Source organism: Staphylococcus sp. HMSC62B09, assembly GCF_001839115.1.
Classification (GTDB): domain Bacteria; phylum Bacillota; class Bacilli; order Staphylococcales; family Staphylococcaceae; genus Staphylococcus; species Staphylococcus haemolyticus.
In genome coordinates this window covers 64584-122254 of sequence record NZ_KV840121.1, presented here as the reverse complement: position 1 = coordinate 122254, position 57671 = coordinate 64584, and the positions used below count along the sequence as shown (strand labels likewise).

At 32.9% G+C, this 57671-nt stretch carries 52 protein-coding genes, 1 tRNA gene and 2 pseudogenes; 13 read left to right on the top strand and 42 right to left on the bottom strand.

The window, feature by feature from the left end:
* Nucleotides 1–41: 41 nt before the first annotated feature.
* The 8 genes from secG to HMPREF3265_RS03950 all read right to left on the bottom strand — a co-directional run bounded on the left by secG (nucleotide 42) and on the right by HMPREF3265_RS03950 (nucleotide 8374).
* Complete coding sequence (secG, locus tag HMPREF3265_RS03985) at nucleotides 42–275, bottom strand: preprotein translocase subunit SecG (RefSeq protein WP_011276371.1); 234 nt, start codon at nucleotides 273–275, stop codon at nucleotides 42–44.
* Between the two features lie 67 nt (nucleotides 276–342).
* A complete protein-coding gene (locus HMPREF3265_RS03980; RefSeq protein ID WP_016930998.1) occupies nucleotides 343–813 on the bottom strand; it encodes a hypothetical protein in 471 nt (156 codons plus the stop codon).
* Nucleotides 814–1079: 266 nt separating this feature from the next.
* Nucleotides 1080–2384 carry a surface-displayed alpha-enolase gene (gene eno / locus HMPREF3265_RS03975; protein WP_011276373.1) on the bottom strand — a complete coding sequence of 435 codons (1305 nt, stop codon included), beginning with the start codon at nucleotides 2382–2384 and terminating at the stop codon, nucleotides 1080–1082.
* A 154-nt stretch (nucleotides 2385–2538) separates the two neighbouring features.
* On the bottom strand, nucleotides 2539–4056 hold the full coding sequence (gene gpmI, locus HMPREF3265_RS03970; RefSeq protein WP_016930997.1) for a 2,3-bisphosphoglycerate-independent phosphoglycerate mutase: 1518 nt from the start codon (nucleotides 4054–4056) through the stop codon (nucleotides 2539–2541).
* A gap of 2 nt (nucleotides 4057–4058) precedes the next feature.
* The gene (gene tpiA / locus HMPREF3265_RS03965; RefSeq protein WP_011276375.1) at nucleotides 4059–4820 is read right to left on the bottom strand and encodes a triose-phosphate isomerase; all 762 of its coding nucleotides are present in this window, start codon (nucleotides 4818–4820) and stop codon (nucleotides 4059–4061) included.
* Nucleotides 4821–4947: 127 nt separating this feature from the next.
* The gene (pgk, locus tag HMPREF3265_RS03960; protein ID WP_016930996.1) at nucleotides 4948–6138 is read right to left on the bottom strand and encodes a phosphoglycerate kinase; all 1191 of its coding nucleotides are present in this window, start codon (nucleotides 6136–6138) and stop codon (nucleotides 4948–4950) included.
* Between the two features lie 163 nt (nucleotides 6139–6301).
* Entirely contained in the window at nucleotides 6302–7309 is a 1008-nt protein-coding gene (gene gap, locus HMPREF3265_RS03955) for a type I glyceraldehyde-3-phosphate dehydrogenase (RefSeq protein WP_011276377.1), read from the bottom strand.
* Nucleotides 7310–7360: 51 nt separating this feature from the next.
* A complete protein-coding gene (locus HMPREF3265_RS03950) occupies nucleotides 7361–8374 on the bottom strand; it encodes a sugar-binding transcriptional regulator (protein ID WP_016930995.1) in 1014 nt (337 codons plus the stop codon).
* 337 nt (nucleotides 8375–8711) lie between these two features.
* Here HMPREF3265_RS03950 and HMPREF3265_RS03945 point away from each other — a divergent pair, with 337 nt between their 5' ends.
* Complete coding sequence (locus HMPREF3265_RS03945) at nucleotides 8712–8921, top strand: hypothetical protein (protein WP_016930994.1); 210 nt, start codon at nucleotides 8712–8714, stop codon at nucleotides 8919–8921.
* 66 nt (nucleotides 8922–8987) lie between these two features.
* Here HMPREF3265_RS03945 and HMPREF3265_RS03940 read toward each other — a convergent pair whose 3' ends face one another.
* Entirely contained in the window at nucleotides 8988–9737 is a 750-nt protein-coding gene (locus HMPREF3265_RS03940; protein ID WP_016930993.1) for a DUF4887 domain-containing protein, read from the bottom strand.
* A 207-nt stretch (nucleotides 9738–9944) separates the two neighbouring features.
* Here HMPREF3265_RS03940 and HMPREF3265_RS03935 point away from each other — a divergent pair, with 207 nt between their 5' ends.
* The 3 genes from HMPREF3265_RS03935 to HMPREF3265_RS12175 all read left to right on the top strand — a co-directional run bounded on the left by HMPREF3265_RS03935 (nucleotide 9945) and on the right by HMPREF3265_RS12175 (nucleotide 11537).
* Nucleotides 9945–10124: a hypothetical protein gene (locus tag HMPREF3265_RS03935; RefSeq protein ID WP_037548872.1), complete on the top strand. Its 180-nt coding sequence runs from the start codon at nucleotides 9945–9947 to the stop codon at nucleotides 10122–10124.
* A 305-nt stretch (nucleotides 10125–10429) separates the two neighbouring features.
* A complete protein-coding gene (locus tag HMPREF3265_RS03930; RefSeq protein ID WP_037548869.1) occupies nucleotides 10430–11329 on the top strand; it encodes a TIGR01777 family oxidoreductase in 900 nt (299 codons plus the stop codon).
* Nucleotides 11330–11351: 22 nt separating this feature from the next.
* Nucleotides 11352–11537 (top strand): hypothetical protein, encoded by a 186-nt coding sequence (locus tag HMPREF3265_RS12175; protein WP_174165707.1) that lies wholly within the window; start codon nucleotides 11352–11354, stop codon nucleotides 11535–11537.
* A 68-nt stretch (nucleotides 11538–11605) separates the two neighbouring features.
* Here the strand turns inward: HMPREF3265_RS12175 and clpP are convergent, their stop codons facing one another.
* Nucleotides 11606–12193, bottom strand: coding sequence for an ATP-dependent Clp endopeptidase proteolytic subunit ClpP (clpP, locus tag HMPREF3265_RS03925; protein ID WP_011276385.1), 588 nt, complete (start codon nucleotides 12191–12193; stop codon nucleotides 11606–11608).
* Between the two features lie 193 nt (nucleotides 12194–12386).
* Between clpP and HMPREF3265_RS03920 the strand changes: the two genes are divergently transcribed.
* A tRNA-Arg gene (locus tag HMPREF3265_RS03920) sits at nucleotides 12387–12458 on the top strand.
* A gap of 170 nt (nucleotides 12459–12628) precedes the next feature.
* Here the strand turns inward: HMPREF3265_RS03920 and whiA are convergent.
* The 20 genes and pseudogenes from whiA to fakB1 form a co-directional block, all read right to left on the bottom strand.
* Nucleotides 12629–13573, bottom strand: a complete 945-nt coding sequence (gene whiA / locus HMPREF3265_RS03915; RefSeq protein ID WP_037548865.1) for a DNA-binding protein WhiA — start codon at nucleotides 13571–13573, stop codon at nucleotides 12629–12631.
* Nucleotides 13574–13704: 131 nt separating this feature from the next.
* A complete protein-coding gene (gene yvcK, locus HMPREF3265_RS03910; protein ID WP_037548862.1) occupies nucleotides 13705–14691 on the bottom strand; it encodes a gluconeogenesis factor YvcK family protein in 987 nt (328 codons plus the stop codon).
* A complete protein-coding gene (gene rapZ / locus HMPREF3265_RS03905; protein ID WP_053023054.1) occupies nucleotides 14688–15602 on the bottom strand; it encodes an RNase adapter RapZ in 915 nt (304 codons plus the stop codon). Before rapZ ends, yvcK begins: the two co-directional genes overlap by 4 nt.
* Nucleotides 15603–15800: 198 nt before the next feature.
* Nucleotides 15801–16742 carry a thioredoxin-disulfide reductase gene (gene trxB / locus HMPREF3265_RS03900; RefSeq protein ID WP_011276389.1) on the bottom strand — a complete coding sequence of 314 codons (942 nt, stop codon included), beginning with the start codon at nucleotides 16740–16742 and terminating at the stop codon, nucleotides 15801–15803.
* A 63-nt stretch (nucleotides 16743–16805) separates the two neighbouring features.
* Nucleotides 16806–18245: a tetratricopeptide repeat protein gene (locus HMPREF3265_RS03895; protein ID WP_053026589.1), complete on the bottom strand. Its 1440-nt coding sequence runs from the start codon at nucleotides 18243–18245 to the stop codon at nucleotides 16806–16808.
* A 16-nt stretch (nucleotides 18246–18261) separates the two neighbouring features.
* The gene (locus tag HMPREF3265_RS03890) at nucleotides 18262–18741 is read right to left on the bottom strand and encodes an acyltransferase (RefSeq protein ID WP_011276391.1); all 480 of its coding nucleotides are present in this window, start codon (nucleotides 18739–18741) and stop codon (nucleotides 18262–18264) included.
* Nucleotides 18738–19586, bottom strand: a complete 849-nt coding sequence (gene lgt / locus HMPREF3265_RS03885; protein WP_037548849.1) for a prolipoprotein diacylglyceryl transferase — start codon at nucleotides 19584–19586, stop codon at nucleotides 18738–18740. Before lgt ends, HMPREF3265_RS03890 begins: the two co-directional genes overlap by 4 nt.
* Before the next feature lie 3 nt (nucleotides 19587–19589).
* A complete protein-coding gene (hprK, locus tag HMPREF3265_RS03880) occupies nucleotides 19590–20525 on the bottom strand; it encodes an HPr(Ser) kinase/phosphatase (RefSeq protein WP_011276393.1) in 936 nt (311 codons plus the stop codon).
* Between the two features lie 336 nt (nucleotides 20526–20861).
* Nucleotides 20862–23696 (bottom strand): excinuclease ABC subunit UvrA, encoded by a 2835-nt coding sequence (gene uvrA / locus HMPREF3265_RS03875; protein WP_037548838.1) that lies wholly within the window; start codon nucleotides 23694–23696, stop codon nucleotides 20862–20864.
* Between the two features lie 7 nt (nucleotides 23697–23703).
* Entirely contained in the window at nucleotides 23704–25689 is a 1986-nt protein-coding gene (gene uvrB, locus HMPREF3265_RS03870; RefSeq protein WP_037548825.1) for an excinuclease ABC subunit UvrB, read from the bottom strand.
* A gap of 451 nt (nucleotides 25690–26140) precedes the next feature.
* Nucleotides 26141–26368 carry a CsbA family protein gene (locus HMPREF3265_RS03865; protein WP_011276396.1) on the bottom strand — a complete coding sequence of 76 codons (228 nt, stop codon included), beginning with the start codon at nucleotides 26366–26368 and terminating at the stop codon, nucleotides 26141–26143.
* Between the two features lie 5 nt (nucleotides 26369–26373).
* Nucleotides 26374–27015, bottom strand: coding sequence for a YfbR-like 5'-deoxynucleotidase (locus HMPREF3265_RS03860; RefSeq protein ID WP_037548811.1), 642 nt, complete (start codon nucleotides 27013–27015; stop codon nucleotides 26374–26376).
* 207 nt (nucleotides 27016–27222) lie between these two features.
* Nucleotides 27223–28038 (bottom strand): annotated as a pseudogene (locus tag HMPREF3265_RS03855) (oxidoreductase).
* 398 nt (nucleotides 28039–28436) lie between these two features.
* Nucleotides 28437–29294 carry a COG3942 and LysM peptidoglycan-binding domain-containing protein gene (locus tag HMPREF3265_RS03850; RefSeq protein WP_176743853.1) on the bottom strand — a complete coding sequence of 286 codons (858 nt, stop codon included), beginning with the start codon at nucleotides 29292–29294 and terminating at the stop codon, nucleotides 28437–28439.
* Nucleotides 29295–29553: 259 nt separating this feature from the next.
* A protein-coding gene (gene prfB, locus HMPREF3265_RS03845) for a peptide chain release factor 2 (RefSeq protein ID WP_110709505.1) occupies nucleotides 29554–30670 on the bottom strand; the annotation gives its coding sequence in 2 pieces (ribosomal slippage) (nucleotides 29554–30597 and nucleotides 30599–30670; 1116 coding nt in all).
* Between the two features lie 103 nt (nucleotides 30671–30773).
* Nucleotides 30774–33311 carry a preprotein translocase subunit SecA gene (secA, locus tag HMPREF3265_RS03840; RefSeq protein WP_070861054.1) on the bottom strand — a complete coding sequence of 846 codons (2538 nt, stop codon included), beginning with the start codon at nucleotides 33309–33311 and terminating at the stop codon, nucleotides 30774–30776.
* Between the two features lie 430 nt (nucleotides 33312–33741).
* Nucleotides 33742–34320, bottom strand: coding sequence for a ribosome hibernation-promoting factor, HPF/YfiA family (gene hpf / locus HMPREF3265_RS03835; protein ID WP_037548740.1), 579 nt, complete (start codon nucleotides 34318–34320; stop codon nucleotides 33742–33744).
* A 61-nt stretch (nucleotides 34321–34381) separates the two neighbouring features.
* Nucleotides 34382–35056, bottom strand: a complete 675-nt coding sequence (locus HMPREF3265_RS03830) for a ComF family protein (protein WP_037548715.1) — start codon at nucleotides 35054–35056, stop codon at nucleotides 34382–34384.
* Nucleotides 35049–36305: a DEAD/DEAH box helicase family protein gene (locus HMPREF3265_RS03825; protein ID WP_176743852.1), complete on the bottom strand. Its 1257-nt coding sequence runs from the start codon at nucleotides 36303–36305 to the stop codon at nucleotides 35049–35051. The genes HMPREF3265_RS03830 and HMPREF3265_RS03825 overlap by 8 nt, the downstream gene beginning before the upstream one ends.
* A gap of 146 nt (nucleotides 36306–36451) precedes the next feature.
* On the bottom strand, nucleotides 36452–37318 hold the full coding sequence (gene fakB1 / locus HMPREF3265_RS03820) for a fatty acid kinase binding subunit FakB1 (RefSeq protein ID WP_037548680.1): 867 nt from the start codon (nucleotides 37316–37318) through the stop codon (nucleotides 36452–36454).
* A 143-nt stretch (nucleotides 37319–37461) separates the two neighbouring features.
* On the opposite strand from fakB1, the gene HMPREF3265_RS03815 reads away from it, so the two are divergent.
* Nucleotides 37462–38103, top strand: a complete 642-nt coding sequence (locus tag HMPREF3265_RS03815; RefSeq protein WP_070861053.1) for a YigZ family protein — start codon at nucleotides 37462–37464, stop codon at nucleotides 38101–38103.
* Between the two features lie 60 nt (nucleotides 38104–38163).
* Here the strand turns inward: HMPREF3265_RS03815 and HMPREF3265_RS03810 are convergent, their stop codons facing one another.
* The gene (locus tag HMPREF3265_RS03810) at nucleotides 38164–39249 is read right to left on the bottom strand and encodes a glycosyltransferase family 4 protein (RefSeq protein ID WP_037548644.1); all 1086 of its coding nucleotides are present in this window, start codon (nucleotides 39247–39249) and stop codon (nucleotides 38164–38166) included.
* A 363-nt stretch (nucleotides 39250–39612) separates the two neighbouring features.
* On the opposite strand from HMPREF3265_RS03810, the gene HMPREF3265_RS03805 reads away from it, so the two are divergent.
* From HMPREF3265_RS03805 to pepT, 4 genes are all read left to right on the top strand, one after another.
* Complete coding sequence (locus HMPREF3265_RS03805; protein WP_037548627.1) at nucleotides 39613–40677, top strand: GGDEF domain-containing protein GdpS; 1065 nt, start codon at nucleotides 39613–39615, stop codon at nucleotides 40675–40677.
* A gap of 229 nt (nucleotides 40678–40906) precedes the next feature.
* Entirely contained in the window at nucleotides 40907–41668 is a 762-nt protein-coding gene (locus HMPREF3265_RS03800) for a threonine/serine exporter family protein (RefSeq protein ID WP_037548609.1), read from the top strand.
* Between the two features lie 16 nt (nucleotides 41669–41684).
* A complete protein-coding gene (locus HMPREF3265_RS03795; protein ID WP_037548592.1) occupies nucleotides 41685–42179 on the top strand; it encodes a threonine/serine exporter family protein in 495 nt (164 codons plus the stop codon).
* A gap of 14 nt (nucleotides 42180–42193) precedes the next feature.
* Nucleotides 42194–43423: a peptidase T gene (gene pepT, locus HMPREF3265_RS03790; protein ID WP_053035994.1), complete on the top strand. Its 1230-nt coding sequence runs from the start codon at nucleotides 42194–42196 to the stop codon at nucleotides 43421–43423.
* 75 nt (nucleotides 43424–43498) lie between these two features.
* Here pepT and HMPREF3265_RS03785 read toward each other — a convergent pair whose 3' ends face one another.
* From HMPREF3265_RS03785 to HMPREF3265_RS03775, 3 genes are all read right to left on the bottom strand, one after another.
* A complete protein-coding gene (locus tag HMPREF3265_RS03785) occupies nucleotides 43499–44620 on the bottom strand; it encodes a glycerate kinase (RefSeq protein WP_037548565.1) in 1122 nt (373 codons plus the stop codon).
* Between the two features lie 310 nt (nucleotides 44621–44930).
* Nucleotides 44931–45251: a bacillithiol system redox-active protein YtxJ gene (ytxJ, locus tag HMPREF3265_RS03780; RefSeq protein ID WP_011276412.1), complete on the bottom strand. Its 321-nt coding sequence runs from the start codon at nucleotides 45249–45251 to the stop codon at nucleotides 44931–44933.
* 132 nt (nucleotides 45252–45383) lie between these two features.
* On the bottom strand, nucleotides 45384–46259 hold the full coding sequence (locus tag HMPREF3265_RS03775; RefSeq protein WP_037548548.1) for an EMYY motif lipoprotein: 876 nt from the start codon (nucleotides 46257–46259) through the stop codon (nucleotides 45384–45386).
* A gap of 109 nt (nucleotides 46260–46368) precedes the next feature.
* Between HMPREF3265_RS03775 and HMPREF3265_RS03770 the strand changes: the two genes are divergently transcribed.
* The 3 genes from HMPREF3265_RS03770 to HMPREF3265_RS03760 all read left to right on the top strand — a co-directional run bounded on the left by HMPREF3265_RS03770 (nucleotide 46369) and on the right by HMPREF3265_RS03760 (nucleotide 48244).
* Complete coding sequence (locus HMPREF3265_RS03770; RefSeq protein WP_037549157.1) at nucleotides 46369–46884, top strand: GrpB family protein; 516 nt, start codon at nucleotides 46369–46371, stop codon at nucleotides 46882–46884.
* An 89-nt stretch (nucleotides 46885–46973) separates the two neighbouring features.
* On the top strand, nucleotides 46974–47897 hold the full coding sequence (gene murB / locus HMPREF3265_RS03765) for a UDP-N-acetylmuramate dehydrogenase (RefSeq protein WP_037548545.1): 924 nt from the start codon (nucleotides 46974–46976) through the stop codon (nucleotides 47895–47897).
* 32 nt (nucleotides 47898–47929) lie between these two features.
* Nucleotides 47930–48244 (top strand): CHY zinc finger protein, encoded by a 315-nt coding sequence (locus tag HMPREF3265_RS03760; RefSeq protein ID WP_037549153.1) that lies wholly within the window; start codon nucleotides 47930–47932, stop codon nucleotides 48242–48244.
* 62 nt (nucleotides 48245–48306) lie between these two features.
* On the opposite strand, the pseudogene HMPREF3265_RS03755 reads toward HMPREF3265_RS03760, so the two are convergent.
* From HMPREF3265_RS03755 to nrdI, 8 genes and pseudogenes are all read right to left on the bottom strand, one after another.
* Nucleotides 48307–49311: pseudogene (locus HMPREF3265_RS03755) on the bottom strand (siderophore ABC transporter substrate-binding protein); the annotation flags it as partial.
* 42 nt (nucleotides 49312–49353) lie between these two features.
* Nucleotides 49354–50391: a ferrated catecholamine ABC transporter substrate-binding lipoprotein SstD gene (locus HMPREF3265_RS03750; RefSeq protein WP_037548541.1), complete on the bottom strand. Its 1038-nt coding sequence runs from the start codon at nucleotides 50389–50391 to the stop codon at nucleotides 49354–49356.
* 115 nt (nucleotides 50392–50506) lie between these two features.
* Entirely contained in the window at nucleotides 50507–51289 is a 783-nt protein-coding gene (locus HMPREF3265_RS03745) for an iron ABC transporter ATP-binding protein (protein ID WP_037548537.1), read from the bottom strand.
* Nucleotides 51286–52245, bottom strand: a complete 960-nt coding sequence (locus HMPREF3265_RS03740) for an iron chelate uptake ABC transporter family permease subunit (RefSeq protein WP_037548534.1) — start codon at nucleotides 52243–52245, stop codon at nucleotides 51286–51288. Before HMPREF3265_RS03740 ends, HMPREF3265_RS03745 begins: the two co-directional genes overlap by 4 nt.
* A complete protein-coding gene (locus HMPREF3265_RS03735) occupies nucleotides 52235–53203 on the bottom strand; it encodes an ABC transporter permease (RefSeq protein ID WP_037548531.1) in 969 nt (322 codons plus the stop codon). The genes HMPREF3265_RS03740 and HMPREF3265_RS03735 overlap by 11 nt, the downstream gene beginning before the upstream one ends.
* A gap of 249 nt (nucleotides 53204–53452) precedes the next feature.
* Entirely contained in the window at nucleotides 53453–54421 is a 969-nt protein-coding gene (nrdF, locus tag HMPREF3265_RS03730) for a class 1b ribonucleoside-diphosphate reductase subunit beta (protein ID WP_037548528.1), read from the bottom strand.
* A 127-nt stretch (nucleotides 54422–54548) separates the two neighbouring features.
* Nucleotides 54549–56654, bottom strand: coding sequence for a class 1b ribonucleoside-diphosphate reductase subunit alpha (nrdE, locus tag HMPREF3265_RS03725; protein ID WP_070861052.1), 2106 nt, complete (start codon nucleotides 56652–56654; stop codon nucleotides 54549–54551).
* The gene (gene nrdI, locus HMPREF3265_RS03720) at nucleotides 56617–57015 is read right to left on the bottom strand and encodes a class Ib ribonucleoside-diphosphate reductase assembly flavoprotein NrdI (protein WP_037548524.1); all 399 of its coding nucleotides are present in this window, start codon (nucleotides 57013–57015) and stop codon (nucleotides 56617–56619) included. Before nrdI ends, nrdE begins: the two co-directional genes overlap by 38 nt.
* Nucleotides 57016–57671 lie beyond the last annotated feature (656 nt).

The window sequence follows — 57671 nt, the reverse complement described above, 5'->3', positions numbered from 1 at the left end:
TCATTATAAATAAAAAAGCCCGACATTAACATCGTCGGACCTTATAAACCAAAGTAACTGATACCAATCATTATTAAAAAGAAAATGACTGCTAAAATAATTGTTAATCTATGCAAGAATAAATCGACGCCACGTTGTTTTTGTTTACCAAATAACTGTTCTGCGCCACCACTAATAGCACCTGAAAGTCCATTACTTTTACCTTCTTGGAGTAATACAACAGTGATTAATGCAATACAATCAATAATTAAGAGTACTATAAAAAGTGTATGCATGAAAATTGTCCTCCATTCATTATATACGTTCCGAATTATATCATATACTAGTCTTTATAATCAATGACTATCGATTAAAAGTACTCTTACGAATGATTGAAATAACTAGCATGTATAATGCTAATACTGTAGAGCCCACAATTACGATTATAATAGGAATAATAAACAACACTGATTTAGCTGTTATTATCGCATTTATAACCATAGTTACGTTTACTAATGTAAATAATACATTTGAAACATAGACTGCAAACATAAACCACCACAGATATTTATGTCGATTCCATAATGCAATGACACCTGCTAAATATGCCAAAATATACATAATGCCAGTATATCTAAAGCTATTTAATATATTAGCTACTGCACTATCACTTGCTTTCTGTCCTGCCTGTGATAATAGTGTCTTAGCAGTTAACGTATCTAGTGCAATAAAGTTATGGATGATCAATAAAATACATAAAATTAAAGAACTGTAGCCTATTAATTTACCTGCATTGCGTTCTCTTTGACTAGGTTGATTAAGTTGATTCTCCATCTTTATTTCTCCTTCTTTTATATACATAACTATTATATCAGTTTGTATACCTAAATTAAATCTGTTCCATGTTCGTTAAAAATCATTAGTAGGTTAGATATATGTGATAAAAGTTGCATTAATGATTTTGTCATTATGATTTTACAATTTAGTTAATCACTTACATTGTTTAATAATTTAAAAAACCTGCCACAGTCTCAACTCTGTGACAGGTAATACATAAGCGTGAACTCTATTATTGTTTTAAATAGGTTAAATTATTAGACTTATTTGTCTAAATTGTAGAATGATTTGATACCATCGAATTTAGCAGTTTCAAATAATTCATCTTCAATACGTAATAATTGATTGTATTTAGCAATACGGTCAGTTCTTGATAATGAACCAGTTTTAATTTGACCAGCATTAGTAGCTACTGCTATATCAGAGATTGTAGTATCTTCTGTTTCACCTGAACGGTGAGAAACTACTGCAGTATAGCCAGCTTTTTGAGCCATTTCGATTGCTTCGAAAGTTTCTGTTAAAGTACCAATTTGGTTAACTTTGATTAAGATTGAGTTACCAATACCTTGTTCAATACCTCTAGAAAGGATTTCAGTGTTAGTTACGAATAAATCGTCACCTACTAATTGAACTTTATCTCCAATACGATCAGTTAATTGTTTCCAACCGTCCCAATCATTTTCATCCATACCATCTTCGATAGTGATGATTGGGTATTTACCAATTAATTCTTCTAAGTAGTCAACTTGTTCAGCTGCGCTACGTTTCGCACCATGTTCACCTTCGAATTTAGTGTAATCATATACACCATTTTCGTAGAATTCAGATGAGGCACAGTCGAATCCTAAGAATACATCTTCGCCAGGTTTGTAACCTGCTTTTTCGATAGCTTTAATGATTGTTTCTACAGCATCTTCAGTACCTTCAAATTTAGGAGCGAAACCACCTTCGTCACCTACTGCTGTTTCTAAACCACGTTCACTTAAGATTGATTTTAAGTTATGGAAGATTTCAGCACCCCAACGTAATGCTTCTTTGAATGATTCTGCACCTGTTGGTAAAATCATGAATTCTTGGAATGCGATTGGTGCGTCTGAGTGAGAACCACCATTAACGATGTTCATCATAGGAACTGGTAATTGTTTACCGTTGAATCCACCTAAATATTTGTATAAAGGTTGACCTAATAAGTCTGCTGCTGCACGTGCAACTGCGATAGATACACCTAAAATAGCGTTTGCACCTAATTTACCTTTGTTAGGTGTACCGTCTAATTGAATCATCATTTTATCAATAGATACTTGATCTAATACTGAAAATTCACCTTCAACGATTTCTGGTGCAATAATTTCGTTAACATTTTCAACAGCTTTAGTAACACCTTTACCGCTATAACGTGATTTATCTCCATCACGTAATTCAACTGCTTCGTGTTCACCTGTAGAAGCACCTGATGGTACTAATGCACGACCGAAAGCACCGCTTTCAGTTAATACTTCAACTTCAACTGTTGGGTTACCACGTGAGTCTAAGACTTCGCGAGCATAAACATCTGTAATAATTGGCATGTGAAAAATCTCCTTTAATTTAGATTCTAAAGCTATTATAGCTTGATTTAATCTTTAAATAAAATATTTATATCAGATAAGGACTGAATCCCTAAAGTTTCAAATATCGTATTAGGGATTTCAATATTCTTACCATTTATAACTGGACTAATTTTTAGTGTTTAATAAGTGATTCACCAGTCATGTCTGATGGTTGATCTACATTTAATAAATCTAATAGTGTTGGTGCTAAATCTCCTAGACGACCAGTTTCACGTAATGTAACGCCTTCTTTAGTTACAATAACAGGAACCGGATTAGTCGTATGAGTAGTCATTGGTTGATCATCATCTGTTAATACTTCGTCAGAGTTACCATGGTCAGCTGTAATAATTGCATAACCATTCATGTCTAAGATTTTATCAACAACTTCACCTAAGCATTCATCCACTGCTTCAATTGCTTTGATAGTTGGTTCTAACATACCACTATGTCCAACCATATCAGGATTAGCAAAGTTTAAGATAATTAAATCTAAATCACCTTTATCTAACTCTTCTAATAACGCATCTTTAACTTCATACGCACTCATTTCTGGTTTTAAATCGTAAGTCGCTACTTTTGGTGAATCGATTAAACGACGACGCTCACCTTCAAATTCTTCATTACGTCCACCACTCATGAAGTACGTTACATGTGGATATTTTTCAGTTTCAGCAATACGTAATTGTTTTAAGTTATTATTTTGAGCAACTTCACCAATTGTATTTGTTAAATCCACTTTCTCGAAGACAACTTCAGCATCTACATTGTCATTATATTTAGTAAATGTTGCGTAGAATAAATCTTTAACTTGTTCTACTTTAAAGCCATCAAATGCTTTATTAGTAAATACTTCTGACAACTGAGCTGCTCTATCAGGGCGGAAATTGAAGAAGATAACTGCATCTCCATCATTGATGCCATTATTTTGACCTTCAACAATAAATGGCTCAACAAATTCATCTGTTAAATCATTAGCGTAGTTAGCTTCAACGCCTTCTTTTGCTGAAGCATAAGCAGGCCCTTCAAAGTTACGGATAGCATTATATGCTTTTTGTTCACGGTCCCAACGTTTATCACGGTCCATAGCGTAATAACGGCCAGAAATAGATGCGAACTCACCTACACCTAATGATTTAAATTTAGCTTCTGTGTCCTCAATGTATTTTAGTGCTGATTTTTGGTCTACGTCACGACCGTCTAAGAATGCATGTACATAAACTTTATCTAAACCTTTTTGTTTAGCAAGTTCTAACAATGCAAATAAATGTTGGTAATGACTGTGTACACCACCATCAGATAGTAATCCAAAGACATGTAATACAGAATCATGCTCATTAACATGTTGCACGGCGTTATTTAACACATCATTTTCAAAGAAATCGCCATCTGCGATTGATTTATTGATACGTGTCAAACTTTGGTAAACAATACGTCCTGCACCAATGTTCATATGACCAACTTCTGAGTTACCCATTTGGCCTTCTGGAAGACCTACGTCTAAACCACTTGCTTCAATTTGTGTAGTTGGGTATTTACTGTAATAGCGGTCAAAATTTGGTTTATGCGCTTGTTTTACAGCATTACCATGTTCACTTTCACGATTAGCGAAACCATCTAAAATGATTAAAGCTGTCGGTTGTTTAGCCATAATTATTTTGCACCTTCTAACAATTGTACGAAATCTTCAACTTTTAATGACGCGCCACCTACTAATGCACCATCAATGTCAGATTGAGCCATGTATTCTTTAACGTTGTTAGGTTTAACACTACCACCGTATTGAATACGTGTTGCATCAGCAACATCTTGACTAGCCACTTTCGCTACTGTTTTACGCACGTGAGCACACATTTCATTAGCATCATCAGAAGTAGCTGATTTACCAGTACCGATTGCCCAAATTGGTTCGTATGCAATAACAACTTCTTTAAGTTGCTCTTCTGATAAACCTTCTAATGCTTTTTCAACTTGATTGCTAACGATTTCATTAGCTTTGCCATTTTCGCGTTCTTCATCTGTTTCACCAACACAAATAATTGGTGTCATGCCATGATTAAATACCGCATGTGCTTTTTTATTCACATCTTCATCTGTTTCATGGAATAATTCACGACGTTCTGAGTGTCCAATAACTACGTATTTAACACCTAAGTCAGCTAATGCCACTGGAGAGGTTTCTCCTGTGAATGCACCATTATCTTCAAAATAAGTGTTTTGAGCACCAATTTTCAATCCTTTTGCTTTGCCATCATTCACTAATGAAATTAATGCATCTAATTGAATTGTTGGTGCACAAATTACTGATTCAACTTCTTTTTCATCAGGTAATGTTGGTAAATTATTAACGAAGTCTTTAGCTTCTTTAACTGTTTTGTTCATTTTCCAGTTACCAGCTATGATTGGTTTTCTCATTGATTACACTCCTATATATTTAAAATTGTAATTTTAGCGTTAAATAACTTTTTAAGACGTAAAGTCTTATTCTTTGTACATTTTCCCTTGAAAATACTTAGAAAAACGTACACCTTTTATAAAATGATTATTTATCATTAATTGCTTTAATTCCTGGTAATTCAATACCTTCTAGGTATTCTAATGATGCACCGCCACCAGTAGAAATATGTGTGAAGTCATCTTCAAAACCTAAAGAAATTGCAGCAGCTGCTGAGTCACCACCACCGATAATTGTAGTAGCGTCTTTTAAATTAGCAATGGCTTTACATACACCGATTGTACCTTGAGCAAAGTTACTAAATTCAAATACGCCCATAGGTCCATTCCATACTACTGTATGTGCACCTTCTAATTCTTTAGAGAATAATTCTACAGTTTTAGGGCCAACGTCCATTGCTTCTTGATCAGAAGGGATGTTATCAATTGATACTTCAGTAATTTCAGCGTCATTTGAAAATTCTTTCGCAACTTTCGCATCTACTGGTAACACAATTTGATCGCCGTTACTTTCAAGTAATTCTTTAGCAAAGTCGATTTTGTCTTCTTCTAGTAAAGATAAGCCAATTTCTTTGCCTTGTGCTTTTAAGAAGGTATACGCCATTCCACCACCAATAAGAATTTTATCAGCGATATTTACTAAGTTTTTAATAACACCAATTTTGTCAGATACTTTTGCTCCACCTAAAATTGCAACTACTGGTTTATGTGGGTCGTTAACAACACCACCGATAAATTTAATTTCTTTTTCCATTAAATAACCAGCCGCTGTTTCTAAATGCGTTGAAATACCAACATTAGAAGCATGTTCGCGGTGAGCTGTACCGAAAGCATCATTTACAAATACATCGCCTAGTGATGCCCAATATTTACCTAGTTCAGGGTCATTTTTAGATTCTTTTTTACCATCTAAATCTTCGAAACGTGTATTTTCAACTAATAGTACATCGCCTTCACTTAAGTTTTTGATAGCTGATTCTAATTTTTCACCACGTGTTTCAGGTACGAAAGTAACTTCTTTACCTAATTTTTCAGATAAAGCATCAGCAACAGGTTTTAATGTAAGACCTTCTTTATCACTTTCTTGTTTAACTTTTCCTAAGTGAGAAAATAGTACTAATTTACCACCTTGTTCGATGACATATTTAATTGTTGGTAAAGCCTGAACAATACGGTTATCATTTGTGATCTTACCGTCTTTTAAAGGTACATTGAAATCAGCACGTTCTAAAACAACTTTCCCTTTTAAATCTAAATCAGAAACAATTTTCTTTGCCATTATAATTTCCTCCTCTAAATAGGAATTACTAATATAAAAATAAGCGGAGAAGCGTTAGTGCTCCCCGCTTACTCATAAGCTAACTTATTTCAATAATTTGTACAAGTGTACTGTGAATAGTACATCCATACTGAGCACAAGTTTATTTAACTATGCTTCTAAATTATTTAGATAATTCTGCTAAATATTCTAAAGTACGAACTAATTGAGCCGTGTAAGACATTTCGTTGTCATACCAAGCTGCAACCTTAACTAATTGACGGTCACCAACAGACATTACACGAGTTTGAGTAGCATCGAATAATGAACCGTAAGTCATGCCAACTACGTCAGAAGAAACGATTTCGTCTTCAGTGTAACCAAATGATTCGTTTGAAGCGTTTTTCATTGCTTTGTTAACGTCTTCAACAGTAACATCTTTTTCTAATACAACTGTTACTTCAGTTAATGAACCTGTAGCAACTGGTACACGTTGAGCACCACCGTCTAATTTACCATCGATTTCAGGAATAACTTTACCGATTGCTTTTGCAGCACCTGTTGAGTTAGGTACGATGTTTTGAGCTGCTGCACGCGCACGACGTTTGTCACCTTTTTTATGTGGACCGTCTTGAGTCATTTGGTCACCAGTGTATGCGTGAATAGTTGTCATTAAACCTTCAACTAAACCAAATTCATCACTTAATACTTTAGCAACTGGTGCTAATGAGTTAGTAGTACATGATGCACCTGAAACAACTGTTTCTGAACCATCTAAGTCATTGTGGTTAGTGTTGAATACGATTGTTTTTACATCACCTTTAGCTGGTGCAGAGATTAATACTTTTTTAGCACCTGCATTGATGTGTGCTTCTGCTTTTTCTTTATCTGTATAGAAACCAGTACATTCTAATACTACGTCGATATCTAAATCGCCCCAAGGTAATTTGCTTGCATCTGGTTCTTCGTATGATTTAACTTCTTTACCATTTACGCGGAAACCACCATCAATAACTTCAACTTCTCCTGTGAAACGACCTTGCATAGTGTCATATTTTAATAAATGAGCTAACATTTCGTCGTCTGTTAAGTCGTTTACTGCAACTACTTCAATACCTTCTACGTCTTGAATTCTTCTAAATGCTAAACGACCAATTCTACCAAAACCATTAATTGCTACTTTTACTGCCATTATAATGGCCTCCTTTAAAATGATATTTAAAAAGCTTTAAACTTTTTATTACTAATTTAATATTACCTTTGCTGCTGCTTCATCAGTAATTAAAACTGTATTTTTAGGTGCAATACTTAAGTAAGCTTTAATTGCTTCACCTTTAGATTGTCCACCTGCAACAGCGAATATAAAATCTTTGGTTTCTAAATCTTCAAGTTGTAGTCCTATTGTCTTTACTTTGTAGACTACATTTCCTTGAGCGTCAAAATAGTAACCGAAAGCTTCTGCGACGGCTTGATGATGTTGAAGGTTTTCAATCACCTGTTCTGACGATTGTCTACGATACGCCATCTTCAGCGCATCACCAATACCGTGAATTGTTATATTTGCTTGTCTAATTTTATCTAATGTATGAACCACAGAGGGTTCCATCAGAAGTGTATTATACGTTGATTCACTTACATTATCTGGTACATAAAGTGTTGTATAATAACCACCTGTTTGTTGCGCCATGCTCGCTGAAATCGTGTTAGCTTGATAAATAACATTCTCACCAAGACCACCACGAGCTGGTACGAAAAATACATTAAATGGTAGAAGATGCATGGCTCGGCTTACATTTGCCATTGTTGAACCACCTGTTACTGAAACAATAGCGTCTTCATATAAGATGCTTTCTAATAATTGGCCAGCTTGTCTTCCCATTTCGGATTTAACATTCTCTTGAGCATCTGCATCACCAGGTATAACGTGAACTTCTTTAATACCAAAAGTTGACTTAATTTGATTAGCTAATTGATTATCATCAGTATAAATATTGAAATATTCGTTAAGCTGATTCAAAACTGACTTGCCTTCTTCAGTGATTTCCATTCCAGTCGATTTGACTTGAATTAAATCTTGCTTTTTCAACATATCAGTTTCAGATCTTAAGACACGTTCGGTAATATCCATGTGCTCACTTAAACTTCTTCTACCTACTGGTTGATTATTTGAGATAGTAGTTAAGATAGAAAAGCGTCGATACATTTTATCAATTAAATCAGGTATCAGCTTCTGTTGAATTTTAATCAAGTCCTTCACTACTACCTTCCTCCTTTATGTATAAAAGGTAACCAATAGCATAAACCCAGTTTGACTTATTGTGTCCCGCGCGGGACAAAATCTAACCTCTTTACACTTGCAATAGTACTATTGTGTTGTTGAAAATGCAAGAGAAAAACTCTAATATTTAAAATTATCTGTAAAATCCCCTAATTTAAGTAGTATTTCCCTTTTTGTAAAGTGCCACAAAATTTAATTAAACCCTTATTTTATAGTATTACCCTTTAAGTTTAGAAATTATTCTTTTGCAAAATACTTTCTTGTTTAAACTATTTTAATTTACAATATAAGAAATTCATTTAAGGAGGATGAAGAAATGGCTCGAGAAAATGATAATAATGTAGAAGTCATTGACCCTAAAGATCGTAGATATAAAGATGATAACTATTTTAATGGTAATGAACGTAACAACTATTCAATAAGATATCATTATGGTTGTGGTTGTCCATTTGGTTGCCTTTCTTCAATAATCATTTCTATTTTGCTTTCAATTATTTTTACCTTTTTACTCAATTGGATGTTTTAAAAAAGTAAAAAGTGAGACTTGAAACATGACTGTTTCAAAATCTCACTTTGATAACTACTAACTATATTATTCATTACTATTTGATGATTCTTGGCTTGACTGACTTTGACTAGACGTAGCACTTCGTTGTGAAGTTTGTCTTGTGGTTGATTGCTGCGTAGACGACTGAGTTGTTGATCGTTGTTGGGTCTGTTGTGATTGTTGTGTTTGCGGTGATTGTTGCGTTCTAGTTTGATTGCTTGTCTGGTTACTATTAGACTTATCCGTATTTGACTCACTAGAATTACTATCACTGCTATTATTACTGTTACTTTCTTGAGTTGCTTGTTCTTTAGTGCGAGTTTCTTTTGTTGTAGCTTCTTCTTTAGTTGTTTTCTCTTGTGTTTTTTCTTCCTTAGTCTGTGCTTCTTTGGTTCTTTGTTTCTCTTCTGTTGATGGTTGTTGTTTAGTTCTTTGTTGAGTTGAAGGTGTTGCTTGTTGTGTCTGACGTTGTTGGGTTTGAGCTGTTTGCTGCGTAACATTTTCTTGAGTCACATTCGAACTATCTTCACTTGTTTTTTTATCTTTATCTGACTTATCCTTTTTGTCTTTATCTTCTTTGTCTTTTTTATCATTTTTATCTTTGTGCTCTTCAGTTGATTGATTGTTTAAGCGTTCACTTGAACGATTTGAATGATCTACAAATGCAAAAATCGCAAATGCTAATCCGCTTAATAATAATAAAACGATAATCGTACTAATAAGTTTCGAAATGCCACTCATTTTTTTCTTTTCCGGTTCACCAAAGTCATCTCTATTTCTATTGTTCTTAGACATAAGTTACCTCACTTTAATATATTAAAATTGTCTAGTCCCCTAAATGTAGCATATAATTTTACAGTAATTCGCACGGAAATGAAATAAAAAGGTTTAAGACATTAATTATAATGATACATAATCACTTATATATGATAACATCATAAGTAATTACAAACATCAATAATGCAAATTTAATTTTATTATAATGTGAAAGTGTGAGTCATAATGAAAAAAATTGTTTCTGAAGATATATTTGAAGATGAAAATGTTCCTAAACATAATCTAAAATCTATGATGTTGAATAATGATGATTATGATGACAGTCATACATCTCAGTTTGATTTTATATTTTTATCAGTCATTTTCATTCCTCTAATCATATTATTCTTAATCTTTATTCATTAGGACTATAATAGATATACAAAGAGCCCACACGATTCTCGCATGGGCTTCTACTAAAGGGAGTCAAAATTGACCTTCGTTTATTTTGTGTAGTCTATGGGGTATACTCAATTTACTCAGAGATATTGAAATCTACTATAGCGAAGGTACAAATTAATTATAACTTAACTTTAGATAATTTAAATCCTGTTTACAGCTTAGTAAATGACATATTATTGACTAATCATTGTACATTTTTTGAACAAGAAAAGTTCAATGTTGATAATAGAAAAGCTATCTTAATACTATAAATTAATAGAGGTGTAAATATGAAGCAATTCTTAATAACTGGCGGAACTGGAATGGTAGGCAGTCAATTAGTAAATGAATTAAAGAATCGCGATGTACATATTACAATACTAACTCGTAGTGATAAGCAAAGTGATGATCCAAAGATTTCTTATGTTAATTGGTCAAAAGACGGTTGGATGTCCCAAGTTCCAGATATAGATGTTGTAGTTAATTTGGCTGGTGCAACTTTAAATAAACGCTGGACTCCATCATATAAACAATTGATTATGACTAGTCGTATTCAGTCAACACAAGCACTAGTTGACTTGTTTAGCCAACGGGAACATAAACCTGAAGTGCTCTTTAATGCTAGTGCAATGGGTTATTATCCACCTAGTTTATATCATACGTATACAGAAAAATATCAAACACATCCGTTTGATTTTCTATCTGATGTGGTTTATCAGTGGGAACGTTTTGCTAAACGCTTTGAGTCATTTGGTACGCGAGTAGTACTTGGCAGATTCAGCATGATTTTATCTGATGATGGAGGCGCCTTACAGACGATGAAGCTTCCTTATAAATTCTTCGTAGGTGGTAAATTAGGATCTGGTTTCCAATGGTATTCATGGATTCACATTAATGACTTAGTGCGCGCAATTCTATTCACAATCGATAATCCTAAAGCAAAAGGTCCATTCAATATGGCTGCACCTATTGCTGAACGCCAAAATTTATTTGGATACACACTTGCGCGTGTCATGCATCGCCCTCATGAAACATGGGTACCATCATTCCTAATGCGATTAGCACTTGGTGAAATGTCTACGGTTGTTTTAGATACGCAAAAGGTATTACCAAATAAACTGGATGCGCTCGGTTTTATATTTAACTATCCTAATCTAAAAATTGCTTTCGAAGATTTAATAGATGCATAATAATTTAATTGGAGTTTTGAAAATGAATGACGAGAAATTAACTTATTTTCTACTTATCATCGCAAGTCTATTTCTTATACTCAATGGTATTTTCGCTTTCGAACATAATTTAGTAATTATATTAATGTCTATATTCTTCATTTTAATTGGCATTATTTTACTTATTATATCTATTCGACTGTTCCTAAAACGTTCTTCAAACAATTAAAATAGTCATAAAAAAACGGGGAGTGTTTGTTTAAACACTCCCCATTTTTATGCCATGGTTAAATTCGATTATTTATCTTCTGGTTGCATAACATTATCAATTAAACCATATTCTTTAGCTTCGTCAGCAGTTAAGAAGTTATCACGATCAGTATCTTTTTGAATTTTTTCAATACTTTGACCTGTACGTTCAGCTAAAATTTTGTTTAATTTTTCGCGTGTTTTTAAAATGTGGTTAGCAGCAATTTCGATTTCAGTTGCTTGTCCTTGTGCACCACCTAATGGTTGGTGAATCATAACTTCAGCGTTTGGTAATGCAAAGCGTTTACCTTTTGCGCCAGCTGCTAATAGGAATGAACCCATTGATGCAGCCATACCGATACAAATTGTTTGTACATCTGGTTTAATATGTTGGATTGTATCATAAATTGCAAATCCAGCAGTAACACTACCACCTGGAGAATTAATATATAGATAGATGTCTTTCTCAGAGTCTTGAGCTTGTAAGAATAATAATTGTGATACAATTGAATTTGCTACATTATCATCAATTGCAGAACCTAACATAATAATACGGTCTTTCAATAAACGTGAATAAATATCGTATGCACGTTCACCGCGATTTGTTGTTTCGATTACTGTAGGAATTAAATTCATTTATATTTCCTCCTTGTGATTAACTGTTAATTAGTATTTTACATCAAAAGTCAAAAATGGTCAAAATTTAAACTCATCTAGCATTAAGAAAAGTTGACCATATTTTAATAGATTTTGTACACTATAAACATACATTCAGATTGTACTTTTAAAATAACAATTAGTACAGAAATTTGTCTTTATCATTTAATATCTCCTCGTAGTGTAACGGATAGCACGTAAGATTCCGGTTCTTAAGATAGAGGTTCGACTCCTCTCGAGGGGGCTAATATCTTCAATTATACATATTTTAATTTCAAGAATGCCGTTGTGACGGCGTTCTTTTTTATTTATCTTTTAATTAAAAACCAAAGAAAACTAAATTTCAGGGACTTTTCAGGGATCCAAGTCCCTAGTTCTAAAAAAAGAACTCGCCAATCCATGACGAGTTTATACTTATAATTCTATTTTTTCACCACTTCGAATTTTGTCTGCAAGTTCATTTAACTTTCTTAAACGATGGTTGACTCCAGATTTAGATATCGGACCAGTCGATATCATTTCTCCTAGTTCTTTTAAAGAGATTTCTTGATGCTCAACTCGAAGTTTAGCAATCTCTCTTAAGCGATCAGGCAAATTATCTAATCCGATTTCCTGTTCAATTAACTGAATACTTTCTACTTGTTTCATAGCGGCACTTACAGTCTTATTAAGGTTTGCAGTTTCACAATTTACTAAACGATTCACTGAATTTCTCATATCCCTAACAATTCGCACATCTTCAAACTTCAATAATGCCTGGTATCCACCTATTAAACTTAGAAAGTCAGAAATTTTTTCAGCTTCTTTTAAATAAGCAATACTACCCTTTTTTCGTTCTAAATGTTTAGCATTTAATCCATAACTATTCATTAATTTAGTTAAACCTTCAGAATGATTCTCATATTGAGAAAATATTTCTAAATGATAGGATGATGTCTCTGGATTATTTACAGATCCTCCAGCTAAAAATGCGCCTCTTAAATAACTTCTACGCATTTCATCATCTTTAATCATGCTAGCATCAATATCGTGAACAAAAATACCATTCTTTAATATACCAAGTTCATCTAGAATTTCTTTAGCTCGCACTTTTGTACGACAAATATAAATATTATTTTTCTTTAATTTCATTTTTTTACGAACTAGAATTTCCACTTCTACATTAAATATGCGTTTAATTAATGAATAAATTCTTCTAGCGGTCGTAGCATTCTCTGTTTGAACATTAATTACGAATTGTTGATTAGATAGGCTAAGTGCACCGTTCATACGAATTAATGCGCTAAGCTCTGCTTTGGCATTGCTTTCATCAACATCAATGCGTGTTAATTCATTCTTCATATCTGATGCAAAACTCATCACATTTCCCCCTCTAATCAATTTTATATATACATGTAACTAACATCCTATATAGTTGCACTATATTACACGAATACATTAATAAACATACGCTCTATATCATACCATAGTTATACAGATGATTAGAAGTGTTATTTTTTAGGTCTAAATTGAATCGTACTTGTCATTTCAAGTGCTAAATCATAGATCAATCTTGCTAAAACTTTAGTATTGTGACGTACTAAATGATCATCTAATATTTCGACTAAATTAGATGACGTAATCATTCTAATATTATGATCTGTAATTTTATGTTCATCCATAACAACCGGTTTAGCATTACGCTCTTTATAACGTTCTAACACTTTATCATCGTATTTATCATTACTACAGATGACATAATCAATAAAATCACTTCCAGCATGTTTATGTATTGCTTGAATATGGTCCATAACATCGTAATCTGATGTTTCTCCCGGTTGAGTCATAACATTAGATATATATAATTTAGGTGCTTTAGAACATAAAATAGCTTCTGACATACCTTTAACACATAAATTCGAAATAACACTTGTGTATAGTGAGCCAGGTCCGAGCACGATTAAATCTGCATCTTCTAATGCGTCAATTGCTTCTTCCATAGGCTCAACATTTTCAGGTTCTAAAAAAACACGATCAATACGTTTGTATTTCTTTGGTATTTGAGATTCTCCTCGTACAATTTCTCCATCTTCTAACACTGCGTTTAGCATCACATTAGTATTCGTTGAAGGAATCACTTTACCTTTAATATTTAAAATCTTACTTAATTCTTTAACTGCATGACCGAAGTCATTCTTTATATTTGTTAAGGCTGCTAGTAATAAATTACCTAGTGAGTGTCCTTCGATTTGATTTTCTTTAAATCGATATTGAAATAATTCTTCAATGACTGGTTCAGCATCACTTAGTGCTGCGATAACATTTCTAATATCACCTGGAGCAGGTATATCCATCTCACTACGTATTTTGCCAGTACTACCACCATCATCAGCTACAGTAACGATGGCCGTTATATCAATGGGGTACTCTCTCAGCCCCCTCGCCAATACTGATAGGCCTGTTCCACCGCCTATGAGTACAATCTTTAATTGTTTCATTTTCTCACGCCACTTTCGATATGTGCATCTCTGTGATGAACATAGACATTATAATCAAATATTTCTGTTAATTCTTCACCAATGCGTTTAGCTAACGCAACAGAGCGATGTTGACCCCCTGTACAACCTATTGCAATTACTAATTGTGATTTACCCTCTTTTTTATAACCTGGTATCATAAATTTCAGTAAATCCATTAATTTTTCGAAAAACATTTCAGTTTCTTTCCATTTCATAACATAATGGTAAACTGGTTCATCTTCTCCTGTCATCGGTCTTAAGTCTTCAACATAATAAGGATTTGGTAGGAAACGAACATCAAATACTAAATCTGCGTCTTTTTGTATACCATGTTTAAAGCCGAAACTTGATACATTGATACTAAAGGATTTAAAATTCTCATCTTCAAATTTTTCTTTCACTCTAGCTTTAAGTTCTTTCGTCGTCAATTGCGTTGTATCTACAATATAATTAGCGATTGTACGAATATTGCTAAGCAATTGCTTTTCTTCTAAGATCGAATCCATCAAAGACATTTGTCCATTTTCATTTAAAGGGTGGGCTCGTCTAGATTCTTTGTATCTAGAAATTAGTTTTTCTGTTTCCGCTTCTAAAAACATGACATCTACAATTACATCGTTTCTACTTTTGATTGCATCAATTTCTTCTACTAATGATTTAAATAATTCTTTACCTCTTAAATCTATAGCAATAGCTACTTTTTGCAAAGAAGGATTACCTTGTTCCATTAATTCTACAAATTTAGGGAGTAAAATAGGTGGTAGATTATCAACACAGAAGTAACCAATATCTTCTAAACATTGTATGACCACTGATTTACCCGCACCGGATAGACCTGTTACTACTAATAGTTCACTTTTACTCATTTCATTTTCTTTATGGTTCGTCATTTTGACACCGCCTAGTTAATCTTTTTATTGTATACATACGTTTTAGAATATCGTTAATTTACTTTCATAATATCATATGAGCTACTTATCGTAACTATTATAGCGATATCTGAATCTAATATTGATTTAAATAAAAAAGGCTAGAATTCATGCTTTAATCACTATATGATGTGATTGCATGCTCTAGCCTAATCTTATTTATGCTTCTTGCTTATCTTTTAATTCTTCAATGTAATCAATAGCACTTTGTGCTGCTATACTACCATCACCAGTAGCTGTTACAATTTGACGTAAACCTTTATCTCTAACATCACCAGCCGCAAATATACCTGGCACTTTCGTACTCATATTATCTTCAGTTACAATATAGCCCATATCATTAGTAATTCCTAGATTCACAAATGGTGCTGTTAATGGTTTCATACCAATGTAGATGAATACCCCATCTGCATCTAAAGTTTCTTCAGAGGCATCTTTGGTAGAAACAAGTGTTACAGAACCTACTTTTCCATCTTTTTCATTAATAGATTTTAAAGTATGACTCCATATAAAATCGATTTTGTCATTTTTAAACGCACGATCTTGCAAGATTTTTTGTGCTCTTAATTCATCTCTTCTGTGTACAATTGTAACTTTATCTGCGAATTTAGTTAGGAATGCACCTTCTTCAACTGCAGAATCCCCGCCACCTATTACAAATAGGTTTTTATTTTTGAAGAATGCACCATCACATACTGCACAATAACTTACACCGCGTCCACCTAGTTCTTGTTCACCAGGGACACCAATTTTTTTATATTCAGCACCAGTTGAAATAATTACCGCACGAGCTGTTATCTCTTTATTGCCTAAATTAATTTCTTTATAGTCACCTTTATCTTCAATAGATTTAATATCTCCATATTGATATTCAGCACCGAATTTTTTAGCGTGTTCGAACATTTTAGTTGATAAATCTGGACCAGTAATCATTTCGAATCCTGGGAAGTTCTCTACTTCCTCTGTATTTGCCATTTGTCCACCAGGCATGCCTCGTTCAATCATTACTGTGCTTAAATTTGCACGTGATGCATAAACTGCCGCAGTCATACCGGCTGGTCCAGCACCGATAATTGCAACATCATAATTTACTTCAGTCATTTTTATGCCTCCTACGTTTTTAATATCATGCGCATTATATATTAATATTTGAAATCTTTAAATTTATATGCTCAACAATTGATCAATTGCGTTATCTAACTTATAACGCGATACATTAAACAATTCCATAATTTTCTTTTTAGTCATATGGCTATGATAATAACGATGATATAGATAAGCATGTGCAGCTACATATCTGTCAACTTCACTAAAATCAACATCGTTCGCAATTAACCCTTCACTTTTATCAATCCAACTTATAAATAATTCCGTATCTTTCTGTATGTCGTCCATTTCATATAAACTCACTAAACCTTTGTGAATGAAATCTAATTTATTTAAATGCAGTCCCTGTACTAAATAAGTAAGGTAAAGTTTTTCATAGTCATTCATTGTTTCTAAAATAGACCAAATCTCTTGAGTCATTAATATTTCTTTACCATTTAATTGATTTAATAAAAACACACCATAAAGTCTATAATGGCTATCATCATCTAATAACAGTGGTAATATTTTTTGATCAAATGTTTGTTTACTCTCTTCAAGTACCCAAGGTGCGTAGCCCACATCAACTTTAGAAATTTGCAGTAACTTCTCCCAAAACACTTTACTCTGTTCTTTATTTCCGAGGTAATAATAATTAAAGCTCAATGCATTAAACATTTGAATTGAGGCAAATTTACCTTTTTTGTATAGTGGTAATAATATTTGTTGAGATGCATCGTACTGTTTTAAATAGCTTAGTACTATGCCCAATTTAAAACTTCCATCATCATTCATTGGTACTACTTTACTTAATATTTTAAGATACTTGTGATACTTATCTTTTTCATTCGTATTGTAAAGTAGCAATGTATAGTGACATAGTGCATGTACATCTGAATTATCTTCTGCTAATAACGCTTCAAACATGTCTTTAGCAATATCATATTCACTTAAATACAAATAGCACATTGCTAATAAGTTGCGAATGACTCTATGTTCTTGAATTTTCTCATCTTGATTCAAAATATATTTACGTGCATCTTGTAATCTTCCTTGAGAAAATAAATATTGGAATAGTAATTGCGTTGAGAAAAGTTGTGCTTCGAGCTGAATTTTATCTTCACTCATATAAGACACTTCGAATGTTTTTTCTAATTCTTCTCTAAAGTCAGTATCATCAGTTAAAATCACATAATTAATACCAAACAAGAAGGCCTTGTTTGGCTCATTAAGGTCAATGTTTAATTGACTAAGTTGGTAGTAACTGTCGGCAACATGATTACCTTCAATAATGCTATCATAAAACAAATGCTCAGCTCGTCTACCTAAATTAAGTTTGTTTAAGCAATAAGCATACTTTAATTTAATATCAAAATCTTGTGGTGACAAATCAAGCACTTTTTTATAGTATTCTACTGCCTTATTAAAATCTTGCATTTTATATTTTTGATCAGCCATTTTACGATAAAATGGTTCATCAAATTTCATCGAGATAATATTGTCATTGTTTTGCGCCATTCTTTGTCACCTCTCTTTATTTATGATGTATTTGCATAGGATTGCCATATGCAATGGCATAATCTGGTATATCTTTTGATACAACTGTTCCAGCTTTAACGACTACATGATTACCAATATGTACACCTGGTAGAATGGTCGAATTTGCACCGATTAATGTATGATCACCAATGTACACTGGACCATAGCGATATTCATCCACTAATACTTCGTGCGTTAATATTGTTGTATTATAACCAATTACAGAATTATTGCCAATTGTAATGAGTTGCGGATAAAAGAGATCAGGCATTACTTTATAGGCAATAGCAGTATGTTGTCCAATGGTCATATTCAATAGATGAATGTATATCCAGCGTTTCCATTTTAAATTTGGTATAAAACGACATAATTCAATTAGCAATGTATTGGTGAATACTTTTGAAAAACGTACTAAACTATAAATTCGCCATAGCGGATTAATCTTATGATGGCCTTCTTTAGTTAACCGTCTCATGATTTCACTTTCGCCTTAGAACTATTCCAAGTTAACGGACCTGCTTCTTTGTACAATGATGGTTGATATTTAATGCGACGATAAATTAAAATCACCAAACCAATTATAATTAAAATAACTGATACCAATTGCGCTACTCTAATATGACTTGTCAGCATTAAACTATCCGTTCTTAATCCCTCTACAAAGAAACGTCCAATTGAATACCATATTAAATAGAGTGTGAATGTTTCACCTACACGAAGATACTTTCTAATTGTAATTAAAATGATGAATCCCAAAATATCCCATATAGATTCATATAAGAATGTTGGATGGTAGTATACCCCTTCAATATACATATTACGAATAATAAACTCAGGAATATGTAAATTTTCTAAAAAGGTTCTTGAGACTGGACCGCCATGGGCTTCATGATTCATAAAGTTACCCCAACGTCCAATACCTTGAGCTAAAATAATACTTGGTGCTACAATGTCACCAATTTGAAATGGATTTAAATTTTTAATTTTACAAACAATAATACCAGTGATAAATCCACCTAAAAGACCACCATGTATTGCAATACCACCATGCCATATCATTGGAATTTCAATAGGGTTTTGGGCGTAATATGGCCATTGAAAAATCACGAAGTAAATACGTGCAGCGATGAACCCAAAGATGGCACTGTAAAAGATGACGTCAACAAGCGTATCTTTATGTAAACCAACATATTTCAAGCTTTCTTGAGCTATGAAATAACCAATAAGGATTCCTACCGCAATAATGATACCGTACCATTTTATTGAAAGTGGACCTATGCTAAATGCAGTAGGATCAATATAATTCAGATTAAAAAGCATGTTTTAGTTCTCCTTGCTTTGATGACCTTTTTTTAAGATTTCTTCATTTAAACGTTGATTAAATTCTTCAGCTGTATTAATCCCCATTATATTTAAACGATAATTCATTGCTGCGACTTCTATAATGACTGCAACATTTCGTCCTGGTCTTACAGGAATTGTTTTTTTAGTGATTTCTGTATCAAGAATTTGTAATGTTTCTTCATTCAATCCAACTCGGTCATACAGTTTATCTTTATCCCAATTTTCAAGGTTAATGTTAAGACGAATTTGTTTTTGTGTGAGGATTGACCCCGCTCCAAATAATGTCATGACATTGATGATACCGAGACCCCTAATTTCTAATAAGTGCTCAATTAATTTAGGTGGTGTCCCTATTAATTCATCTTTAGTTATTTCACGAATTTCTACGTTATCATCAGCTACGAGTCGATGACCTCTTTTCACTAATTCAAGTGCAGTCTCACTTTTACCTATACCAGAATCTCCAGTGATTAACACACCCACACCATAAACATCGACTAATACACCATGTAATGATGTTGTCTTAGCTAATTCATGTTCAAGGAATGTCGTTAATCGACTCATTAAACTTGTAGTTGCATCCTTTGATACGATTAGTGGTGTATCCATTTCTTGAGCGGCATCAATCAGCTCTTGCGGAGGTTCTAATCCTCTTGTCACAATAATTGCAGGTGTTTCAGGACGACATAATTTTCTCATACGTCCATGACGTTCCTCGTCTGGTAATAAATTATAAAACGATAATTCTGTAGTACCTAGTAATTGAATGCGGTCTGCAGCATAGTGTGAAAAATATCCAGCCATTTCTAGACCTGGTCTAGAAATATCCGTATTTTTAATAGGTTTATGTAATCCTTTTTCACCCGTAAACAATTCTAATTTAAGTAATTTGACTAATTTCTCTGTCGTTAACATGAGTTCACCTCAAAATTTTCACTTGAATTCATTCACCTATTATCATATCAAAAATAAAGACAAGATTAATATAAAAAAGAAGAAATCCTATTATATTTGTTTCATATACACCTTAGATTGCTTTTAAATGATTAAGGGAACAACATACAGTTTGTATTAAATCACTTAACCTCACTTATTGAATTTCTTATTACAATTCCCTTTGTTGGGTTTAATGTTATGTTATTAAAAAAACTGAGAAAAGCTCGATGTGAGCGTATTCTCAGTTAAGTCATTTAATGCGAGATGCCTATGATCCCTTAAATTACTATTAATTTTCAAAATCTATATTTCAATTTATTCAACTTTATCTCGTTCAAGTACCGTTTTTAAATATTTACCTGTGTATGATGATTCTACATTTGCAATCTCTTCCGGTGTACCAGTAGCAACTAGTGTACCACCACCATCGCCACCTTCAGGTCCTAGATCAATAATATGATCTGCTGTTTTAATGACATCTAGATTATGTTCAATAATCACAACAGTATCCCCGTTCTCAACTAGACGATTAAGCACTTTTAGCAAACGACTAATATCATCGACATGCAAACCAGTTGTAGGTTCATCAAGAATATAGATGGAACGACCAGTTGAACGTTTATGCAATTCAGATGCTAATTTAACACGTTGTGCTTCTCCTCCTGATAGAGTTGTAGCTTGTTGTCCAAGCGTGATGTAACCTAAACCAACATCTACAAGTGTTTGTAATTTACGATGTATTTTAGGAATGTTTTCAAAGAAATACGTTGCTTCTTCGACTGTCATTTCAAGCACTTCAGCAATATTCTTACCTTTATAAGTCACTTCTAATGTTTCACGGTTATAGCGCTTCCCATCACAAACTTCGCATGGAACATACACATCAGGTAAAAAGTGCATTTCAATTTTAATAATGCCATCACCTTTACAAGCTTCACAACGTCCACCTTTAACATTAAAGCTAAAGCGTCCTTTTTGATAACCACGAATTTTCGCTTCATTAGTTTGAGCAAATACATCACGTATATCATCAAATACGCCAGTATAAGTGGCTGGATTAGAACGTGGCGTTCTACCGATAGGAGATTGGTCAATATCAATAATTTTATCTAATTGATCAATACCTTCAATGCTATCAAAGGCACCCGGTTTAACTTTAGATTTATTTATTTTTTGAGCTAATGATTTATATAATACTTCATTAACTAGTGAACTTTTACCTGAACCAGACACACCTGTTACAACTGTCATTACAGACAATGGAATATCTACATCTACACCTTTTAAGTTATTACTTCGTGCACCTTTGATACTAATTTTGCGATCAATTACTTCTCGACGATGTTCAGGAACGTCGATATGTTTCTTACCGCTTAAATATTGTCCTGTTAAAGATTTCTTATCTTTCATGACTTTACTTGGCGTACCACTAGAGACGATTTCACCACCATAATTACCTGCACCAGGACCGACATCTACGAGATAATCAGCTGCTCGCATAGTGTCATCATCATGTTCAACAACAATAAGTGTATTGCCCAAATCTCGCATTTCTTTTAAAGTACTTATCAAACGATCATTATCACGTTGGTGTAAACCAATAGAGGGTTCGTCAAGCACATAAAGTACCCCTGTTAAGCGTGAACCGATTTGTGTCGCTAATCGAATACGTTGTGCTTCACCACCAGAAAGAGTACCTGACGCACGATTAAGTGTTAAATATTCTAATCCAACATTATTTAGAAATGACAATCTTGAAATGATTTCTTTTAAAATTTGATTTGCAATAGCTCTATCTTGTTCTGAAAGCTCGATATTTTCATAGTAATTTAATGCATTCTTGATAGAATATTCAACTACTTCTCCAATATTATATCCACCAACGTAAACAGATAACGCTTCTTTACTCAAACGTTTACCGTGACAAGTTTCGCAAGGCAGTTTAGTCATGTATTTACTCATTACTTCACGTGTATATTCCGATGGTGATTCATGATAACGACGGTCAATGTTGGGAACAACACCCTCGAATTTCATTCTTCTATGACGTGTCCCACCGTTACGACTGTGAAAAGAAAAATCAATTTCTTTATCACCTGAACCATTCATTAATATGTTTTTCTGTCTATCAGTCAACTTTTTATATGGCTTATCCATATTTATTTTATATACTTCACATACGCGTTTTAATAAAGTTGGGTAAAAATCTGAACTCGTAGGTTCCCATGGTTCAATCGCACCTTCATTTAGAGTCTTATTAGGGTCTGGAACTACCAAATCAAGATCGACCGTTAATCTTTGACCTAAACCATCACAAGTTGGACAAGCACCAAACGGACTATTGAAACTAAACATTCTAGGTTCTAATTCACCAATAGAGAACCCGCAAATTGGGCAAGCATGATTCTCAGAAAATTTAAGGTCCTCTCCATCAATTACATCGACAGTAATATTGCCATCAGCTAATTCTAAACCTGTCTCAATTGAATCTGCTAAACGTGTTTCAATACCATCTTTAACTACCAAACGGTCTATGACTACCTCGATAGTATGGTTTTTATTTTTATCTAATTCTGGAACCTCATTGACATCGACAATATCGCCGTCAACTCTAAGACGTACATAGCCTTTTTTACCAATATCTGAGATAAGTTTCTCATGACTACCTTTTCTATGAGAAACAACTGGCGCTAAAATTTGAATTTTAGTGCGTTCTTCAAGCTCTAAAATGCGATCAACCATTTGTTGCACAGTTTGAGATTCAATTTCAATATTATGATTAGGACAATATGGCTTGCCTATTCGTGCGTATAACAAACGAATATAATCATAAATCTCCGTTACCGTTGCTACTGTTGATCGAGGATTTTTACTTGTCGTCTTTTGGTCAATTGAAATAGCTGGTGATAATCCCTCTATCGTATCAACATCTGGTTTATCCATCTGCCCCAAAAATTGACGCGCGTATGCACTTAATGATTCTACATAACGTCTTTGACCTTCAGCATAAATTGTATCGAATGCTAAAGATGATTTACCTGACCCAGATAGCCCTGTCATAACAATTAATTTATTTTTTGGAAGTTCAATGTCTACGTCTTTTAAGTTATGTACACGTGCACCCTTTACTACAATACTTGGTCCCTTCATTTAACTGTCACCCTTCTGCTTTTAATTCAAATAACATATCTCTTAGTTCTGTTGCTTTTTCAAACTCTAAATCTTTAGCTGCTTTTTTCATTTCTTTTTCTATATTTTCAATTGTTTTTTGTCTTTCTTTTTTAGTCATTTTCTTAGGTAATTCGGTTTGTTGTTTTTCATTTGTTTCATCATTATCAACCGTGGCACTAATAACATCATGAATTTTCTTATTAATTGTTTTAGGTGTGATTCCATATTTTTCATTATGTGCCATTTGTATATCACGACGTCTTTGCGTTTCATCAAGCGCATACTGCATTGAATCGGTAATTTTATCGGCATACATAATCACTTCACCTTTCTCATTTCGTGCAGCACGACCTATCGTTTGGATTAATGAGCGGTTTGAGCGCAAGAAACCTTCTTTATCTGCATCTAAAATAACAACTAATGAAACTTCCGGTATATCAATTCCCTCTCTTAATAGATTGATACCGACAACAACATCATACGTTCCCATTCTTAAGTCACGAATAATTTCAATACGTTCTAACGTTTTAATCTCTGAGTGTAGGTAATTTACTTTTATACCCGCTTCTTTCATGTATGTCGTTAAATCCTCACTCATTTTTTTAGTTAACGTTGTGACTAAGACACGTTCATCTCTATCAATACGTTCTTGAATTTCACTAAGTAAATCATCAATTTGATTTTTAGTTGGTCGAACGTCAATTTTAGGATCTAAAAGACCAGTAGGACGAATAATTTGTTCAATCATTTCATCGGTATGTTCAATCTCATAAGGTCCTGGTGTAGCTGATACATATACCAACTGATTCGTTTTTTGTTCAAACTCCTCAAATTTTAATGGTCGGTTATCCATCGCACTAGGTAATCGGAAACCATGATCTACTAACACTTGCTTACGCGCACGGTCACCGTTAAACATCCCTCTTATTTGTGGCAATGTAACGTGAGACTCATCGATCATTACTAACCAGTCATCACCGAAATAATCTAGTAACGTATAAGGTGTTGAACCTAAAGGTCTTAACGTTAGATGTACAGAATAGTTCTCGATACCCGAACAGAATCCCATTTCTCTCATCATTTCTAAATCATAATTCGTTCGTTGCTCTAGACGTTGTGCTTCTAATAGCTTATTCTCATTTTTTAATTCTTTTAATCGCTCTTCTAATTCCTTCTCAATACGCTCTATGGCAATCTTCATTTTTTCTTCTCGTGTTACGAAGTGAGACGCCGGGAAAATCGCGAAATGTTCACGTTCGCGAATGACTTCTCCCGTTAAATAATTAACTTCTCGAATACGATCAATTTCATCGCCAAAAAATTCAACACGAATACACATTTCTTCACGTGAGGCTGGGAAAATTTCAACCACGTCGCCACGTACTCTAAATGTACCACGTTGGAAATCAATATCATTTCTAGAATATTGTACGTCTACGAGTTTACGAAGCAGTTCACTTCGATCCATTTCCATACCAACTCGAACACTTACTACTAAATTTTTATATTCTTCCGGATTACCTAAACCATAGATACAGCTGACACTGGCAATGATAATGACATCATCACGTTCAAATAATGCACTTGTGGCAGAATGTCGTAGTTGGTCAATTTCGTCATTAATTGAGGCATCTTTCTCAATAAACGTGTCTGTTGAAGGTACATAGGCTTCTGGTTGATAGTAATCATAGTAACTAACAAAGTATTCTACTCTATTTTCAGGAAAGAATTCCTTAAACTCACTATACAGTTGTCCCGCTAATGTTTTATTGTGTGCAATGATGAGCGTTGGTTTCCCCACTTCTTTAATAACATTACTCATTGTAAATGTCTTACCTGTACCAGTGGCACCTAAAAGCGTTTGATGACGCTTTCCTTCTTTAACACCTTTGACTATTTTCTCTATTGCTTGTGGTTGGTCCCCTTGTGGATCAAACTCAGAATTCAATTTAAACGGGTAATGTTCCACCATTCTGATAAGCGCCTCCTTGAATTAAGCATTCTTAACTATTTATTTGAAACTTTGGTGTAAATAAATGATGTATGAAAATTTAACAATGATTTGTTTTAAATTGTATCTTTATTCTTAATAAAAATTCTACTGAAATAATTTAAATGACCTCTTTAAGTGAAAATCATAAATTCATTCACTTAATAATTTCCTATTATTTGTATAGTATTCTCACATAAGGCTATTTTATCAAATATATAAATAAAAATACAAACGTTTGTTCGCTTACGTTTGTATTTTCAAAATCATTTATTATTATTTAATATTCCACTAATGCGTGTGATTTATTCATATACAATTTAATGGTGCCCGCTCTTAAATATGCTTTAAATTTTACTTCCATCTGGACAAATTGTGCATTTACACTATAAATCAACTTACAGTAACATTCAAAAGTTCTGTTTGATAGTATTTAGTCTTGATGCTTATGAAATTCAAGGTTATCTATAATGACATATCCAGCTAATAGGGATACTACATCGATAAAGATTATCCATTCATTATGAAAGAATCCTTTGTAAATTGAAGCAGCTATCAAAATCAATGTCACAATAACACCCACCCATTTACTTCGAGTTATGACACTAAACAACACGACTAATACACATGGAAAAAATGCAGCTAAAGCGTACCAAATCATTTATCTCACCCATTTATTCGATTTAAAATCGCCATTGTAGTTTCTCGCAATTCTGCTCGAGGAATGAAGTTTTCAGTTAGCATTTCAGGTATGACATTTTCTATGAAATCTTGAACAGAACTTAAGTGATCAAATTGCATGATTGTTTCCAAGCTGTGTTCATAAATTTCAAAGAATAAGTCCTCGGGATTACGTTTCTGTATTTCGCCGAACGTTTCATACAATAAATCAATTTTGTCGGCTACAGATAAAATTTGACCCTCTAACGAATCATCTTTCCCCTCTTGTAGTCGTTCTCGATAAATATCTTTATAAGGTTCAGGTATTTCTTCATTAATAAACGTGTCCACCATATCTTGTTCAACTTGAGAAAACAACATTTTCAATTCCGTTTTAGCGTACTTCACTGGTGTTTTAATGTCACCAGTAAATACTTCGGCAAAATCATGATTCAGTGCTTTTTCATATAAACTTTTCCAATCAATAGTATTACCATGATGTTCTTCTACAGTCGCTAAATATTGTGCAATCTTGGTAACTTTAAAAGAGTGAGCAGCAACATTATGTTCAAAATATTTAAATTTACCTGGTAAGCGAATTAATTTCTCTAAATCAGAAAGTCTCTTAAAGTATTGATGAACACCCATTTTACCTTACCTCCATACTCTGTTAAATAAAGATTATACTTACATTTATTATATCAATCAACATTTCTATGAGAAGTGTCAATTCTTTATACATTGTAAAATGTTGAAAAAGTATAAAAAATAAGACCCTCAGCATAGTTTCACGCTTAAATGAACTATCGAGGTGTCTTATGTATACAATTTGTCGAATGATTATATTACGATTCGTTAAATTGAATTTGAAGCTTTCATCATTTTATCAAATACCTTGGTTGGCAATATAGCATGTAAAAATTCAAAGGATTTAGCTGCAAATCCTGTTAGATAACGTGGTTTAGGTTTATTACTATCTATTGCTTTTGCAATCGCTTTTGTTACTACCATTGGATTTGAAAGCATATTAGAATGATATTGCTTTTTCATACTTTGAGTCACTTTCATCGCAGTAGCTTCATAGGCACCGCCTTTTACAGAATCAGCTAGTTTATCAGCAGCGATGATCCCCCAATCTGTTTTAATCCCACCTGGTTCAATAATAGATACTTCTATCCCGAATTCCTCTACTTCCATTCGTAAAGAATCGCTAAAGGCTTCTAATGCATATTTCGTAGCATGATACCAAGCGCCAAAATAAGTTGTAAGTCGTCCACCCATAGATGAAATATTAATGATATGTCCTGATTTTTGTGCTCTCATATGTGGTAAAACTAGCAGTGTAATACGTGCTCAACTAAATATATTTACTTCAAATTACTGTTTCGCTTATTCAATTGTGACATCTTCGATTGCACCATATGAACCATAACCGTCATTATTAACGAGTACATCAATTCTTCCTTCGTTTTCGATAATAGTATCGATTGCCGTTTTGATTGAATCTTCATTTGTTAAATCTAATTTTAATGGGTTCACCTGTTTTATGTTTTCAAGACTTTCTATCCACCGACTAGCGCCATAAACTATATTTCCCTGTACTGCTAAATATTCTGCTGTTTTATAACCAATACCACTTGTTGCTCCTGTAATTAAAATGACTTTTCCCATAAACGGTTCCATCTTTATATTCTATTTTGAAAACACGATTATACGTAAAAAGCACAAATCTATTATTAAAAATTCGCTTACATTGAGCTTACTTCAATACATAACAATTATTTCATTTTTCTTTTATTAACCAATATATACTAGTTACACAGGAATGTATTGTGATAAGTATTTTAATTAAAGATTAGATTGTTTTCCTAAAATGTACAGAAAGCGGTTCCTAACCATTTATATAAAATACCCCCCTTGCTCTAACTATGCCGCGCTAATTCGTTTAATCTTCCTATAAATTTCTATAAAACGGCATTATTCAAAAAAAGAGCTCAATAACTATGCTAAATTGCATAGCCATTGAACTCTGACATCTGAATATATTAAAAATAATGTCTATAAACTTGTTAGTGAATAAAATTATAGCTCGAAGTGTTTGTAATTGTTCTATTTGTAACATGGTTATAATGACCATTCCAGTTCATTTCTGAAACATATACTGATCCATCTTGATTAACATGTTCCACGACACCTACATGACCATAATAACCAGCAGTTGTTTGGAAAATAGCACCTACTTCTGGGCGATTATCTACTGTTAATCCGGCATTTTTTGCTGAGTATGCCCAGTTATTAGCATTACCCCAATAACTACCAATTGAGCGTCCTAATTGTTGTCGTCGATCAAATGCATAGTATGTACAATTTCCGAAACTATAACGGTTACCTTGATTGGCAGTTGTAACATGTTGATACGATACTGGTGTATTCACTGATGAGTGGTATGAATCGTGCGTAGCAGTTGTAGGTGCACTTGTAGGTACAATATTGTAACCAGTCACATTTGTTGTGCTAGCACTTAGCGATTGAGGTACCACATCTCTTTGATTAAATACTGTGGTTTCTGCATAAGTTTGTGCATAATTGATCTCTTTATTTTCTAATTTTGCTGCACCTTTTTCACTTACTGCAATTAAGTCACCTGGATGAATTAATGCAGTTACACCTGGGTTAAAGTTATATAATTGTTCAAGTGATAAGTGATGTGATAACGCAATTTGGTATAATGTATCACCAGCTTTAACTTTAACGATATCTTTATTTGTTAATCCTAGATTTGTTTCTTGCTCCGCTTGACTATTGTAAGTATTTGATTGTTGTGAAGTTGTATGTGTTGAATTTGTATATTCTTGTGCATTAGCTAAACCACTTAAACCTGCTAAAGCTGCAATAGAAGTCAATGTTACTGTAAGAGTCTTATTAATCATGTTGTCATTCCTTTGTTGTTTTATATTATTATTCTTTTATACTGTAGCACAACATATTTTGTAGAAGTTCAATGTTATCGGCTTGTAATATAAAGGTTAAAAAGGGCTTAAATAACATATGAAATTGTATACTCTAGTAATAAATAACATTACATTTTACATTTACTTAGCTATTATTTAGATTCTCAAAAAATAAAGAGTAAGACAATGAATTCAAAACGAACTCTATCTCACTCCTATTTTCAATTCTATTACATTAATTGTCACTTTGATTCATTGTATATCTTAAATACGATTCAATAAATGGTCCAATCTCCCCATCCATGACTGCATCAACTTTACCAGTCTCTTCATTTGTTCGATGATCTTTTACCATAGAATAAGGATGGAAAACATATGAACGAATTTGGCTTCCCCAACCAATTTCTTTTTGTTCACCACGTATTTCAGCCATTTCACGTTCTTGCTCTTCTAATTTTAATTGGTATAATTTAGCTTTTAACATTTTCATCGCTGCTTCACGGTTTTTAATTTGTGAACGTTCATTTTGGTTATTGACTACGATGCCTGTTGGATGGTGTGTAATTCGAATTGCAGATTCTGTTTTATTTATATGCTGACCTCCAGCACCTGATGCTCTAAATGTATCTACTGTAATATCGTCAGGATTAATTTCTATTTCAATTTCATCATTATTAAATTCCGGAATGACATCACATGAGGCAAATGACGTGTGACGGCGCCCAGATGAATCAAATGGAGAAATTCTAACTAGTCTATGAACACCTTTTTCGGCTTTTAAATAACCATACGCATTATGCCCTTTAATTAACAATGTGACACTTTTGACGCCCGCTTCATCACCTGGTAAATAATCAACAGTTTCAACTTTAAACCCTTGTTGTTCACCATAACGTTGGTACATACGTAGTAACATACTAGCCCAGTCTTGTGATTCAGTACCACCAGCACCCGGATGTAATTCTAAAATTGCATTATTCGCATCATGTGGACCATCTAATAATAATTGCAATTCAAACTGATCAACTTTCTCTTTGAAGTCAAGAACATTTTGTTCTAAATCACTCTTTACATCATCATCTAACTCTTCTTGTAATAATTCCCAAGTTGCCGTCATATCCTCAACTTCTTCTTCTAATTCATGATAACCATTTACAACTGATTTTAATGCATTATTTTTATCAATAACATCTTGTGCTTTATTTTGATCATCCCAAAAGTCAGGTTCAGTCATCATTTCTTCATATTCTTGAATATTTGTCTCTTTATTTTCAAAGTCAAAGAGACCCCCTAATTTGTGCTAAGTTGTTACGATATTCATCTATATTTCGCTTAATTTCAGATAATTCCATATTTATCTCTCCTATTCTTACCTAATTCATATTTGATAGGATATGTAAAAAGTAGGAGCGTGAATTCTTTTTCACAACTCCCACTTATTATTAAACATAAAACCTATTCTTCTTTTCCATGACAATTTTTATATTTCTTGCCACTACCACATGGACATGGGTCATTACGACCAACTTTGTCGCCTTTAACAATAGGTTGTTTTTTAGCTTTTTCTTTGCCATCTTCAGCAGAGACATGTTGAGCTGTTCCAAAGTCAGTTGTTTTCTCTCTTTCTATATCTTCATCAACTTGAATTACAGATTTAAGGATGAATTTAGATGTATCTTCCTCAATATTTTGCATCATCATATCAAATAACTCATGACCTTCATTTTGATAATCACGAAGTGGATTTTGTTGTGCATATGAACGTAAATGGATACCTTGACGTAATTGATCCATAGTATCAATATGATCTGTCCAGTGAGTATCTATAGAGCGTAGTAATATCATACGCTCAAATTCAGCCATTTGGTCACCAATTTTGGCTTTTTGGCTTTCATATACTTTTTCAATTTTAGACCAAACTACTTCGAAGATGTCTTCAGAATCTTTACCGTTAATTTCTTCTTCTTTAAGATCGCCTTCTTGTAAAAAGACATCATTAACGTAATTAATAAACGGAGCGTAGTCAGGATTGTCATCTTCTTCACTTATATGATAGGTCACACCACGTTGTAATGTAGAACGTAACATTGCATTAACTAATTGTGAACTATCCTCTGAATCGATAATATTGTTTCTTTCATTGTAGATAATTTCACGTTGCTTACGTAACACTTCATCGTATTCAAGTATACGTTTACGTGCATCAAAGTTGTTACCTTCAACACGTTTTTGAGCAGATTCAACAGCGCGGGATACCATTTTTGATTCAATAGGAGTCGAATCATCCATGCCTAAACGGTTCATCATTTTTTGAAGTCTTTCAGAACCGAAACGAACCATTAATTCATCTTGAAGTGATAAATAGAAACGACTATCCCCTCTATCACCTTGACGACCAGAACGACCACGTAATTGGTCATCTATACGTCTAGATTCATGTCGTTCAGTACCAATAACTGCTAAACCGCCAATTTCTTCTACACCTTCACCTAGTTTAATATCAGTACCACGACCAGCCATGTTTGTCGCTATTGTCACAGCACCTTTTTGTCCTGCATTTGCAACAATTTCCGCTTCACGTTCGTGGTTTTTAGCGTTTAATACATCGTGTCTAATACCACGTTTTTTAAGTAAATTAGAGATATATTCACTTGTTTCAACCGCAACAGTACCTAAAAGAACGGGTAGACCTTGTTTATGTTTTTCGACTACGTCTTCAACGACTGCATCAAATTTACCTTTTTGACTAATGTAAATTAAATCAGATTTATCATCACGTTGAACAGGTTTATTCGTAGGAATTTGTGTAACCGTCATATTATAAATATTACGGAATTCTTCTTCCTCTGTTTTTGCAGTACCAGTCATACCAGCTAATTTATTATACATACGGAAATAGTTTTGGAAAGTAATGGATGCCATTGTTTTCGATTCATTTTGAATTTTAACTCCCTCTTTAGCTTCTATCGCTTGGTGAAGCCCTTCAGAGAAACGACGACCTGGCATTGTACGTCCAGTAAATTGGTCAACAATGAGTACTTCTCCATCAACAACCATGTAGTCCACGTCACGTTGTAATGTTACGTGTGCTTTTAATGCTGTATTAATGTGACTAATAACTTCCACATTCTGTACATCATATAAATTTTCAATTTTAAACATACGTTCAGCTTTGTCTGCACCTTGTTCAGTTAAATGCACTGCTTTTGTCTTTTCATCATATTTATAATCATCTTCAGCTTTTAACATTTTGGCGAACACATTTGCTTGTGTATATAATGACGTAGATTTTTCTGCTTCCCCAGAGATAATTAAAGGCGTTCTAGCTTCATCAATTAAAATAGAGTCTACCTCATCGATGATTGCAAAATGTAATGGTCTCATTACACGCTCTTCGGCATAGTTCACCATATTATCTCTTAAATAATCAAATCCTAATTCATTATTCGTACTATAAGTAATATCTTGAGCATAGGCTTCACGTTTTTCATTCGTTGATTTACTATTTAAATTTAATCCTACAGTTAGGCCTAAGAATTCATATAACTCTGCCATTTCTTCACTTTGAACACTAGATAAGTATTCGTTAACTGTGATTACGTGCACACCACGACCTGCAAGCGCATTTAAATACGTAGGCATCGTCGCTGTTAAAGTTTTACCTTCACCGGTTCTCATTTCAGCGATATCACCTTTATGAATGGCGATACCACCCATTACTTGCACTTTATAAGGTGTCATATTAAAGACACGTTTTGACCCTTCTCTTACTAAAGCATATGCTTGAGGTAAGATTTTATCTAGATAGTCATTTTGTTTTTTTACATCTTCAATTTCTTGTACTTCTTGTTGAAATTGCTTCGTCTTATTTTTAATTTCTTCATCAGTTAAGATAGCCATATCTTCCTCTAATGAAAGTACTTCATCGGCTATTTTACTTAGACGTTTAGTTTCTTTTTTATTGCTGTCAACAATTTTTGATAAAAATCCCATTACGTCCGCTCCTTTAGCTTAAAAACTGTTTGGCTTACAACAGTTTATCATATCATTTATACTTTAGAATTTATACTTAAATACTCATATAAGTGCGACGCTTAATTGTGCGCAACTTAAATAACTTATTTCCTTTTTCCCCTAATTTGAATCGCTAAGCCTAATTTATTATTTAAATATCCAATTACCTCATTACATTAGCACAGCATGATATTAGCGTCCACGAATTACTATAATATTAGTTACAAAAAAGAGTGGAACAGAATTCATTTTGAATTCATCGTCCCACCCTTATAAGGATAACTATAACTGAGTGTATTTTATTATTATTACCTTCTCAGCTTAGTTATATCTGCAAATTGTCATTGTGAACTTAAAACCATAAATATATTTCAAAATTGATTTAAATTAATAACTTACTATTAATCAATTATTCAGTCGTTTCAATTAATCCATATTTACCGTCTTTACGTTTATAAACAATACTTGTACCATCTGTTTCACGATCAGTGAAGATATAGAAATCATGTCCTAATAATTCCATTTGTAATACTGCTTCTTCAGAATCCATTGGTTTTAAGCTAAATTGTTTAGAACGAATAATCTCAATTTCACTATCATTTGTTGGTTCAGCATTAATGTCATCAACATTTTCTGGCGGTGCTTCTTGTACTTCAGCTACAAACGCTTCTGGTTCTCCATGCGTTTTATGCTTACGATTAACACGTGTTTTATATTTACGTACTTGACGTTCTAATTTGCTAGTAACTAAATCAATACCTGCATATAAATCATCATGTCTTTCTTCTGCTCTTAATGTAACATTCTTCAATGGAATTGTTACTTCGATTTTAGTTGTAGAATTTTGATACGTTTTTACTTTTACGTGTGCGACTGCATTAGGCACATCGTTAAAATAACGTTCAAGTTTACCAATTTTGTCCTCAATATAGTTGCGGATGGCATCTGTAATAGTGAGGTTATCTCCATGAATTTCAAATCTAATCATAGCTATCTCTCCTTTAACCTCTTATGTTGGTAATTCTTACTATTATAATACCACGTTTAACCTATCTTGAAAACGTAAACACTTTGAATTTTCTGACATTTTTATCGTATAATTTACACCCTGCATGATGAATTGTTAATCCTGTTGTATAAATATCATCAACGAGTAATATTTCTTTATCGGTTAAATCCACATCTTCTTTAATATAAAAAGGATTCATAGCTCTTGCTCTCTCTACTTTCCCAAGTTTTGACTGTTTGGGACGCAATTCAGTTGCCAAAAGGTTCGAATATTGAACCCCCATTTTTTCTAATACTGTTGCGACTGGGTTAAATGTTCTTTGAGTGTCTCGTTCAATTGGAGATGGAATAGGTACAATCAGATCACAAGATGTTTTTGGTAAGTTGAGTTGTGAGGCTATAACCTCAGCTAAATAATAATCTTTCATTAGTTTGTATTGCTGTATCATTTCTTTCATAATACCGGAATATTCGTAGTCACAATAAAGCTGTTCCATTAGTTTAAAATTTTTAGCTAAAAATTGACAATCCAAGCAGTCATTTTCTTTATTATCCCGATAATTTAAGCACTTAGGACAACGTTGGTCATTCTTAATTAATTTCACACTATCCCACATTTCTAGACATGATGAACACATACGTTGAGGTACTTGATAAAAGTTAAAAACATTAAGCGATTCATATATTGGCAATCCGCATTGTATACATTTAACCAATTACCCACCCACTTTCTATACCTAATCGATTCATTTTTTTAATTTCTCTTTTAGCTTGTATCATAGCTATACTTACACCTTCATGCATAAATATCACTTTTCCTGTAGGTGCTTCTTGTTTACGACCAACCCGACCCGCAATTTGAATAAGTGCAGCCTTTTCAAAAGTATGTGCGTTGATGACAATGACATCTAATTGTGCCATTGTGAAACCTCTTTCTAGAATTGTTGTCGTAAAAACGATAGCATGTTCACCGTTTCGTAGTGCTTGAACTTTGCTAAATCGTAGTGCATCTTTGCTTGAAACATAGATTAAATCTGAAAAGTGGTAACGATAATGTTGGTACGTCTCTACCATCAATTCAATATTGTTAAAGAATACTAGTGTGTATCGTTTTTCGTTAATTTGATTCATTAAAATTCTTTTCAATTTAAGTTGTATATGCTTAACGTTTAATTTGAAATATGTGAAATTGGGGACTGGTAGTGGATGTTTATGGAAACGTGCAGGTAAGGTAATGATTTGCTCAGAAGACAAACGGTTCAACAGCTCTTTCGGAGGTGTTGCCGTCATAAATATGTGGCTATGCTTTTGTTTTGATGATAATCGAATCGCCTCCATAAGCCGAGGATCCATTGATAAAGGAAAGGCATCAACTTCGTCGATAAATATAACATCAAAGTGAGATTTAAATCTAAACAATTGATGAACGGTTGCAACAATGAAGTGACCATTATATTGTTGTTGGCTACTTTGGTGTAATACATCTATGTCTTCTGAATTGAATGCTTCTTTAATGCGCAAACTAATTTCTACTACAACATCTACTCTTGGGGATACTATGGCTACATTAAACCCAAGTTGGCGTGCTACCCGTATACCTTCATACATCATTTCAGTCTTACCCGCACCAGTAACCGCATATAATAATAATGGTTGAAGCGTTTTAATTGCTTGTACAATGGCCTCTGAAGCATATTGTTGTTGTTCTGATAATTGAAAGGGTAAGTCGTAATATCCATCAGAAATAGAATTCTCACTTTGCGTAATCCTAAATTCTGTAATATTGTCCATGCGCCCCAATTGTATACAATACCTACAATAAATAATACGTTCTTCTGAAAAAGGTGTTTCATATTCATACATATAACGTTTGTCTATATTGCCACATTGAAGACATTGATAACCATCATCTGTAGCGATAATACCAGGTGTAACTTGAGTAACTGTCTCATCACTTAACGTCACATCTGGACTAACTAACTTTCCGTAGAATTTTATTACGAATCACTCCTTATAAAATAAAAAAGCCTAAAAGATGTTAAAAAAAGTATTGAAACACTATGTGATAAACAATACTTTCTTAAACGCTTTTAGACTTAAATTATAAACAATTAATTAATTTCGATTTTTCTTGGGAAATATCCTAAACCTAATCCGCCTGAACCAAGGTGAGATGCAATAACTGGTCCAAATTCTGAATACTGGATATTGATGTTTGGATATGTCTCTTTTAAATGGTTATAAAAGTCTTTACCTTCATCAATTTTATCACCATTGATTACAAAAACGGTCACTTCATCAATGTCTTTAATAATTTCAAAGATATTCTTTTCTAATGTATTAAGTGCACGTTTTTTAGTACGTACCCTTTCAAAAGGATGAATTTTGCCATCTTTTTCGAAACGAAGTACAGGTTTCATTTTTAATAATGTTCCAACCCATGCTTGAGCACCAGTTATACGTCCACTTTTTTGTAAATTCTTAAGATCATCAACAATTAAGTAAGCGCCAGCTTGTTCTCGGATTTCTTGTAATTCTTCAATAATTACTTCTGGTGTAAATCCTTTGTCAATGAGTTCTTTAGCATAGATTGTATAACTTCCTTCAATCATCGCTGCCAATTTACTATCAAACGTATGAACATTGACACCTTCTACCATTTCTCCAGCTTGTGTAGCTGATTGATAGCTGCCACTTATACCACTTGATAAAGCAATCACAATAATATCAGTGTAGCCTTTATCTCTTAACTTCTCATAATTCTCAATCCATTCCCCAATAGCCGGTTGACTTGTTGTTGGGAATGTTTTAGATGAGGCCATTTTATTATAAAAACGTTCAATTGGTACGTTATCATTCTCAGTAAACGTTTCTCCATCATCAAATGTAACACTTAATGGTGCAATAGGTATCTCATATTGGTCCATAAAGTCTTGTGGTAGATACCCAGTTGAATCTGCCATTAATGCGATTTTCATAGTAGTCCTCCTCAATTATACTCAAAGCTATTATAAATTATTTTTATTGAAAAAGAAATTCATAATCAGATATTTATTCATTTAAAATGAAGCGTGTATAATAAAGGTCAAATATTCTTTTTATATATTGGAGGTGAACATCTTTGAGCAATCATATTATTACGATTAAACAGGAACATTCGATTGAAAATGTCATTAATAAATCTAGATTCATCGCACACATCAAACCTGTTTCATCAGAGGATGAAGCTAAAGCATTCATAAACGAAATTAAGCAGCAACATAAAGAGGCTACGCATAACTGTTCAGCTTATACAGTTGGTGATCAAATGAATATTCAGAAAGCCAATGATGATGGTGAACCAAGTGGCACTGCGGGTGTCCCTATGCTTGATATATTAAAAAAATTAGATGTACATAATGTTTGTGTCGTTGTTACTCGATACTTTGGGGGTATTAAACTTGGTGGTGGCGGACTTATACGGGCATATAGTGGTGCTGTTAGCGACATCATTTATGATGTAGGACGTGTAGAACTACGTGATGCTATTCCTACTACCGTGACTATCAATTATGATTTAACTGGAAAGTTAGAATATGAATTGGCCTCTACAACGTACTTACTAAGAGATACCACTTATACCGATAAGGTTAGTTATCAAATTGATGTCGTACAAACTGAATATGATGACTTTATTGCATTTTTAAATAAGAACACAGCTGGTAATTTCGAATTGCATGAAGCAGACGTAAAGAAATTACCATTTGATATACCCACTAATTAATAAAAAACCTTGTTTGTATAACACTACCTAATCATTTAAGTAGTTATTACAAACAAGGCTTTATTTTTTATCATGTTGATCTACACCATTATCACCGTGATGTTGTTCATTCTTTTTTGTTATTAAATTAAGTATCGGACGGTAACTATCATCAATCAAACCTGTAAATTCAACAATCAATTCAATTGTGATAACAATTAAAATGAACATTATGAGTACACCTAAAGGTTGAGATAAGTATAAAATGATACTTGATAAACTAAATAAAATCGCTATTGAATAAATTAATAATACTGTTTGTCTATGGCTATATCCTAAAGCTAAAAGTTTATGATGCAAATGCGACTTATCTGCTTGCATAATATGCTGACCATTTCGCATTCTTCGAATCATTGCAAATAACGTATCAATAAATGGTACAGCTAAAATCACAATTGGGAAAAACAATGAAATAAATGTGATGTTCTTAAAGCCAAGTAAGGATAGAAAACCAATGATAAATCCTATCAGTAGTGCACCACTATCCCCTAAAAAGATCTTAGCTGGGTGAAAGTTGAAACATAGAAATCCTAATAATGATCCTATTAGTACACTACAAATCATAATAATAAATACATTAGCCTGTAAAATCGCAATAAAAGCAATTGTAATAAGACCAATTGCAGATACTCCAGAAGCCAGTCCGTCTAAACCATCAATTAAATTGATAGCATTAGTTATCGCCACAATCCAAATAATGGTAATCGGTATACTTAATATTCCAAAATGAATTGTCGGGCCCATAGGAAACGAAATAAAATCTATTGTAATTCCATAAAATGCTACGATTGAAGCTGCGACAATTTGACCAATTAACTTTAAAATAGGCTTTAAATCATAAATATCATCAATTAATCCTACTAAATACATAACTATAGCCCCCATAACTAAGGGCTTAACTTCTCTTTCAATCGGATGTCCAAGCCAGATTCCTATTAAGAAAGAAAGTAGTATAACAGTACCACCCAATACTGAAACTGGTTTTGTATGTACTTTTCTAAAATTTGGCCTATCTACTAAATCAAATTTAATAGAGACCTTTATAATCATAGGTGTTAATATTAAACTGATTACCAATGTTACAGCAATAAGTAGTAAAGTATACATCAGTTCACCTTCAATAAATCTCTTTTAATTTTACACATTTGCAAGTTATCTATTCATTCTATTTAAACAATTTTCGAATCAATTTTGTATTGGACTATAGTTGTAATTTACTAACTATTCTTTAAATAGTTCATTAAACTTCAACTATTTTACCCTATTTCTTCAAATTAATCTTTATTTTTAATTAATTGTAAATTTTTTGTAAAGATAATCAATTTATATCATATCATTTCAGTATTCATTTGAATATAAAAGTTCAAATATTCTATCTATTTTATTTATGTTATCTGATACAACTTAATGACAAATGGTAAGTTTTCACTTACAATAACTAATGGTTAAATTAAAGGAGTCGATTCCAATATGATTGAATCTATCATTTATAATGTTGCAGTTATGGTAGCTGGCATTTATTTATTTCATCGATTACAATATTCCGAAAATAAAATAATGGTCTTTTCAAAAGGCTATGTCACTGTATTAATGACGATTGTTGCATTGCTACTTGCAGCTTATCCAATTCCATTCCATCAAGAGTATTTAGTTCATTTAACATTTGTCCCATTGTTATTTTTAGGACGCTTTACTAATATGGGCTATACACTTGTATCGGCAGTTATCGTTGCTTTAGTAGAAGTGTTCGCATTCGGAAACTCACTTCTTTATGGTGTAGTACTTATAGTAATAGGTATCATTGTAAGTATGGTTGGACCTTTTTTAAAACAAAATGACATTGTAGCTTTAGTCGTTTTAAATTTGATTAGTGTTATTATTTTACTTATTTTATCTATCTTTAGTCCGCTATATGATCTTACTGAAATCGCATTTTTAGTCCCAATTTCATTCGTTTTAACCATCGCTTCTGCAATTACATTTGTTGATATGTGGCACTTCTTTTCATTAGTCACACGCTATGAGAATGAAGATAAGTTTGACTATCTTACTGGACTAGGTAATGTAAAAGAATTTGATAGACATTTAAATCATGTATCTCAGATTGCTGAGGATAAAAATGAAAGTCTTGCCTTATTATTAATTGATATAGATGGTTTTAAAGATGTAAATGATACGTATTCACATAAATCTGGAGATGCTGTGCTCAAACAAATGTCACAGTTATTAAAGAATTATGTACCAAAGCAGTTTCAAATTTTTCGTAATGGTGGCGAAGAATTTTCAGTTGTGATTCGTAATTACTCATTGGATCAAAGCGTTAAATTAGCTGAAAATATTCGAACAGGTGTTGAAAAGTCTTCATTCCACTTACCAAATAAGGAAGTCATAAAATTATCTGTCTCTATTGGTGTAGGTTACCTATCGCAAGATGACCATAAATCACAACGAAAAGTCTTCAAAGATGCCGATGATATGGTTCACGTTGCTAAGAATGAAGGTCGTAATCAAGTGATGTTTAATCCAATCATTTAATTATAGAAACGTAAAAAAAGTCAACATATTGATTAACCAAATTATTAAGATATCTGGTTATCTAAATATGTTGACTTTTTATATGTAATTATACTTAATTTCATGTTAGCAACGGCCTAGATGTGGTATGAATACTAAACGTACTATTGCAAGTTGTATGTGCAAGTTGTACACTTCAAATTGTCTATTGAAATAAATTCAACTATCTAATGTTACGGAGGTGCCGTTTATGTCAGATTCAATCACTATTATCGATGAAAATAAAGTGATTGATGTAGTTTTAATAGCTGGTAGAATTCTTCTAGAAGCTGGTGCGGAAACTTATCGTGTTGAAGATACGATGAATCGTATAGCTCATAGTTATGGTTTACATGATACATATAGCTTTGTAACATCAACAGCCATTATCTTTTCACTCAATGATCGAACAAATACACGACTTATTAGAATCCGTGAACGTACTACAGATTTAGAAAAAATCGCACTCACTAATAGTTTATCTAGAAAAATTTCCAGAAATGAATTAACCATTGATGAAGCAAAATCTGAATTAATTCATTTGCGCCGAGCATCATTGCAATATTCATTTTTACTAAACTTTTTTGCTGCTGCAATTGCCTGCGGATTCTTTTTATTCATGTTTGGCGGTGTAGCATCTGACTGCTGGATTGCTGTTATAGCTGGTGGAGCTGCTTTTCTAACTTTTAGTTTAGTACAGCGTTTTATTAAAATTAAATTCTTCTCAGAATTCGTTGCTTCCGCTGTCGTCATCACGATTGCAGCCACATTTACCAAACTTGGTATTGCCACGAATCAAAATATCATTACCATTTCAAGTGTAATGCCACTTGTACCTGGTATATTAATCTGTAATGCAATTCGAGATTTAATGGCTGGTGAATTAATAGCTGGAATGTCTAGAGGCGTGGAAGCTGCATTAACTTCATTCGCCATCGGTGCTGGTGTAGCCATCGTTTTACTAATTATTTAAGAAAGGCTGTTTATAAATGTTATTTTATTTATTCCATTTTACTATTAGTTTCATTTCTACAGTACTCTTCTCAATTATTTTTAATGCACCGAAGCGACTACTCGCAGCATGTGGTTTTGTAGGTGCTGTAGCATGGACAATTTATCAATTCACTGTAGATATGGATTTAGGAAAAGTAGGTGCCTCATTTCTAGGAAGTTTAATACTCGGGTTACTTAGCCATGTTATGAGTCGTCGTTATAAGCACCCTGTTATCATTTTTATAGTGCCCGGAATTATTCCACTTGTTCCAGGTGGAACTGCATATGAAGCAACACGTTATCTAGTCTCAAATGATTATACGCAAGCAGTGAATACTTTCTTAGAAGTTACACTTATTTCTGGTTCAATCGCATTCGGCATTTTAGTAGCAGAAATCCTCTACTATATTTACACACGTATAAAGCAGTATTATGATAAAATTAAAGGTAAAACATATAGAAAATCTTATAATATGAATAATAGAGTCTAAGGGGATGTTTTGCTATGAAAGCACAGCTTATAGATAGATTATCACGTTACGTAAAAATCGATACACAATCTAATCCGGAATCTTCAACCACACCTTCAACTGAGAAGCAATGGGATTTATTGCGTTTATTACAACAAGAACTTGAAGGTTTTGGCTTAGAAACGGATCTCGACGACAATGGATATTTATTTGCGACGTTAGAAAGCAATGTATCTTTCGACGTCCCTACCGTTGGGTTCCTGGCACATGTTGATACATCACCAGATTTTAATGCCAGCAACGTGAATCCGCAAATTGTAGAACAATATGATGGTAAAACAATTAAATTAGGTGATACTGGTCGAGTATTGAGTCAAGAAACTTTTCCAGAATTAAAAAAACTTGTAGGTCATACGCTAATGATTACTGACGGCACATCACTGTTAGGTGCAGATGATAAAGCTGGAGTTGTCGAAATCATGGAAGCAGTAAAATGTTTAATAGAACACCCAGAAATCAAGCATGGTCGAATCCGTATCGCATTCACGCCAGACGAAGAAATTGGACGAGGTCCTCATAAATTCGATGTGGAACGTTTCAATGCAGATTTCGCTTATACAATGGACGGCAGTGAATTTGGAGAATTACAATTTGAAAGTTTTAATGCCGCTGAGGCTAAGATAACTACACATGGTGTGAATGTCCATCCAGGATCTGCTAAAAACATCATGGTCAATGCTATCTCATTAGGCCATCAATTTCATAGTCTACTACCCGCTGGCGAAGTTCCTGAACGTACGGAAGGCTATGAGGGATTTTATCATTTGATGAAATTCGAAGGTAATGTTGAGAAAGCAACGTTACAATATATCATTCGTGATCATGATAGAGAATCATTCGAATTACGTAAGAAAAAATTATTAGAAATTCGTGACGATATTAATGTCCATTATGAAGATTTCCCAGTGAAAGTAGATATAGAAGATCAATATTATAATATGGCTGAAAAGATTGAACCACATCCATATATTATTGATATTCCTAAAAAAGTGTTCAATGATTTAAGTATAGAACCAAACACTGCACCTATTCGTGGTGGAACAGATGGTTCACAATTATCATTTAAAGGCTTACCAGCTCCTAATATATTTACAGGTTGCGGTAATTTCCATGGACCTTTTGAATATGCATCTATCGATGTAATGGAGAAAGCAGTGCAAGTCATCATTGGTATTGCTCAAGAAGTCACACATCACCATAAATAAACTTAATGAATAAGGCAAACCACAATTACCATGCTTATATAGGTAATTGCGGTTTGCCTTTTGTTAGTTATTCATTTATGCATTATTTAATGTCGTTTTTAATAATCTAAGTGCTTGAACAGTAAAGTGTCGAATTTGTATGCCCATTTTAAAGTCTGTGTATCTTTCTGGCATCTCAACGAAAGTATTAAACATTGCTGTAACATGGTACTGATCAAAGACATCAAATTTGTCATCAGTCGCACAAATAGCAATAGCAGGTTTACTATGTTTTTGTGCTAATTCTGCAATCGTTAAAGTCGTTGTTTCAAGTAAGTGATCCTCTTCTTTAACACCTTCACCAAAGATGATTAAATCCGCCTGAGAAACTAAATCATCTAAATGTGTTATTTGGTTAACCAATTCATGACTTGTTAATATTTCAGCATCGTACAATCCATTTAATAATGCTGCAATACCACCACCAGCGCCACCTCTTTCGATAGGGCCCATAGCAATTTTCATTTCATTTTTAACAAGCTCACTGAAGTACCAAATTAAATTATCTATTTCTGCCGCTTTTTCTCGTGTCATTTGATGTGTTTCATAAGTCTTCATAATTTCACTATGCTTACCATATAATTTACTAGAAAAATCAGACATCAATTTAATATGTGCATCTTTGAAATTTTGAGGTATTGCAGAAAAATCTATTCGACGAATAAATTTAATCACTTGAGCACCTTTACGTGCATCTAGAAGTTCTCCTTCATCATTATAGAATTGAGCACCTAAAGCTTGCATCATCCCAATACCACCATCGAAACTATCGATGCCACCAAGTGAAATAACAATGTTATAGGCTCCATTATTCAGTGCATCTATAATTACTTCTCCTAGACCGTAACTTGAACGTTGTTCAACCGGTTTTTGTCCTTTTACAAATAAATTCCCCTCAATTATAGTTAATCCTTGTTCAGTTTGACCATAAACTGTTTCGACTTCCTTCATATCCGCATCATGCACATTTACTCTATATTTCGTACCTGATTGCCATAAGAACACCGAATCCATTAGTTCATGACGCCCATTAAATAATGGCACTTGTACAATATCAGCATCTTCAATTTGACTGGCTACCGCTTCTTCAACGAAGCGATTCGCTTGATAACTTGAGATTATACCGTTAAATTCATCCATTGCTACTAATATTTTCATCTGTTAATCACCTCATGCCATTTTCTTTATTTATATATTGATTTAGATGTTATACATTCGACTTCACTTTCACATTATACATGGGTTGTCTCTACTTTTCATAATAATAGCTGTTGCAAATAGATAAATAAAAACAGGAGTGACACGGAATTCATCTAGAATTCATTGCCCACTCCTGCATGGATGACTAGAGCTGAGAAGCCATTGTGTGGCCAGTCTCTCAGATCTGTCAGCTACTGCACTTTATAATGCAGTCTAAACTATTATTTTTAATTTAAACGCGTTTACTATTTTTAATTGTTGATAGTTATTATTCTTCAGCTTGAGCTAATGAAGATACATTAATATCACTGTGACTAGCATTCCAAGTTGCTTCACCATCAATAAAATAGAATGCTTGTGGCGATTCATGTTTCACATTTGTCTTTTCAGCGATATAGTCAGAAAGTTTTCTTTCTTCTTGAACGACTAAGTAATAGCCATCCATATCTCTTTCATATAAAAATTTATTAAATTGATCGTATGCATCTGCTGAGATTGGACAAGTATCACTATGTTTTAATACAAATACATATTTATTATCTTTAAGTACTTGCTCAAACTGGTCAATCGAACTCAGCTTTATAGCCATTCTATTCACCTCTAAAATTATTTATGCCCATGTTGCTCTTTATAATCTTTATAAACTACTCAATGGGTTCAATTATACACATTTCAAAGTCCATTGTTAACCAAAAATTTTAATTTTATCAACTATGTCTATCTATTGCTTTTTTAACTTTTTCAAATCTTCGTAAAAGCCACTATTATCCTTACTTAATTCTTTACCCGTTTTCGGTAACTTTTCTACATCAATTTTAGAAAGTTTTTTCTCTATTTCAATGGTAGTTTCTCGCGTGTCATAGTAATTCAGTAAATTATAATACATTTCAATCGCATTTTTGCGAGCACTGTTGACTTTTGGATCAGTAATATTGGTTTGGTTTAATTCTGTAATTTGCTTCTCAATTAACGGTTTAATATGTTCGTCAATTGCTTTCTTAGAATTAGTATCATCACTTTCTAAGTATTTTTGTGCAGCTTCTTTAAGATTTTGATTGTTACTTTCAATTTTAGATGTTAACTGATTGGCATCTTCTTGATTAGTTGACTTTTTAATTTGCGTTTCTACTTGTGAGCGATTACTTTCAAATAACTTTGTATAATCCAAGATATCTTCATTCGCCTTAATTGACTTATTACATAAATCTACAAAGGTTTTAATATCATATATAGATTGTTTTTCCTGTTTTACATTTTCTAAGTACTTGTTCTTTAAGTCTTTAACATCTTGATGTTCAGCTGGTAATTGTTTAGCTGACTTTTCATATTTTTTAAATTGAGGAATTAAGTGTTTGTTAATATCTTTCTGTAGTGCTTCAAACTCTCTTTTATTCTTATCAGTGGTGTCCGTCTTGCTCAATTGATCCAATTGTTTCAAGTGAATCTTGTCCATTACAGTTTTAAGATCTTTCTTCTCATCTTCAACCTTATTAAGTTGTGTTTGAAAATCCTTTAAGTCCGCGCTACTTTGATTGCCACACGATGAGAGCAATATGCCACATATCAACATTATAGAAAGTATTGCTAATTTCTTCATAAATGCACTCCTATCAACACGTATTATACCTAAAGCTATTTATATTGAAAATGATTTGTGTTATAGTATTTCAGAATTTGTCAAAACTTATAATTTAAAGGAGATACGAATGTACTCAACCGTTCAACCTTTTATTCATGGCGACACTCAATCTGAATATGACACATTATATCAAACAACCAAAACATCATTATTCAACTTACTAGATTCTCCTGTAAAGTTCACGCAACATATTGGAGGCACAAGTCATTTTAATTATGCAACTGAGCCCATTTTAGATGTTTTAGTTGGTGTAAATAATTTACATGATATCACAGCTCTAGATGAGAAACGATTAAATTATTTAGGCTTTTATCGTCTCCATCACCCCTATAAGAAGAAAGTTATGATGGCTAAATTCAATAATATGATTGATTTGAGACAAACCATTCGCCTACACATTATTCAAATGGACACACCCTTATTCGAACAGTATATTGAAGTAGACAAAGTGCTTGCAACACAATCAGATATAGCACGTCACTTTTCAGAAAAAAAGACTTCTATTATCCAACATGTTAATTATATAAGACCATACGAAAATCAAAAACAGAAATACTTTGAAGATATATTTCAAAAGTTGTAAAACTTTGAATTCTGTTGTCGTTTTCGCAAATCATCTATAAAATTGCTATAATAAAGATTAGATTATAGAAGAGAAGAAAGGATGTACTTATGTTAAAGCAAGAAGACATCTTACAAGATTTAAAATCCTTAATACCTGAAGATATTATTAAAGTAAATGAACCTTTAAAACGATATACATACACCGAGACAGGTGGAAATGCAGACTTTTATTTATCTCCCACTAAAAATGAGGATGTACAAGCTATTGTAAGATACGCTAAAGAAAAAGATGTCCCGGTCACATACCTCGGAAATGGGTCAAACATTATTATTCGTGAAGGCGGCATTCGTGGTATTGTTATTAGCTTATTATCATTAAAGCATATTAATGTTTCTGATGATGCTATTATTGCTGGAAGCGGTGCTGCAATTATCGATGTTTCACGTGCTGCTAGAGATCATGTGTTAACAGGTTTAGAATTTGCTTGTGGCATTCCAGGTTCTGTCGGAGGAGCTGTTTACATGAATGCTGGCGCATATGGTGGTGAAATCAAAGATTGTATCGACTACGCGCTTTGTGTTAATGAAGAAGGTGATTTAATTCAATTTACTAATAAAGAATTAGAATTAGATTACAGAAATAGTATTGTACAAAAGCAACATTTAGTTGTACTTGAAGCTGCTTTTACACTTGAACCAGGAAAATTAGACGAAATTCAAGCGAAGATGGATGACTTAACTGAACGTCGTGAGTCTAAACAACCACTAGAATACCCATCATGTGGTAGTGTGTTCCAAAGACCACCCGGTCATTTTGCAGGAAAATTAATACAAGATTCAGATTTACAAGGTTATCGCGTTGGTGGCGTAGAAGTTTCTAAAAAACATGCAGGATTCATGGTTAATGTAGATAATGGAACAGCTACTGATTATGAAGATTTAATTCATCACGTACAAAAAGTAGTGAAAGAAAAATTCGATGTCGAACTTCATCGTGAAGTTCGTATTATTGGAGAGCATCCTGAAGAATAGCAACTATATATGTTGATGGGAGACGATGAATGATGCCAAAGGTTTATGGCTCACTTGTAGACAATGAAACACGATGCACACATTACCATACTTTTTTAGATGTTATAGCAATAAAATTCAAATGCTGCAATAAATATTATTCGTGTTATCAATGTCACGAAGAACACGAAACACACCCTATCAAAAGATGGTCAGAACAAGAATTTGATCAAAAAGCAATTATGTGTGGTGTATGTAAACATGAAATGTCTATTCAAGATTATATGATGACAGAGCTATGTCCTAAATGCCAAGCACATTTTAATAGTCGTTGTAAATTCCACTATCATTTATATTTTGAATTATAATAAAGGCTTAGTAACGATTGAAAGATTGTTACTAAGCCTTTATACTTTACGTTTTTATTATTTTGATTTAACTCATCAAATTGTTTGATTGTTGTTGAAGTTGAACCATCGCTAAAGTACCATAGTTTAGGATCTAATTCATAAATATTACCATTTTTAACTGCATTTATATCTTTAATTACATCATTAGATAACGTTTGTTTTGCACTTGATTTGCCACTTACAACTTGTCCTCTATCCATTGCTAAGATAATATCAGGATTTTTACTTGTAATATACTCATTATTAATATTTTGGCCATGTGGACTTGCTTTGACATGCTCATCTGTAGGTTTAAATCCTAATGTATTGTAGATTAAACCTCCAAATCTACCACCTGGTCCAAATGTAGATAATTTACCTTCATTAACTAAAAGATACATTGCTTTCTTATCTAATTTTTCAACTTTCGCTTTTGTATCCGCTATTTTTTTATTCAACTCTTCAATTAATGATTTACCTTTATCTTCTTTACCATAAATTTTTCCTAATTTAGTTGTTACAGATTTCATATCATTTATATAATTTTTCTCACTGGCACCAACATAAACGATTTTAGTCTGGTGCAGCTTTTTTAAGTTCATCTATATTATTCACTGTTGCTGTTCTTCCAGAAATATAAATGACCTCTGGTTTGGCTTTAGCTATTTTATCAAAATTAATTTGTATTAAATTACCAGTATTGATGTATTTATCATCTTTGAATTCTGAAAGAAATTCAGGTAACGCAGTATTTTTCTCACCTTTAAGTAATCCAATAAAATAATGCGGTCTCGAACGCCAAACGCTTTTAATACATCAACGGCACCATAATCAAAGACAATTGCACGTTTTGGATTCTTCGGCACATCAACAGTTTCTTTAATTTCTTTGGTATCATTTTTATCTTTTTTCTCGCCTCTTGTCTTATAATTATTTTCAATTTGAACTATGTCTTTATTGTCATTCTTCTTCGAAGTATCATTGTTACCGTCAGAGCTTTTACCACACGCTGTTAAGACTAAAGCAAGACTTAATATTAAAAAAATATCGCCCTATTCTGGGCGATATTGAAAACTTATACCATCAATTTATTTATCGACTACTTCTTCTAATTCATCAATTTGTTTCATAGTTGTTGTAGTTGAACCAGAAGCAAAGTACCATAATTTAGGATCTAATTGATATACTTTATCATTTTTAACTGCTTTAACGTCTTTAATAACATTATTACTTAACACTTTTTTAGCAGTTGATTCTCCGCCTACAACTTCACCACGGTCCATTGCTAAAATAACATCTGGATTATGCTTGCTAATATATTCATTATTTACGTTTTGACCATGTGGACTATTGCTAACATTCTTATCTGCTGGTTTAAAGCCTAATGTATCAAATACTAAACCACCAAATCGACCTTTAGGACCAAATGTTGATAATTCACCTTCATTTACTAATAAATACATTACAGTTTTATTGAACTTCTTAGTTTCATCTTTCATTTCAGATATTTTTTCATCTAAGTCTTCGTTAATGTCTTTGGCTTTATCTACTTTGTCGTAAATTTTACCTAAGTTTTCAGTGTTTTTCTTCATGTCTTTAACTAAGTTTTTCTCATCCGCACCTACGTAAACGATTTTAGCGTCTGGTGCAGCTTTTTTGAATTCATCTAAATTCTTCTGATTTGCCGTTCTACCTGAGATAAATATAACTTCTGGTTTAGCAGCAGCTACTTTGTCGAAATTAACTTCTTTAAGATTTCCGGTGTTAACATATTTATCATCTTTAAATTCTTTTAAGAAATCAGGTAATGATTCGTTGTTTTCACCTTTTGGTAAGCCTTTTACTTTATCAGCCACACCTAATTCTTTAAGTACATCTAAAGCACCATAATCTAAGACTACTGCATTTTTAGGATTTTTAGGAACTTCAACAGTGTTGCTTACTTTCTTAGCGTCACTACCATCTTGTTCTTTACCTGAAGCTTCGAAATTATTTTTAATTTTCACAGTTTCTTTTGAATCTTTGCTATCACTCTTAGAACCTGAATCGTTACTACTTGATCCATTACTACAAGCTGATAAAACTAATACTAAAGATAATACTAAAAATAAGACTGTTTTTTTCATATGTACGACTCCTCTAAAAATATTTAACCTTTATGCTACGCATCAATTGGACTTCTCTCTTGTCTACGTCTTCGAATAGCATCACCCCTTTGAAATATCAGGTTAAATTATTTAATTATAAAAGTGAGTCAAAAGTGTCTTCATCGTAATACAAACAAATTCGTTGTCCTCTAATTTCTTCGATATGAACATCCATCTCGTATAATTGTTTTAAAATCTCAGCTTGTATAACGTTATCTTTTGTATCTGCTTTGACAATTTCACCATTTTTTAGTGCAATGATGTCATCTGAATAGCATGAAGCAAAATTTATATCGTGTAGAACAATGACAATCGTTTTATTTAAGTCTTTACAGAGGCGACGTAACGTCTGCATAATCTGTACAGAATGTTTCATATCTAGGTTGTTTAACGGTTCATCTAATAATATATAATCTGTATCTTGAGCAATTGTCATTGCAATATAAGCACGTTGTCTTTGACCACCAGATAACGTTTTTATGTTTCGATGACGAATATTCTGGAGTTGTAATAAGTCTAGTGCATATTCAACTTGTTCATAATCTTCTTTCTTCATACGACCTTTTGAATATGGAAATCGACCAAAATTAACTAATTGCTCAACTGTTATATTCATTTCTATATGATTTGTTTGTTTTAAAATACTTAATTTTTTAGCTAAATCATCATTTTTATAATCTACGACAGCTTTACCTTCAATCTTAATTGCTCCCTTTTCATACTCAAACAGACGACTAACAGCAGACAGTAAAGTACTTTTACCGGCGCCATTAGGTCCTATAAGCGATGTTAGTCTACCTTTTTGAATGTCGACGTTAATATTTTTTAAAATTGGCTTATTCTGTATAGCTTTGTCTAAATTTTTAATTTCAATCAATTTGCACTTCTCCTTTTGACAAGTAAGTAAATGAAGTAACTTCCACCGATTAAATCAATGATTAAGCTAAACTCTGTTGTCGCTTCAAATAAATTCTCAACGACCCATTGCGCCATAAATAAACTAATCCAACTAATTAATATCGTCGCTGGCAATATATATTTATGTTCATATGTCTTCATTAATTCATGGGCTAAATTTACAGTTAGTAATCCTAAAAATGTAACAGGACCAACTAAAGCAGTGGAAATAGAAACTAATAGTGCCACTAATATGAGTAGCAAGCGCGTCATTGTCTCGTAAGAAACACCTAAATTGATTGCTTGTGCTCTTCCAAGTAGTAGTACATCTAAATATGGACGCATTATCACGGTAATAATAATTAAGACAAGCAATAAACATATAGATACTAATACCAATCGTGAGTTTGAGGCTTCGAAACTCGCAAACATGGCACTTTGAACCGCTAAGAATGACTCAGGATCCATGATTAGCTGAATAAAGCTAGTAATGCTTCGGAAGAATGTTCCTAAGATGACTCCTACAAGTAAAATGAAATATACTGAGAAATGTCCTAATTTAAACATGCCTTCAAAAAGCAATAATGAAAATAAGACCATCGTAATTAACGTCACAAAAAAGTTTAAATACACATTTGTAACCACTGCTGCTTGCGTACCGACTAAAAAAACTGGCAACACTTTTACAAATAGATAAACAGAGTCGAGACCCATGATTGATGGTGTTAATAATCGATTCGTTGTTATCGCTTGAAATATAACAACTGATGCCCCTATAGCACCACCAACAATGAGTATAAGTATTAATTTTCTTAATCGACTCTGAAATTGATATTGAAAAATTTCAAAGTCTAAACCTACTAATAAGTAAAATGCTGCCATGCAAATTGTCGCAATAATTAATATGATGATTTTCTTGTTAGAACTAATTTGCATAATGCTTTCTACCTTTCATTAGTAAGATTAGGAATATCACTGTCCCAAATACACCTATAGTCAATCCAATATTAATTTCATAAGGATAAACGATTAATCTACCGATGATATCAGCGAATAATACAAATATTGACCCTAACATCAACGTATGTGGAAGTGCATTTTTCAGATGGTCCCCTCTATACATTGAAATAATATTTGGTACAATGAGACCTAAAAATGGCAAAGTACCTACAGTAACAACAACTAAAGCCGTCAATGCTGCTGTAATAAATAATGCAATGTTTATAATTTTTTCATAACTTACACCCAAATTATGACTAAAGTCTTTCCCCATACCAGCAATCGTAAAATGATTCGCAAAAATAAATGCGATAATGAGTAATGGAACTACAAGATAAAGCACTTCATAACGTCCGCTTGTGATAATTGCAAAGTTACCATTCATCCAGTTGCCAATACTTTGTAATGCATTGGTTCTTAACGCAATAAAAGTAGTAAAGCTAGATACAATACCACCTATCATAATTCCTAATAACGGTACGAATATAACTTCTTTAACACGAATCAAATTAATTAACTTCACAAATAAATATGTCCCTGCTAAACTCAATCCTACTGAAAATAACAACTTGATTAGGATGTGACCTTTCGGAAAAAAGATAAGCGAAATCAAAATACCTAACTTGGCCCACTCCATTGTTCCTACCGTAGTTGGACTTACAAATTTATTTTGCATCATCTGTTGCATAATTAATCCTGCTAACGCGAGTGAACTACCTGAAAGTAGGATACTAACCGTCCGTGGAATACGACTTGAGAACAAAATATTTTGTTGCTCTTCACTTAAGTGGAAAATATCTGAAAGAGAGAGCTGACTCACTCCAACAAATAAGGAGACTATAGTTAAACAAACTAATAAAATAAGTAAAACATAACCCTTAAATAAAAACTTCACTAATAATTCTCCTCATCTTGCTATATGTATTAAAATGATAATCGTTATAAACGATAATGATTATCATTGTTGTTAATATTAATATTAAAGATTACAGACGTGAATTTCAATAGTATTTTTATACATAAGTAAATATTTATTTTTGTTCAAATACGATGTACTCTTTTTGATACAAAAATAAGCCACTAAATTCGTAGTTGTTATCAACAACACTGAATCTAGTGGCTTATTAATGTTAGTCTTTGATAATTATTTATCAAAAATGAAATCTTCGTCTTGTAAGGCTTCTACATTTAATGCCAATGTGTATCCGTCACCTTTAACTGAGAAGAAATCATGGTTTTTAGTTGTAGTATCTAATGCATTTTCAATGATAGGATTAAATTCTTTTTCTTCAAAGTATGGTTCAAAGCCTAAGTTAGATAATGCTTTGTTTCCATTGTATTGGACATAGTTCAATACATCTTCACTTAAGCCGATATCATCGTATAACATATGTGTATAAGATACTTCATTAGCGTATAAATCTTCTAATAATTTATACATCTCTTTATCTGCTTTTTGTTTTTCATTTTCAGATAGTTCGTTACGTAAACTTTGAGCATCTAATCCTGTAAACACACCATGGATTGATTCGTCTAGTAAAATCTTTCTAATGATTTCACCAGAAGTAGTCATTTTACCTTGTCCAGCTAAATACAAAGGATAATAGAAACCAGAGTAGAATAAGAAAGTTTCTAAAAATACACTTGATACCCTTGCAATATATTGATCATATATAGAGGCTTCTTTGCCCCACAATTTGTGATAGTTTTCAATAATTTTATCAGATTTATATTTTAAATGAGGCTCTTCTATTACCCAAGTATCTAGTAAATAGTTTGTTTCACTAGATGGAAGTAAAGTTGTAAATATATGTGAATAACTTTTCGCATGAATTTGTTCCATCATTGCCATAAATGAATACACTGCTTTTTTACGTAAGTCTGTTGTGTGTAACATAATTAACGGCATACCATCATCTGCTTGATGTGTATCCAATCCTGTTAATCCTGCTAACGCACGTTTGAATGTATTCTTCTCGTCTTCAGTTAGTGTCTTCCAACTTGCAATATCTTTTGATACTTTAAATTCTGTTTCTACCCACATTTGAGAAATATTTTGACGCCAAAACATATTCGTCATATCTTCTTGGGTATTCCAATTGACGGCCTTCATTTATAAATCCTCCTTAATTACTAAAAAGCAAATCTCATTCGTTTAGAGGATAAGTTGAGAGTCATTTTTAAATTTTGACTCTACAAACTTCCTCCTTTTCAAAATTTGTTATCTTAAGTTTCTTAAATTAGATAGCACAGCTTGTACATTCTTCTACACTCAATAATTTGTTACGAGTATAATATAGCGATTTAAGCCCTTTATGGTGAGCATAAACATATAATCTTGATAATTCACGTGTTGAAATTTCAGAATTCACATATAAAATTGTTGAAATACCTTGGTCCACGTGTGTTTGAATCGTAGCGATTAAATCTATTAATTTCATTTGGTCAGTATTGAATGCTGATTTATAATACCACATTGTTTCAGGAGACAAGAATGGCATTGGATAAAATGTTTCAGCGTTACCATAAGTACGACGTTCAATTTGATCAACAATTGGCATAACTGAACTTGTTGCATTTTGTACATATGAAATACTTTGTGTAGGTGCAATTGCAAGTCTATATGCATGATATAAACCATGCTGTTGAACTTGTTCTTGTAATGCTTTCCAATCTTTAGCAGTTGGAATATCGATGTGATCAAATAGTCGTTTCACTTTCTCAAATTTAGGTTCAAATTCTTGAGAAGTATAAAACTCAAAGTATTTATCACTAGCATAATCTGATTGATCAAAGTCTTGATATACTTCACCACGTTCTTTCGCAATTTCCATTGAACGTTCGATTGAATAATAGTTCATCATCATGAAGAAAGTATTTGCAAAGTCTTTAGCTTCCTCTGATTCATATCCTATTTTATTTTTAGCTAAATAGCCGTGTAAGTTCATTACGCCTAGACCGACAGAGTGTAACTCACTGTTAGCTTTTCTCACACCTGGTGCGTTTTGAATATTTGCTTCATCACTAACTACTGTTAATGCATCCATACCTGTGTGAACAGAATTTTTAATTTTACCTGTTTCCATCACATTTACAATGTTTAAAGAACCTAAGTTACAAGATATGTCACGTTTAATTTCATCTTCGATACCATAATCATTAATCACTGATGTCTCTTGTAATTGGAAGATTTCTGTACATAAATTACTCATTTTAATTTGACCAATATTTGAATTGGCATGTACTTTGTTAGCATTATCTTTAAACATTAAGTATGGGTAACCTGATTGTAATTGTGTTTGGGCAATCATATTCAACATTTCTCTTGCGTCTTTTTTCTTCTTAACGATATTAGGGTTTGCAACCATGTCGTCATAGTATTTTTCTAAATCAATATCATCGAGTGTTACACCATATTCTTGTTTAACCGTATGTGGCGCAAACATATAGAAATCTTTACCTTCTTTTGCTAAATCAAAAAATTTAGACGGCACTATAAGACCAGTAGAAATTGTTGATAAACGTAAGTCTTCATCAGCATTTACCTTTTTAGTGTCTAAGAACTCTTCTACATCATAATGGAAGATATTTAAATATACTGCACCTGCACCTGGACGTTGGCCAAGTTGATCAGCATAGCTAAATCCGCCTTCTAATGCTTTGGCAACTGGTAACACCCCTTTGGCTACACCTTTAATACCTTTGATGGCTTCACCACGAGCACGTAATTTAGAAAGATTTATTGCTACACCGCCACCAATTTTACTTAATTGCTTGGCAGTAGAATCAATGAAATTGATAGAGTTCAAGCTATCATCTACCTCTAATAGGAAACATGATACTAATTCACCACGACGTGCGCGACCAGCATTCAAGAAAGTTGGTGTTGCAGGTTGATAACGTTGCTCGACCATTGCTAAGATAAATTGTTTCGCTTGCTGCTTATTACCGTCCGCTAAATATAGTGCAACGATTGCGACATGTTGATTATAATCCTCTAGATATTGTGATTTATCATTAGTTTTTAGCGCATAATCTTTATAAAACTTACTAGCAGACATATAGCTTGCAAATTCAAAGTTGATAGATTTTGCGAATTCAGTGATTTCAACTAAATCTTCTTCGCTATATTTGTCGAAGACATTGAAATAAAAATTATTATCTACTAGATAGTGTAAACGTTCAATCTCACTGTCAAAATAAATTGTTTTATCATGGATTTCTTCTAGATAAACCGCTAATGCTTCTTGATCTTTCTCCAAGTTAAAGAAACCATTTTCTTTACGTTTCGTAACTTCATTATTTAGTTCAATATGATTGTACTTTTTCTCGTTCATAATTTTCATTGAAATGCCCCACCTTATTTTTAAATTCAATAACATCTTTATTAGAACCTTGTACTTCAAACTCCATTAATAAAGGTACATGGTATTTTTCGGAAATTGTTCTACCCGCTTTCGCAAAGTTTTGTCCCCAATTACGGTTACCACTTGCCGCGACAGCGCGTAAATTATGATGATTAACTTCTAAAAACGATTGTACTTCTTTAGGTACTTCACCAAATCCAATTGTTCCCGTAACTAAAATATAAGGTTCTTCAAATGGATCTGTACAATTATCCTTAGTAATTTCCATTACATCTGAAATTTCACTTCGTTTAATAAATCTTCTTACATTACCTGAAAAAGAAAAATAAACTACTTTCATTGGAACGCCTTCTTTCGTCAATCCATAATATTAATTAAAAAGAAGTTCTCTTAATAGATAAGAAAACTTGCTAGACAATAAATACGACATATTTTAGACATTTAATTGGATGTCAACTAGCTGATGATTAATATACTAAAAGAAGTGACTTTCATTTCTAGCCACTACATGTAGTGTTTAGACTAAAATTTCGAGACTATTTCATCTATATGCTCGTTCGTATTAATAGTATTAAATTAGGAATTTCAACTTAAAATAAGTGTGAAATTGCCTTTAAAATGAATAATTTGTATAACACAAACTTTTTATACAACCACAACATGTTGTGGTTCGTTTCATGTTTTAATACTATATTCTGTGTTTCATTATACAGAATTGCTTTCTTAATTAAAAGTAACTATTTCGTGACAAAAGTTCGGAAAAACGTCTGAATGTGCATCAGACCAACTTAAATTAACGCAAATAATTATTTTTGAATATTTGATGTGTTTTAGTTGCATTTTTAGCAGCTAAATAAACTATTGAATTGTCGGCATTCTTGAAGTCCAATCATTTAAATTATCAATATATTTTGCGCAATTATTCAAATGTTAATTATATTTTGCTTCAAAAACACGAATATAACATTTGTAAAAAAATAGTATTTAACGTGTTTT

Coding starts and splice junctions, on each gene's coding strand:
- hpf (WP_037548740.1), bottom strand. CDS start 34,320: ATGATTAGATTTGAAATTCATGGAGATAACCTCACTATTACAGATGCC.
- HMPREF3265_RS03810 (WP_037548644.1), bottom strand. CDS start 39,249: ATGTATACTTTACTACTTATTGCTGTAACATTGGTAATCAGTTTAATA.
- fakB1 (WP_037548680.1), bottom strand. CDS start 37,318: ATGAAAATCGCATTAATGGCAGATTCAACTGGGTATCTACCACAAGAC.
- gap (WP_011276377.1), bottom strand. CDS start 7,309: ATGGCAGTAAAAGTAGCAATTAATGGTTTTGGTAGAATTGGTCGTTTA.
- HMPREF3265_RS03785 (WP_037548565.1), bottom strand. CDS start 44,620: ATGAAAATATTAGTAGCAATGGATGAATTTAACGGTATAATCTCAAGT.
- HMPREF3265_RS12175 (WP_174165707.1), top strand. CDS start 11,352: ATGAATGACGAGAAATTAACTTATTTTCTACTTATCATCGCAAGTCTA.
- hprK (WP_011276393.1), bottom strand. CDS start 20,525: ATGTTAACGACAGAGAAATTAGTCAAATTACTTAAATTAGAATTGTTT.
- secA (WP_070861054.1), bottom strand. CDS start 33,311: ATGGGATTTTTATCAAAAATTGTTGACAGCAATAAAAAAGAAACTAAA.
- HMPREF3265_RS03945 (WP_016930994.1), top strand. CDS start 8,712: ATGGCTCGAGAAAATGATAATAATGTAGAAGTCATTGACCCTAAAGAT.
- HMPREF3265_RS03740 (WP_037548534.1), bottom strand. CDS start 52,245: ATGCAAATTAGTTCTAACAAGAAAATCATCATATTAATTATTGCGACA.
- lgt (WP_037548849.1), bottom strand. CDS start 19,586: ATGCTTTTTAATCTGAATTATATTGATCCTACTGCATTTAGCATAGGT.
- HMPREF3265_RS03760 (WP_037549153.1), top strand. CDS start 47,930: ATGCCAAAGGTTTATGGCTCACTTGTAGACAATGAAACACGATGCACA.
- uvrB (WP_037548825.1), bottom strand. CDS start 25,689: ATGGTGGAACATTACCCGTTTAAATTGAATTCTGAGTTTGATCCACAA.
- tpiA (WP_011276375.1), bottom strand. CDS start 4,820: ATGAGAAAACCAATCATAGCTGGTAACTGGAAAATGAACAAAACAGTT.
- HMPREF3265_RS03940 (WP_016930993.1), bottom strand. CDS start 9,737: ATGTCTAAGAACAATAGAAATAGAGATGACTTTGGTGAACCGGAAAAG.
- HMPREF3265_RS03895 (WP_053026589.1), bottom strand. CDS start 18,245: ATGGCGCAAAACAATGACAATATTATCTCGATGAAATTTGATGAACCA.
- HMPREF3265_RS03935 (WP_037548872.1), top strand. CDS start 9,945: ATGAAAAAAATTGTTTCTGAAGATATATTTGAAGATGAAAATGTTCCT.
- HMPREF3265_RS03800 (WP_037548609.1), top strand. CDS start 40,907: ATGTCAGATTCAATCACTATTATCGATGAAAATAAAGTGATTGATGTA.
- whiA (WP_037548865.1), bottom strand. CDS start 13,573: ATGAGTTTTGCATCAGATATGAAGAATGAATTAACACGCATTGATGTT.
- trxB (WP_011276389.1), bottom strand. CDS start 16,742: ATGACTGAAGTAAATTATGATGTTGCAATTATCGGTGCTGGACCAGCC.
- HMPREF3265_RS03865 (WP_011276396.1), bottom strand. CDS start 26,368: ATGATTTGGTACGCTTTAGCTGCATTTTTTCCATGTGTATTAGTCGTG.
- HMPREF3265_RS03890 (WP_011276391.1), bottom strand. CDS start 18,741: ATGAGACGGTTAACTAAAGAAGGCCATCATAAGATTAATCCGCTATGG.
- HMPREF3265_RS03750 (WP_037548541.1), bottom strand. CDS start 50,391: ATGAAAAAAACAGTCTTATTTTTAGTATTATCTTTAGTATTAGTTTTA.
- pgk (WP_016930996.1), bottom strand. CDS start 6,138: ATGGCAAAGAAAATTGTTTCTGATTTAGATTTAAAAGGGAAAGTTGTT.
- HMPREF3265_RS03795 (WP_037548592.1), top strand. CDS start 41,685: ATGTTATTTTATTTATTCCATTTTACTATTAGTTTCATTTCTACAGTA.
- HMPREF3265_RS03980 (WP_016930998.1), bottom strand. CDS start 813: ATGGAGAATCAACTTAATCAACCTAGTCAAAGAGAACGCAATGCAGGT.
- rapZ (WP_053023054.1), bottom strand. CDS start 15,602: ATGACGAACCATAAAGAAAATGAAATGAGTAAAAGTGAACTATTAGTA.
- murB (WP_037548545.1), top strand. CDS start 46,974: ATGTTAAAGCAAGAAGACATCTTACAAGATTTAAAATCCTTAATACCT.
- nrdE (WP_070861052.1), bottom strand. CDS start 56,654: ATGAAAATTATGAACGAGAAAAAGTACAATCATATTGAACTAAATAAT.
- HMPREF3265_RS03775 (WP_037548548.1), bottom strand. CDS start 46,259: ATGAAGAAATTAGCAATACTTTCTATAATGTTGATATGTGGCATATTG.
- clpP (WP_011276385.1), bottom strand. CDS start 12,193: ATGAATTTAATTCCTACAGTAATCGAAACAACAAATCGCGGTGAACGT.
- HMPREF3265_RS03860 (WP_037548811.1), bottom strand. CDS start 27,015: ATGGGTGTTCATCAATACTTTAAGAGACTTTCTGATTTAGAGAAATTA.
- secG (WP_011276371.1), bottom strand. CDS start 275: ATGCATACACTTTTTATAGTACTCTTAATTATTGATTGTATTGCATTA.
- HMPREF3265_RS03805 (WP_037548627.1), top strand. CDS start 39,613: ATGATTGAATCTATCATTTATAATGTTGCAGTTATGGTAGCTGGCATT.
- nrdI (WP_037548524.1), bottom strand. CDS start 57,015: ATGAAAGTAGTTTATTTTTCTTTTTCAGGTAATGTAAGAAGATTTATT.
- HMPREF3265_RS03770 (WP_037549157.1), top strand. CDS start 46,369: ATGTACTCAACCGTTCAACCTTTTATTCATGGCGACACTCAATCTGAA.
- HMPREF3265_RS03930 (WP_037548869.1), top strand. CDS start 10,430: ATGAAGCAATTCTTAATAACTGGCGGAACTGGAATGGTAGGCAGTCAA.
- eno (WP_011276373.1), bottom strand. CDS start 2,384: ATGCCAATTATTACAGATGTTTATGCTCGCGAAGTCTTAGACTCACGT.
- ytxJ (WP_011276412.1), bottom strand. CDS start 45,251: ATGGCTATAAAGCTGAGTTCGATTGACCAGTTTGAGCAAGTACTTAAA.
- gpmI (WP_016930997.1), bottom strand. CDS start 4,056: ATGGCTAAACAACCGACAGCTTTAATCATTTTAGATGGTTTCGCTAAT.
- nrdF (WP_037548528.1), bottom strand. CDS start 54,421: ATGAAGGCCGTCAATTGGAATACCCAAGAAGATATGACGAATATGTTT.
- uvrA (WP_037548838.1), bottom strand. CDS start 23,696: ATGAAGGGACCAAGTATTGTAGTAAAGGGTGCACGTGTACATAACTTA.
- yvcK (WP_037548862.1), bottom strand. CDS start 14,691: ATGAAACAATTAAAGATTGTACTCATAGGCGGTGGAACAGGCCTATCA.
- pepT (WP_053035994.1), top strand. CDS start 42,194: ATGAAAGCACAGCTTATAGATAGATTATCACGTTACGTAAAAATCGAT.